50 protein-coding genes and 2 pseudogenes are annotated in these 54,721 nt (G+C 72.7%); 33 read left to right on the top strand and 19 right to left on the bottom strand.

Annotation, left to right across the window (positions count from 1 at the left end; translation table 11 throughout):
- Positions 1–93, bottom strand: a pseudogene (locus AB0C36_RS43260) (response regulator); the annotation flags it as partial.
- Complete coding sequence (locus AB0C36_RS20655; protein ID WP_435839083.1) at positions 94–696, bottom strand: amidohydrolase family protein; 603 nt, start codon at positions 694–696, stop codon at positions 94–96.
- Positions 697–801: 105 nt separating this feature from the next.
- On the opposite strand from AB0C36_RS20655, the gene AB0C36_RS20650 reads away from it, so the two are divergent.
- From AB0C36_RS20650 to AB0C36_RS20635, 4 genes are all read left to right on the top strand, one after another.
- Positions 802–1,425: a TetR/AcrR family transcriptional regulator gene (locus AB0C36_RS20650; protein ID WP_358356035.1), complete on the top strand. Its 624-nt coding sequence runs from the start codon at positions 802–804 to the stop codon at positions 1,423–1,425.
- 168 nt (positions 1,426–1,593) lie between these two features.
- Positions 1,594–2,193 carry a nitroreductase/quinone reductase family protein gene (locus AB0C36_RS20645; RefSeq protein WP_358356033.1) on the top strand — a complete coding sequence of 200 codons (600 nt, stop codon included), beginning with the start codon at positions 1,594–1,596 and terminating at the stop codon, positions 2,191–2,193.
- 190 nt (positions 2,194–2,383) lie between these two features.
- Complete coding sequence (locus tag AB0C36_RS20640) at positions 2,384–2,833, top strand: hypothetical protein (protein WP_358356031.1); 450 nt, start codon at positions 2,384–2,386, stop codon at positions 2,831–2,833.
- Positions 2,834–3,075: 242 nt separating this feature from the next.
- Complete coding sequence (locus AB0C36_RS20635; protein ID WP_358356030.1) at positions 3,076–3,930, top strand: alpha/beta hydrolase fold domain-containing protein; 855 nt, start codon at positions 3,076–3,078, stop codon at positions 3,928–3,930.
- Between the two features lie 84 nt (positions 3,931–4,014).
- On the opposite strand, the gene AB0C36_RS20630 is transcribed toward AB0C36_RS20635, so the two are convergent.
- The gene (locus AB0C36_RS20630) at positions 4,015–4,218 is read right to left on the bottom strand and encodes a cold-shock protein (RefSeq protein WP_358356028.1); all 204 of its coding nucleotides are present in this window, start codon (positions 4,216–4,218) and stop codon (positions 4,015–4,017) included.
- A 201-nt stretch (positions 4,219–4,419) separates the two neighbouring features.
- A complete protein-coding gene (locus AB0C36_RS20625; RefSeq protein WP_358356026.1) occupies positions 4,420–5,457 on the bottom strand; it encodes a hypothetical protein in 1,038 nt (345 codons plus the stop codon).
- Positions 5,458–5,849: 392 nt separating this feature from the next.
- Here AB0C36_RS20625 and AB0C36_RS20620 point away from each other — a divergent pair, with 392 nt between their 5' ends.
- The 5 genes from AB0C36_RS20620 (at position 5,850) to AB0C36_RS20600 (ending at position 10,273) form a co-directional block, all read left to right on the top strand.
- Positions 5,850–6,650, top strand: a complete 801-nt coding sequence (locus tag AB0C36_RS20620) for a TIGR03084 family metal-binding protein (protein WP_358356025.1) — start codon at positions 5,850–5,852, stop codon at positions 6,648–6,650.
- Positions 6,651–6,869: 219 nt separating this feature from the next.
- Entirely contained in the window at positions 6,870–7,679 is an 810-nt protein-coding gene (locus AB0C36_RS20615) for a maleylpyruvate isomerase family mycothiol-dependent enzyme (protein ID WP_358356023.1), read from the top strand.
- Between the two features lie 122 nt (positions 7,680–7,801).
- On the top strand, positions 7,802–8,488 hold the full coding sequence (locus AB0C36_RS20610) for an aminoacyl-tRNA hydrolase (RefSeq protein ID WP_358356021.1): 687 nt from the start codon (positions 7,802–7,804) through the stop codon (positions 8,486–8,488).
- Between the two features lie 334 nt (positions 8,489–8,822).
- The gene (locus AB0C36_RS20605) at positions 8,823–9,200 is read left to right on the top strand and encodes an STAS domain-containing protein (protein WP_358356019.1); all 378 of its coding nucleotides are present in this window, start codon (positions 8,823–8,825) and stop codon (positions 9,198–9,200) included.
- 158 nt (positions 9,201–9,358) lie between these two features.
- Complete coding sequence (locus AB0C36_RS20600) at positions 9,359–10,273, top strand: NAD-dependent epimerase/dehydratase family protein (RefSeq protein WP_358356017.1); 915 nt, start codon at positions 9,359–9,361, stop codon at positions 10,271–10,273.
- 48 nt (positions 10,274–10,321) lie between these two features.
- On the opposite strand, the gene AB0C36_RS20595 is transcribed toward AB0C36_RS20600, so the two are convergent.
- The gene (locus AB0C36_RS20595) at positions 10,322–11,521 is read right to left on the bottom strand and encodes a phytanoyl-CoA dioxygenase family protein (RefSeq protein ID WP_358356015.1); all 1,200 of its coding nucleotides are present in this window, start codon (positions 11,519–11,521) and stop codon (positions 10,322–10,324) included.
- Positions 11,522–11,952: 431 nt separating this feature from the next.
- Between AB0C36_RS20595 and AB0C36_RS20590 the strand changes: the two genes are divergently transcribed.
- Together AB0C36_RS20590 and AB0C36_RS20585 are read left to right on the top strand one after the other, a co-directional pair.
- Complete coding sequence (locus tag AB0C36_RS20590) at positions 11,953–13,359, top strand: peptidoglycan-binding protein (protein ID WP_358356013.1); 1,407 nt, start codon at positions 11,953–11,955, stop codon at positions 13,357–13,359.
- A gap of 210 nt (positions 13,360–13,569) precedes the next feature.
- Positions 13,570–15,075 (top strand): SPFH domain-containing protein, encoded by a 1,506-nt coding sequence (locus tag AB0C36_RS20585; protein ID WP_358356012.1) that lies wholly within the window; start codon positions 13,570–13,572, stop codon positions 15,073–15,075.
- A 138-nt stretch (positions 15,076–15,213) separates the two neighbouring features.
- On the opposite strand, the gene AB0C36_RS20580 is transcribed toward AB0C36_RS20585, so the two are convergent.
- A complete protein-coding gene (locus AB0C36_RS20580) occupies positions 15,214–16,182 on the bottom strand; it encodes a winged helix-turn-helix transcriptional regulator (protein WP_358356010.1) in 969 nt (322 codons plus the stop codon).
- 101 nt (positions 16,183–16,283) lie between these two features.
- Here AB0C36_RS20580 and AB0C36_RS20575 point away from each other — a divergent pair, with 101 nt between their 5' ends.
- The 8 genes from AB0C36_RS20575 to AB0C36_RS20540 all read left to right on the top strand — a co-directional run bounded on the left by AB0C36_RS20575 (position 16,284) and on the right by AB0C36_RS20540 (position 27,083).
- On the top strand, positions 16,284–17,765 hold the full coding sequence (locus tag AB0C36_RS20575; protein ID WP_358356008.1) for a carotenoid oxygenase family protein: 1,482 nt from the start codon (positions 16,284–16,286) through the stop codon (positions 17,763–17,765).
- Positions 17,762–19,609 carry a class I adenylate-forming enzyme family protein gene (locus AB0C36_RS20570; RefSeq protein WP_358356006.1) on the top strand — a complete coding sequence of 616 codons (1,848 nt, stop codon included), beginning with the start codon at positions 17,762–17,764 and terminating at the stop codon, positions 19,607–19,609. Before AB0C36_RS20575 ends, AB0C36_RS20570 begins: the two co-directional genes overlap by 4 nt.
- A complete protein-coding gene (locus tag AB0C36_RS20565) occupies positions 19,606–20,841 on the top strand; it encodes an acetyl-CoA acetyltransferase (protein ID WP_358356004.1) in 1,236 nt (411 codons plus the stop codon). Before AB0C36_RS20570 ends, AB0C36_RS20565 begins: the two co-directional genes overlap by 4 nt.
- Positions 20,838–22,058, top strand: a complete 1,221-nt coding sequence (locus AB0C36_RS20560; protein WP_358356002.1) for an acetyl-CoA C-acyltransferase — start codon at positions 20,838–20,840, stop codon at positions 22,056–22,058. The genes AB0C36_RS20565 and AB0C36_RS20560 overlap by 4 nt, the downstream gene beginning before the upstream one ends.
- Positions 22,055–23,011 carry an LLM class F420-dependent oxidoreductase gene (locus AB0C36_RS20555; RefSeq protein WP_358356000.1) on the top strand — a complete coding sequence of 319 codons (957 nt, stop codon included), beginning with the start codon at positions 22,055–22,057 and terminating at the stop codon, positions 23,009–23,011. The genes AB0C36_RS20560 and AB0C36_RS20555 overlap by 4 nt, the downstream gene beginning before the upstream one ends.
- Before the next feature lie 234 nt (positions 23,012–23,245).
- Positions 23,246–23,755, top strand: coding sequence for a SigE family RNA polymerase sigma factor (locus AB0C36_RS20550; RefSeq protein WP_358355998.1), 510 nt, complete (start codon positions 23,246–23,248; stop codon positions 23,753–23,755).
- On the top strand, positions 23,749–24,981 hold the full coding sequence (locus AB0C36_RS20545) for a hypothetical protein (RefSeq protein WP_358355997.1): 1,233 nt from the start codon (positions 23,749–23,751) through the stop codon (positions 24,979–24,981). Before AB0C36_RS20550 ends, AB0C36_RS20545 begins: the two co-directional genes overlap by 7 nt.
- 251 nt (positions 24,982–25,232) lie before the next feature.
- Entirely contained in the window at positions 25,233–27,083 is a 1,851-nt protein-coding gene (locus AB0C36_RS20540) for an arabinofuranosyltransferase AftB family protein (protein WP_358355995.1), read from the top strand.
- Positions 27,084–27,103: 20 nt separating this feature from the next.
- Here the strand turns inward: AB0C36_RS20540 and egtD are convergent, their stop codons facing one another.
- From egtD to AB0C36_RS20515, 5 genes are all read right to left on the bottom strand, one after another.
- Complete coding sequence (gene egtD / locus AB0C36_RS20535; protein ID WP_358356041.1) at positions 27,104–28,033, bottom strand: L-histidine N(alpha)-methyltransferase; 930 nt, start codon at positions 28,031–28,033, stop codon at positions 27,104–27,106.
- Positions 28,034–28,091: 58 nt separating this feature from the next.
- Positions 28,092–28,847, bottom strand: coding sequence for an ergothioneine biosynthesis protein EgtC (gene egtC, locus AB0C36_RS20530; RefSeq protein WP_358355993.1), 756 nt, complete (start codon positions 28,845–28,847; stop codon positions 28,092–28,094).
- Complete coding sequence (egtB, locus tag AB0C36_RS20525; protein ID WP_358355991.1) at positions 28,847–30,142, bottom strand: ergothioneine biosynthesis protein EgtB; 1,296 nt, start codon at positions 30,140–30,142, stop codon at positions 28,847–28,849. The genes egtC and egtB overlap by 1 nt, the downstream gene beginning before the upstream one ends.
- The gene (gene egtA, locus AB0C36_RS20520; RefSeq protein WP_358355989.1) at positions 30,123–31,559 is read right to left on the bottom strand and encodes an ergothioneine biosynthesis glutamate--cysteine ligase EgtA; all 1,437 of its coding nucleotides are present in this window, start codon (positions 31,557–31,559) and stop codon (positions 30,123–30,125) included. Before egtA ends, egtB begins: the two co-directional genes overlap by 20 nt.
- Positions 31,560–31,757: 198 nt before the next feature.
- Complete coding sequence (locus AB0C36_RS20515) at positions 31,758–32,330, bottom strand: hypothetical protein (protein ID WP_358355987.1); 573 nt, start codon at positions 32,328–32,330, stop codon at positions 31,758–31,760.
- Between the two features lie 100 nt (positions 32,331–32,430).
- Here AB0C36_RS20515 and AB0C36_RS20510 point away from each other — a divergent pair, with 100 nt between their 5' ends.
- Both AB0C36_RS20510 and AB0C36_RS20505 read left to right on the top strand, forming a co-directional pair.
- Positions 32,431–33,108, top strand: coding sequence for a response regulator transcription factor (locus AB0C36_RS20510; protein WP_358355985.1), 678 nt, complete (start codon positions 32,431–32,433; stop codon positions 33,106–33,108).
- Positions 33,105–34,475: a sensor histidine kinase gene (locus AB0C36_RS20505; protein WP_358355983.1), complete on the top strand. Its 1,371-nt coding sequence runs from the start codon at positions 33,105–33,107 to the stop codon at positions 34,473–34,475. Before AB0C36_RS20510 ends, AB0C36_RS20505 begins: the two co-directional genes overlap by 4 nt.
- 399 nt (positions 34,476–34,874) lie before the next feature.
- Here the strand turns inward: AB0C36_RS20505 and AB0C36_RS20500 are convergent, their stop codons facing one another.
- Positions 34,875–35,357, bottom strand: coding sequence for an OsmC family protein (locus AB0C36_RS20500; protein ID WP_358355981.1), 483 nt, complete (start codon positions 35,355–35,357; stop codon positions 34,875–34,877).
- A gap of 134 nt (positions 35,358–35,491) precedes the next feature.
- Between AB0C36_RS20500 and AB0C36_RS20495 the strand changes: the two genes are divergently transcribed.
- The 5 genes from AB0C36_RS20495 to AB0C36_RS20475 all read left to right on the top strand — a co-directional run bounded on the left by AB0C36_RS20495 (position 35,492) and on the right by AB0C36_RS20475 (position 40,810).
- Positions 35,492–36,241 (top strand): DUF6629 family protein, encoded by a 750-nt coding sequence (locus AB0C36_RS20495; RefSeq protein ID WP_358355979.1) that lies wholly within the window; start codon positions 35,492–35,494, stop codon positions 36,239–36,241.
- A 131-nt stretch (positions 36,242–36,372) separates the two neighbouring features.
- Entirely contained in the window at positions 36,373–37,167 is a 795-nt protein-coding gene (locus AB0C36_RS20490) for a metallophosphoesterase family protein (protein WP_358355977.1), read from the top strand.
- Entirely contained in the window at positions 37,164–39,707 is a 2,544-nt protein-coding gene (locus AB0C36_RS20485) for a DEAD/DEAH box helicase (RefSeq protein ID WP_435839084.1), read from the top strand. Before AB0C36_RS20490 ends, AB0C36_RS20485 begins: the two co-directional genes overlap by 4 nt.
- 222 nt (positions 39,708–39,929) lie before the next feature.
- Positions 39,930–40,172: a chaplin gene (locus tag AB0C36_RS20480; protein WP_358355974.1), complete on the top strand. Its 243-nt coding sequence runs from the start codon at positions 39,930–39,932 to the stop codon at positions 40,170–40,172.
- Between the two features lie 152 nt (positions 40,173–40,324).
- Positions 40,325–40,810, top strand: a complete 486-nt coding sequence (locus tag AB0C36_RS20475; protein ID WP_435839082.1) for a hypothetical protein — start codon at positions 40,325–40,327, stop codon at positions 40,808–40,810.
- Here AB0C36_RS20475 and AB0C36_RS20470 read toward each other — a convergent pair.
- Together AB0C36_RS20470 and AB0C36_RS20465 are read right to left on the bottom strand one after the other, a co-directional pair.
- Entirely contained in the window at positions 40,790–41,722 is a 933-nt protein-coding gene (locus AB0C36_RS20470) for a slipin family protein (RefSeq protein ID WP_358355973.1), read from the bottom strand. The two genes, AB0C36_RS20475 and AB0C36_RS20470, sit on opposite strands and share 21 nt — an antisense overlap.
- Positions 41,723–41,988: 266 nt before the next feature.
- On the bottom strand, positions 41,989–42,969 hold the full coding sequence (locus AB0C36_RS20465) for a terpene synthase family protein (protein ID WP_358355971.1): 981 nt from the start codon (positions 42,967–42,969) through the stop codon (positions 41,989–41,991).
- A gap of 436 nt (positions 42,970–43,405) precedes the next feature.
- Here AB0C36_RS20465 and AB0C36_RS20460 point away from each other — a divergent pair, with 436 nt between their 5' ends.
- The 4 genes from AB0C36_RS20460 (at position 43,406) to AB0C36_RS20445 (ending at position 48,272) form a co-directional block, all read left to right on the top strand.
- Positions 43,406–45,205, top strand: coding sequence for a GMC oxidoreductase (locus AB0C36_RS20460; protein WP_358355969.1), 1,800 nt, complete (start codon positions 43,406–43,408; stop codon positions 45,203–45,205).
- Between the two features lie 126 nt (positions 45,206–45,331).
- Positions 45,332–47,089, top strand: coding sequence for an apolipoprotein N-acyltransferase (gene lnt, locus AB0C36_RS20455; RefSeq protein ID WP_358355968.1), 1,758 nt, complete (start codon positions 45,332–45,334; stop codon positions 47,087–47,089).
- The gene (locus AB0C36_RS20450; protein WP_358356037.1) at positions 47,004–47,363 is read left to right on the top strand and encodes a Cys-every-fifth RiPP peptide CefA; all 360 of its coding nucleotides are present in this window, start codon (positions 47,004–47,006) and stop codon (positions 47,361–47,363) included. Before lnt ends, AB0C36_RS20450 begins: the two co-directional genes overlap by 86 nt.
- A 144-nt stretch (positions 47,364–47,507) precedes the next feature.
- On the top strand, positions 47,508–48,272 hold the full coding sequence (locus tag AB0C36_RS20445; protein WP_358355967.1) for a S1 family peptidase: 765 nt from the start codon (positions 47,508–47,510) through the stop codon (positions 48,270–48,272).
- 24 nt (positions 48,273–48,296) lie between these two features.
- Here AB0C36_RS20445 and AB0C36_RS20440 read toward each other — a convergent pair whose 3' ends face one another.
- The 4 genes from AB0C36_RS20440 to AB0C36_RS20425 all read right to left on the bottom strand — a co-directional run bounded on the left by AB0C36_RS20440 (position 48,297) and on the right by AB0C36_RS20425 (position 52,080).
- Positions 48,297–49,625 (bottom strand): RNA polymerase sigma factor, encoded by a 1,329-nt coding sequence (locus AB0C36_RS20440; RefSeq protein WP_358355965.1) that lies wholly within the window; start codon positions 49,623–49,625, stop codon positions 48,297–48,299.
- Entirely contained in the window at positions 49,622–49,957 is a 336-nt protein-coding gene (locus tag AB0C36_RS20435; protein ID WP_358355963.1) for a YciI family protein, read from the bottom strand. Before AB0C36_RS20435 ends, AB0C36_RS20440 begins: the two co-directional genes overlap by 4 nt.
- 63 nt (positions 49,958–50,020) lie before the next feature.
- Positions 50,021–50,647: a dihydrofolate reductase family protein gene (locus AB0C36_RS20430; protein ID WP_358355961.1), complete on the bottom strand. Its 627-nt coding sequence runs from the start codon at positions 50,645–50,647 to the stop codon at positions 50,021–50,023.
- Between the two features lie 101 nt (positions 50,648–50,748).
- Positions 50,749–52,080 (bottom strand): PP2C family protein-serine/threonine phosphatase, encoded by a 1,332-nt coding sequence (locus AB0C36_RS20425; protein ID WP_358355959.1) that lies wholly within the window; start codon positions 52,078–52,080, stop codon positions 50,749–50,751.
- Between the two features lie 287 nt (positions 52,081–52,367).
- Here AB0C36_RS20425 and AB0C36_RS20420 point away from each other — a divergent pair, with 287 nt between their 5' ends.
- Positions 52,368–52,718, top strand: coding sequence for a DoxX family protein (locus AB0C36_RS20420; protein WP_358355957.1), 351 nt, complete (start codon positions 52,368–52,370; stop codon positions 52,716–52,718).
- Positions 52,719–52,762: 44 nt separating this feature from the next.
- On the opposite strand, the gene AB0C36_RS20415 is transcribed toward AB0C36_RS20420, so the two are convergent.
- On the bottom strand, positions 52,763–53,407 hold the full coding sequence (locus tag AB0C36_RS20415) for a VOC family protein (protein WP_358355955.1): 645 nt from the start codon (positions 53,405–53,407) through the stop codon (positions 52,763–52,765).
- Between the two features lie 246 nt (positions 53,408–53,653).
- Here AB0C36_RS20415 and AB0C36_RS20410 point away from each other — a divergent pair, with 246 nt between their 5' ends.
- Positions 53,654–54,025: a DUF485 domain-containing protein gene (locus AB0C36_RS20410; RefSeq protein ID WP_358355953.1), complete on the top strand. Its 372-nt coding sequence runs from the start codon at positions 53,654–53,656 to the stop codon at positions 54,023–54,025.
- 73 nt (positions 54,026–54,098) lie between these two features.
- Positions 54,099–54,632, top strand: a pseudogene (locus tag AB0C36_RS20405) (solute symporter family protein); the annotation flags it as partial.
- Positions 54,633–54,721 lie beyond the last annotated feature (89 nt).

Here is a 54,721-nt window from a genome sequence, read left to right as displayed (position 1 = left end):
GGTGTGGTGCGGCCCGTGGTTGATGGCGGTCAGGAAGATGATCGGGATGTCCCGGGTCTTCTCGCGCCGCTTGATGTGCGCGGCTGTCTCGAATCAGTCGAAGACGTTCGTCGACATGCCGATGGCCCCGTGTGCGAGGGACTCGTCGAGGAGCGCGGCCATCTCGGCGATCTCCCCGGGCGTCGCGGCGCGCTCCCACGCGGCCTCGGCACCCATGACGGTCGTACGCAGGGTGAGGTGGCCCACGAAGCCGGCGACGTTGACGGTCGTCTTCTGGTCCTCGCACGCGCGGCGGTACTCCGGCCAGCGCTCCCAGGTCCACGGCACGTGGGTGGTGAAGGCGTCCAGCGGCAGGTCCTCGAGGAAGGTGAAGAGGTCGAGGACCGGGCCGCGCGCCTCCTTCTGGAGCGGGGCCACGGACATGCCGCAGTTGCCGAAGACGACGGTGGTCGTGCCGTACGCGGGCAGCGGGTCGAGGTCGGGGTTCCACCACATCGCGCCGTCGACGTGGGTGTGCGCCTCGATGAAGCCGGGGGAGACGTACGCCCCGGTCGCGTCGATCTCGCGCTCGCCGCGCGGCTCCAGGTCGGGGCCGACCTCGGCGATGACGCCGTCGGTGATGCGGACGTCGGCGCGGACGGCGGGTGCGCCCGTGCCGTCGACGACGGTTCCTCCACGTACCAGCAGATCGGCCACGGCCGTCTCCTTGCTGTCGGAAATGCTCAGGTAGTTATGATGCAGGTTGTAATTTAACTAGGTGAACTAGTCAAGGGAACCATCGCGCTGGAAGAATCCCGGACCGTGCCGACCCCCACCTCCGCAGCGCGCCGCCCGGTCGGCGGCCGCCCCCGCGACCCGCAGATCGACGCCGCGATCCTGACCGCCGTGCGCGAACTGCTGGCGGAGGAGGGGTATGGGCGGCTCAGCTTCGAGACCGTCGCGCGCCGCGCGGGAGTGACCCGGCCGACCATCTACCGGCGCTGGTCGTCCAAACCGCAGCTGGTGCACGAGGCGGTCTTCCCGGCGCGCAGCGACTCCGCCGTGCTGATCCCGGACACCGGGGACTTCGCGGCGGACGTGCGGCGGATGATCACGGACACGGTCGCGTCGTACGCCCGCCCGGAGGCCCGCGCCGCACTGCCCGGCCTGCTCACCGACCTCAGCCAGGACCCGAGGTTGCGCGCGGAGGTGATCGACGGGCTGGAGAACCGGGTGCGCGAGCAGTTCCGCGCGCTGGTGCGGGCGGCGTGCGAGCGGGGGGCGGTGCGTGCGGACGCCGACGCGGACGTCCTGTTCGACGCGGTCCTCGGTGCGGTCTTCACGCGTGCGGTGGCGCACTACGACATCGACATTCCGGCGGGCTTCGTGGACACCCTGACGGCGCTGGTGGTCGACGGCGTGGCAGCCCGCGCAGGCGACCGCTGACGCTGTCGGCCGAACGCCGAACGCCGAACGCCGGACGCCGAACGCCGGACGCCGAACGCCGGACGCCGGACGCCGGTCGGCCGAGGCTGCGGATACGGCCGCGGGGGCGGGCGCCGGGGGCTACTGTCCTGTCCGTAGCCGGAGCAGGCACGGCGTGAGGAGTGCGCGATGTCGTCCGAGAAGAAGCCGAAGTCCCCGCGCTTGCCGCCGCGTTGGTTCATCCGGACGGCGTGGTGCGTGCACCGCGGCCTGTACCGGGTCTTCCGCGGCCGCATCGGCTTGTGGCGACCGGACGACGAGGCCGACAAGTGGGGCACCCTGCGGCTGACCACCACCGGGCGGCGTACCGGACGGCAGCGCAGCGTCATCGTCGGGTACTTCGAGGACGGCCCGAACCTGGTCACCCTCGCCATGAACGGCTGGGGCGCGGCCGAGCCCGCCTGGTGGCTCAACCTGCTTGCGGATCCCGACGCGACCCTCGAACTCGTGGACGGGACGCGGCTCGTACGCGCCCGCGCAGCCACCGGCGACGAACGGGAACGGCTGTGGTCGCGCTGGCGTGAGGTCACCGAACACCTCGACACCTTCGCGGCGCGACGGCCTTCGGAGACCGCGGTGGTGGTTCTGGAGCCGCGTCCCGCCGACACTGCGGACGGCGGGTCCGGCGGCGGGTCAGAGGGCAGGCCCGAGGGCAGGTCAGAGGGCAGGTCCGAGGGCGGGCTCGACGGTGGGTCCGGCGGCGGTTCCGCCCCTGGCCCCGCCGCGTAGCCGGACTTCCGTCGTCGGCTGCGTCCTCCCTGGTCCGCGCATTGCGGCCACCCCGCCGGTCGTCAGGCCGTGTGCGTTTGCCGCCGCCGCGCGGGCATGGGCTGCGGGCGTGCGGGTAGCCGCGCAGCGTCCGAGAGAGCGTCGTACCCGTCGCCAGGAGCCGCGGGAACCGTCCGAGGGAGCGCTGCAGATGATCCGCCGCCGCCACGACCACGACGACGTGTCCGAGGAGAACGCCGGGCAAAACGCCGGGCAAAACGCCGGGCGCGACGCCGAAGGCACCCAGGATGCGGTGGTGTCGGACGGCTCCGACCTGCCTGCCGAGGCCCGCGCCGATGTGGCGGGCTCCGGGTACCCCGGATCGACCCCGGCGGAGAAGCAGGCGGCAGCCCGCGACGAACGCCGTCTCGCCACCGACGGATCCGCCGCGGTGGACCGGGCGGTCGGTCGGGGCGACACCGAGACGGCCGACGACTCGGGCCCTCGGGCGTCAGATGCCAGGGGCGCACGTTCGGGGGGCGATTCCGACAGCGCCGAAGCGGACGCCGCGGATATCACGGATACCGCGGATCTCGCGGACACCGAGACCCGGGAGTTGCTGACCGGCGAACCCCCGCCGAACCGTCGCAGTGCGCCCTGACGAATCGTCAGCACGGCGGCTGCGAGCCCCGGTCGGCCGGGCAGGGTATCTGCACCGACCCTGGCCACCGGCGCGTTGTCCACAGCTCGGCGACCACGACCCGGCTCTTCCACACGCTGGCCCCCGCCCCTCAAAACCTTGCGCCATCCGTGCCACGATGCGATGCAAGCCGGTGATCACGGGGTCACCGCAGGCACGGCAGGCCGCACGACGCGGGCTGCGGACGCAAGGGAGGCCGCCTCATGGGGCTCGACGCATGGAACCTGCCGGGGGAGCGCGAGGGACGGCCGGCACCCGACGACCTCGCCGAGCGCCGCAAGGCGATCTCCGCGATCCCGCAGCAGGTCGAGCCGGGCACCACGGTGTCCCAGGAGGTTTTCGGGGGCGTGCCCTCGCTCGTCGTCGCCGTGCCCGATCCGGTGCGCACCGTCTTCTACCTGCACGGCGGCGGATATCGGCTGGGCGAGGCGGCGGGGTGGACCGGCTTCGCGTCCCGGTTGGCCGCGGCCGCCGATGCGCGCATTGTGCTGGTCGACTACCGGCTCTCGCCGGAGGCGCCGTTCCCGGGAGCGCTGCGCGACGCCGCGTCCGCGTACGACGCCGTGCTTGCCGCGTTCGGCCCGGTCACCGTCGGCGGCGACTCGGCGGGGGGTGGCCTCGCGGCGGCCCTTGCCCTGGCGATCCGGGACGCCGGACGGCCGGCGCCGGTCGCGCTGATGCTGCTCTCCCCGTGGCTCGACCAGACCTTCGAGTCGGGAGCGTATGCGCGCAGTGGCGCGACGGACCAGCTCTTCGGCCTGGAGGCGGCTCGCACCGGTTCGGATCTCTACCTCCAGGGCCACGACCCGCGCGATCCCCTGGTGTCCCCGGTCCTGGCGGATCTCGCGGGCCTGCCTGCGACGCTGCTCTTCGCGGGCGGCTCGGAAGTGCTGCTGGACGACGCGACGCAGTTCGCCCAGCGGGCCGCCGCGGCCAGGGTCAGCGTCGAGGCCCACTTCGTCGCCGGCATGCAGCATGTGTGGCCCACGGTGTTCCCCGACCTGCCGGAGTCGATACGTGCGCTCGCCACGATGGCCCGCTTCCTGCGCGACAACTGAGCGGCCCACAAAGCCGGTTCAAGGCGGGTGCGGCCCCTGCGTGCTTCCCCACACGACAGGGACCGCCTCTCGCAAGCGGTGCCGCTACGCGGCGGTGACGTTCTCGGCCTGGGGCCCCTTGGCCCCCTGGGCGATGTCGAAGGAGACGCGCTGGTTCTCCTGGAGTTCGCGGTAGCCGGTGGCGTTGATCGCGGAGTAGTGCACGAACACGTCGGCTCCGCCGCCGTCCTGGCTGATGAAGCCGAAGCCCTTCTCCGCGTTGAACCACTTCACGGTGCCTGTCGCCATCGACCGGTCCCCTTCGATCACGTCTCGGGCACCTGCTTGGTGCCCGCCGGCCCTTCTGCGGCCCGGCGATCAAGGGCCTGCCCACTGCGCACGCCCCGCAATCACCCGAATGCGCGCGGGAGTACGGACCGAGCCGCCGGGACAGCGCCGTACGGCGTCGTGACGTCGCCATGAAAGCGTCACCGAGGCGTCACCCAGGCGTCACCGAGAGGGTGGGGCGATCTCGGCGAACCAGGCGCGGGCCTGGTCTTCGGGCAGCACGCCCTCCAGGGTCAGTTCGCCGGCGACGCGGGCGAAGAGGCGCCCGGCGTTCCACGCGTACCGTTCGCGCGGCGGGTCGAGCACCACGAGCCGTGTGCCGCCCACGAATTCGATGTCGTCGGGGCAGCCGTCGAGCAGCACCGCGGTGCCGTCGGCGTTCGTGAGTGCGAACTCGGCGTAGGCGGAGACGGTCGGGGGAGCGGTGCCGGGGCCGTACGGCCCGTTCCGTGCCAGGCTGACGGCTGCCGGGTCGGGAGCGGTGCCGGGCAGGTGGCCGCCGCCGACGAGGATGTCGGCGAGCAGCGTGGACAGTTGGCGGTTGCAGCCCAGCCCGCTCATCCGCATGCGGTACGCGCTGCCGGTCGGTCGGTGCAGCACGAGGATCGGTTCGTCGTCGACCATGCGGACGATGTGGCGCAGCGACACGAGCCCGCTGTGCCACACGAGGGCGACCCGCTCGGCCTCGGCCCGGAACTGCGCACGCGCGGTGAGTTCGTCGCGCACCGGGCGGTGCGAGAGCATCGCCACAGTGGCCAACTCCCACTGCTGGACCTGCCACCAGGCGATGAGGCTCAGCAGGACGTCCTCGCCCGCGTCGGCCCCGCCCACCCGATCGATGACCTCGGCCGGGATGTCGACGGACGCCGGAACGGGCAGCGCGCCACCGCCTGCCGCGGACCACGCCGCCGGGAAGTCGGCGGCCTTGCGCAGGTTGTCGCGTGCCCGGTCGAGGATGTCCGGCGCGCAGGCGGCGGGATCCGCACCGAGTTCCACGCAGGCCCCGATGATCACCGAGAGCAAGCCTTCGTGAACCATCGGCACGTACGGCAGGAATCCGGTCAGCCGCGGGACCGCCGCGGAGGCGTCGTCGCGGTCGGTGAGCGGCAGCGCGGTGAGAAGCGCGTTGACGGCGGCGGCGACCTTGGCGACGTCGGGCGGATTCAACGCTTCGTCGAGTTGGGCGACGGCCGATTTCATCGGGCGAGGCTCGAAATTCATCCGGGGACCGTACCGGTCACCGATGGCGATGCGAAATGCCTTGCAGGTCAGTGGGGTTGAAAGCGACCGCGGGGGGCGCAAGGGAACGGGGCGAACGCTTGTGGCGGAGGCATGGAACCCGCGCAGGATCGGGTCTGGCAGAGAGGCCGGGAGCGGCGGGACGCTACCGGCAGGAGCAGGAGCAGGAGCAGGAGCAGGAGCAGGAGCAGGAGCAGGAGCACGGGCAGAGACAGAGGCAGGGGCTGGACGCCGAGGCCCGGGCTCGGCGGTCGGGCCGAGGGGGCCGTCGGTGGGGCTGTCGGTCTGGGATGGGGTTGCGGCATGCTTGACTTTGTCAGGGAAGTGCACGTCCGGTCTGAGGAGGCACGCGCGTGGCATCCAGTGAAGGCACCGACGTATTCGAGGACTTGCGCACCGAAGGCAATGTGCTCTTCGCCCTGGTCGCGGATCTGGACGACGAGCAGTGGTCGTTGCCCACCTCCGCTCCGGGGTGGACGATCGCCGACCAGATCGGCCATCTGGCCTCGACCGACGAGATGGCGATCATGGCGGCACGTGACCCCGACGCCTTCCGGGCGGCGGTGCCGGCCGTGGTCGCGGCGCTGGCGACCGGGCTCGACGGCATGTCGGGTCGGCGCGACGAGGAGAAGGGCGCGGAACTGCTGGACCGCTGGCGCGCCGGTCGCGAGGGTGTGGTCGCGGCGCTCCAGGGCCATCCGCCGGGCACCCGGTTCCCGTGGTTCGGCCCGCCTATGAGCCCCGCGGGGATCGCGACCGGCCGTCTCATGGAGACCTGGGCGCACGGCGGCGACGTCGCGGACGCATTGGGCGTACGACGCGAACCGACGGCGCGCGTACGCCACATCGTGCGCCTTGGCGTCCACGCCCGTGACCACGCGTTCGCCACCCACGGACTCGCCGCCCCCGACGTGGAGTTCCGCGTCGAGTTGGTCGGCCCGGACGGCGGCAGGTGGGAGTTCGGGCCACCGGACGCACCGCAGAGGGTCACCGGGCCGGGCTACGACTTCGCCCTCCTCGCGACCCGCCGCGTACACCGGCAGGACACGGCACTGACGGCCGACGGGCCGGATGCCGACCGATGGCTCGACATCGCCCAGGCGTACGTGGGGGCGCCGGGGGAGGGGCGGGCACCGGGGTCGCGGCGTACCTGACCGCCTATGGAGCCTGGCGATGCGCCGCTCGCGGCCCTGATGCCCTGATGCCCTGATGCAGTGGCTGATGCGCTTGCCGAACCGAACCGAACCCGACCCGAACCGCACCGCACCGACCCGAACCGAGCCGCCGCTTCGACGCCGTGGCCGACATCGTCCCACCCGTCTTGTGGGCGTGGCGCCCGGCCGTACCCGCCGTCGCGTGGCACGCTGCCGTCCATGGACCTGGTGGCGCGGTTCCGGGGCGAAGTCGCCCTGTTCGAGGCGGCGGTACGGCAGGCGGCGGCCGAGCCGGAGGCACCGCCGGTGCCCTCCTGCCCGGGGTGGACGGTCTCCGATTTGGTCCTGCACCTGGGCGAGGTGCACCGCGTGGTGGAAGCGGTGCTACGCACCCGGCTGACCGACCCGCCGCAGGGCACCGATCCGGGTTTCGGGCTCCCGGCCGAGCGGCAGGGGTGGCCGGAACCCGGCGGCGGGCCGACGGCGGGGCCGGTCCCGGCCGCGCTGGTCGAGTGGTTCGCCGACGGCGCGCGGCTGTTGGGCGACAGGTTCGCGAAGACCGACCCGGCGACGCGGGTCTGGACATGGGCTCCCGAGCAGAGCGCGGGCTTCTGGCTGCGCATGCAGGCCATCGAGGCCGCCGTGCACCGCTGGGACGCCGAACTCTCGGTCGGTGAGCCGGGTCCGATGGACCGGTCGTTGGCATGCGACGCGGTGGCGCAGACCTTCGAGGTCATGGCCCCGGGGCGGCGCGAGAGGCTGCCCGCGTCGGAGGGGGCGGGCGAGACGTACCGCTTGGCCGCGACGGACGGTCCGGAGTCGTGGACGGTGCGGTTCTCGGGCGCGGATGTCGAGTACCCCGCCCGAGGAGGGAAGGCGGGCGAAGCGGCCGCGGCGGACGTGGAACTACGCGGCTCCGCCTCGGACTTGATGCTGTACCTGTGGGGCAGGGTGCCCCTGGACCGTCTGGCCGTCGCGGGTGACCGGAGTGTCGCCGAACGGTACTTCGTGCTCGTCCCTCCGGTGTGAGCAGACCGCGGTCGGGCCGGGACGGTCCCGGTGGCGGTCAGGCGGGACCGGTGGCGGCGCGCCCGCTCGCGACGCGGCCGGGCTTGCGCCCGTCGTAGTTCCCGGTGCGGCATGATCATGGGGTGAGTCCAGCCGTTGACAGGGACACCGTCCCGCAGTTCGTCCTCCCCCTCGTGGTGCGCATCGAGCGCGAGGCCCCGCCGACGCGTACCGCCGCCCTGGAGGCCGCCGCCCGCGGCGTGCTGGCCTTCCTCGCCGACGAGCGGTCCACCGAGGGGGAGTGGGCCGAGCGCGTCACGGCGTGGACCGACGGCCGCATCCGCAAGGTGGTACGTCGGGCGCGCGGAGCCGAATGGCGGCGCGCCTCCGCGCTGGACGGCATCACGCTGGAGCACGAAGGCGCCGAGGTACGCGTCTTCCCGCCCGTTCCGCTCGACGCGTGGCCCAAGGAACTCGCCCGGCTCCAGGTCTCCGGCACCGAACTCGACGACCCGGAGCCGCCGCTCGCCCCCGCCCGCGGGATCCCGGTGCTGTGGTTCAACCCGGGCCTCGAGATGAGCGCCGGAAAGGCGATGGCACAGGCCGGTCACGGTGCGCAGTTGGCCTGGATGCGACTGGACGCGGAGGCCCGCAAGCGCTGGGCGGCGGACGGCTTCCGCCTCGCGGTGCGTAGCGCTCCCGTCACGGCGTGGCCGGCGCTCACCGACTCCGGGCTGCCGCTGGTCCGCGACGCGGGGTTCACCGAGATCGCGCCGGGCTCCTGCACGGTGGTGGCCGATTTGCCGGAATTGCGGCTGCGGGGCGCCTGATTCGCCGTCGGCCGGCCGTGCGGCCGGGGCCGGTCGCGGTCATCCGGGACGCTCGGATCCGGGCCACGCGCGGCCACCCGACACGCCGGGCAGGGCAGGGCGCGACGTATCCTGACTCCACGTCACATTGCTTGGCGACACCCGCATTTGCATTGCCGCGGTGACAAACTCGGCCAACAAACGAGACCGTGGCGTGACCGTGCCGCCTACGCCACGTCATCCACTGAGGACTACGGTGGATCGCGGCCGGGTCTCCCGCCCGGCCCCGCGCCGCGCGGCCTTGGAAGCGGTCCGCACGGGCGGTGCCCGCCTGCCGACCAGGGAGCGCCCGCGAGTGAACCTTCAGGTGACCACCGAGGACCGCCAAGGCTGGACCGTGCTTTTCGTCGCCGGGGAGGTCGACTTCGCCGTCGTCCCGGAGCTGGGGGAACACGTGAGACGGGCGGTGGCCCAGGGGCGCCACCACCTGATCCTGGAACTCACCGAGGTCGTCTTCTGCGACTCGACCGGGATCGGCGCACTGGTGGGGGCCAGGCGGTTGCTGCGCTCGTGCTCGGGCCAGTTGCGGCTGGTGATGCCGGAGAGCGGCGAGCACCACGTGAACCGCGTGTTCACGGCGCTCGGCCTGCGGAGGCTGTTCGACGTGCACCCCGACCTCGACGAGGCGCTGGCCGCCGACGACCCGCGCGAGCGCGCCGCCGAAGCCGGCTGAAGTGAAGCGGCCTGAAGGGGCCGGAAGCGGGCTGTAGCGTACGGGAATCCGCGCGCGACGAGGGCGCATCCTACGCGTGTTCCTGATCATTGCCCCGGTCAAGTGTCTGCGCTACGTTGCGGCCCAATACCCGTAGTTGTTGCGCAGGAGGGCTTGGCATGGCACTCGAAGGCTCCAAGATCGTCGTCACCGGGGTCACCGGCCAGGTGGCCGAGCCGGTCGCCAAGCTCCTCGCACGCGACAACGAGGTGTACGGCGCGGCGCGCTTCAACGACGACGAGTCCCGCGCGCGCCTGGAGGCCGCCGGAGTCAACTGCGTCAAGATCGACCTGGCCGCCGGCGACGTCGCGGCCCTGCCCGCCGACGCCGACTACGTGGTCAACTTCGCGGTCGCGAAGAGCGGTGACTGGGGCGCCGACCTGGACGGCAACGCCGGCGGCGTGCTCTGGCTCATGGACCACCTGCGCGGTGCGCGCGCGTTCCTGCACTGCTCGTCGACGGCGGTCTACCAGCCCAACGGGCACCGCACGTTCAAGGAGTCGGACGCGCTGGGCGACAACCACCGCGTGTGGTCGTTCCTGGAGACGTACAGCATCTGCAAGATCGCCGCGGAAGGCGCGGCGCGCTGGGGGGCGGCCAAGTACCAGCTGCCGACGACCATCGCGCGCCTGAGCGTCCCGTACGGCGAGAACGGCGGCTGGCCGGCCATCCACCTCGAGATGATGATCGCCGGAGCGCCGGTCCAGGTGCACAGCGACACCCCGAGCGTGTACCACCCCATCCACGAAGAGGACATCGTCGCCTCGCTGCCCAAGCTGCTCGCCGCGGCGTCCACGCCCGCGACGGTGGTCAACTGGGGCGGCAGCGAGGCGGTCAGCATCGAGGAGTGGTGCACCTACCTCGGTGAACTGACCGGCCTTCAGCCGGAGTTCGAGGAGACTGACCAGACCATCAGCAGCGTCGCACTCGACGTCACCCGCATGCACGAGATCATCGGCACGACCGACGTGCACTGGAAGGACGGCATGCGCCGCATGGTCGAGAAGTTCCACCCGGAGCTGCTCAAGAACTGACCGCGGCTCGCGAACCGACCGCGGCCGCGGTGCTCGCGGCCGCGGTGCTCAGCGGCCGAGGCCCGCGTCCAGTTGGTCCGCGCTGCGGCTGCGGATCAGGTCGTTGACCGCGAGCCCGGGACCGACGTTCTCGAAGAGGGACGGCGGGTGGTACGTCACGTACATCGTGCGCCGCCCGCCGACCCCGGTCGGGGCCGGCGACGCGTGCAGGACGTCGGCGATGTGCACGGTGACGTCGCCCGGATCCGTCGGGATCAGCATGTACGGCAGGTCCGCCAGGTCCCCCTGGTCCGGCGGCGGGCAGGTCTTCCCGTGTGTGCCCGCGACCGCCTCCAGGCACCCGGTCTCCGGCGACGACCCGGTCAGCTGCACGCCGATCGCCACCGACGGGCACATGATGTGGTGGCCGCCGAGCCCGCAGTCGGTGTGCCACGGGATGTTCGCCAGCCCCTTGAGCCGCCCCGGCGGCTTGAGCAGCACGCCCACGCCCTCCATGCGGTCGGTGGACGCCGCGAGGTCGTCGTGCAGCAGCGACGACAGGCGCAGCATGCGCGGATCCCGCGCGAGTTCCGCGATCAGCGGCGAGCGCTCGCTCGCGTAGACCAGGCGGCACAGGACGTCCTCGCCGTCCTCGGTGGCGGCCCACCACGACCGGTCGTCGCCGACGCGGGCGTCCGCCGCGAGCCGGTCGACCTCGGCGTTGAAGGCGGCGACCTCGTCGGCGGTGAAGACTCCGCGTACCCGCATCACACCGGTCGCGTCGAAGAACGCGGCCAGGTCGGCGTCCGAGTCGGCGAGCGTCCAGGCGCGTTCCAGGTCGACCGATCGCCCGGCGGCGTCGGTGGGCGGGGCGCCGGTGGGCTGGTAGATCGGGACGCCCATGTAGAGCGCGCGCAGCGCGGGCTCCCAGGCGAACAGGTCGAGGACGGTTCCGTCCCGGACCGCGACCTCGCCCGCGATGGCCAGCGCCGCTCCGGTGCGCATCTGGGTGACGAAGTCGGTCCACGCGCCGGGTGACATCAGGCAGGTGCAGGTGCAGGCGTCGGCGGCGCCGGCCTCCGCCGCGGGATCGACCCGCAGGCGTCCGTCCACCGCACGGTACGTCCACGCCGCCTCGCCGACCACCAGCGTCAGCGGGCGCAGCCCCGCGAGGCCGGTCGCGGCGAGCAGTCCCCGCTCGCCGGCGAGCAGCCCGGGCACGATGTCGCGGTGGTACGTCTCCGCGTCGATCCAGTCGCGCGTGTGCATTCTGTGCCCCTCCCCGCAGGTGACATCGGGCGCAGTATGCCGTGCCTGACGAACTGTCACCAGCCCCTCAGGCACGGGCCTGCGCGTGCTTTGACGGCGCTTTGCGGACCGCGTTGCCAGGCTCTCGTCCACCGGAGCTTCTTTCGGTGGCGAGCGACGGCCGAGCCGGGCGGGCGTACGAGTGGATACCTCGTCGGCACGGCGCCACGCCCGTCACCCGTACCGCGGTGACTCGTTCCCCGTGTGTGCCGATTGAGCCCCTTCGCTGCCCCTCCACCCGTGGTACGTAGGGCTGTTCGGGTGATTCGAGGTTTACCGGGCCCGGGTCAATTGATGTCCGAATTGGTACGAATGGGCGTGACTTGTGTGATTAATGGTGTTCAATCGTGTTGATCATCCAAGTCACTGGTACAACGGCGAGGCAGGTGCGCATGGAAGCCCCCGTATTCGACGATATCGCCGACCCGTCCTGCACGTGCCTTGCGTGTGTCGCGACGCGTCGGCAGGAGGCCATGGCCCTGCGCTCCGGCGGCAGTCCGGCGCGTCGCGCGCGTCGCACCGCCGCGACCGTCGTCACCGCCGGCTTCGTCGCGGCAGGCGTCGCACCCGCCGCCGCTCGCGCCCTCGACCCGGACAAGAGCCTCGACGACCAGGGACCCCGCCAGCCCCTCGCCGACACGCTCGTCGACCAGGAGCAACTCCCCCCGCACGCACCCGACCCGGCCGTCTGGGAGGGCACCTACGACTCACCGCAGGGCGAGCCCGGCCCACTGCGCCTCGGCTCCTCGGGCGGCAAGAGCGTCGCCCCCGTCCTCGCCACGCCCGCCCGCACCGGCCTCGCGACCGTGACGCGCGAGCAGATAATCGAGCGGGCCCAATCGTGGACCGACGTGGCCGTGCCGTACAGCCAGTCCGCCTACCGCGGGGGCTACCGCACCGACTGCTCCGGATTTGTCTCGATGGCCTGGGGGCTCGCCGAGAACGCGTGGACCGGCAACCTCGCCGACTACGCCGCGCCCATCGCCAAGGGCGACCTCAAGCCGGGCGACATCCTGCTCTTCCACAACGCGGCCAACCCGGTGCGCGGTTCGCACGTCGTCATCTTCGAGCGGTGGACCGATGCGTCGCGCGGCAGCTATGTCGGCTACGAGCAGACGCAGCCGGGCACCAAGCACCGCACCATCCCGTACGCGTACTTCAACTACTCGTCGAGCTACAAGGCGTACCGCTACAAGAACGTGGTCGAAGGGGACGCCGGGACCGGCAGCGGGGGCGGTACGACCACCCCCGCCACGACCCCGTTCCCGGGTGCGCAGTACTTCGGGCCTGGGAAGTCCAACGCGTACATCACCCAACTCGGCAAGGCCCTCGTCGCGAAGGGGTTCGGCAGTTACTACCGCGAGGGGCCCGGCCCGTCGTGGGGTACGGCCGACCAGCGGGCGACGTCCGCGTTCCAGCGTGCGCAGGGCTGGACCGGCGCCGACGCCGACGGAATACCCGGACGTGAGACGTGGGCGCGCCTCATGGCCGGACTCGGCGGCGGAACGGGAGGTGGAGCCGGCGGCGGCAACCCCGCTCCGCCGCCCACGACTCCCGGCGCGACCGCGTTCCCGGGCGCGCAGTACTTCGGGCCCGGGAAGTCCAACGCGTACATCACGCAGCTCGGCCAGGCACTGGTCCGCAAGGGGTACGGCAGTTACTACCGCGAGGGGCCCGGCCCGTCGTGGGGTACGGCCGACCAGCAGGCCACGGCCGCGTTCCAGCGCGCGCAGGGCTGGACCGGCGCCGACGCCGACGGAATACCGGGCAAGGACACCTGGGCCCTGCTCATGCGGTGACGTCACAACACCGGTGTCGCGGCACCGAAGTCGCGGCACCGAAGTCGTGGCACCGAAGTCGTGCGGCAAAGTCCCGGCACCGAAGTTCCGGCACTGGCGTCCCGGCATCGGCACCCCACTGCTGACGCACCATCACCAGAACCACTAGGCGGCGGCCCGAGGCTCCGCCGCCACCGGACCGGCGTCGACGGCGACGCGTGAGGAGCACAGGTGACACGCGAAGACTCGACAGGGGAATGGACGGGGCCAGGAGGCCGCCGCAGGCTCGGCACAGGCGTCGGCAGCGTCACGGGCACGGGGTTCGCAACCGGCGCCGGTACGAGCGCCGGAACCGGAACCAGCACCGGAACCGGTACCGAATACACCACCGAGGCCGGTTCCGGAACGGGCCCGAGCCGCGGCGCCGCGCCGGTGATCGTGACCGTCCTGGACCGCGCCGGCAGCTCCGGCGGAACGCCGTTGGACGGCCGCGTCCTGGACACCGCCGAGATCCGTGCGCTGTCCGCCGCCGGCTTGGGCTCGGCGACGGCGAGCCCCGTGGGCACCGCAGCCGACGCCGCGATGCCGTACGCGCCGCAACGTGACCCGCTCGACCCGCTGGAACGGGGCAAGGACATGGCCACCAAGAGCACCCGCACGCAGACCGACGCGGCCGTCGCCCCGGTCCCGGCCGGCAAGTCCGCGGCACCGGCCACACCGGCGACCACGACCACGGCGACCGCGACCTTCGGTGACGCGCACTTCGTCGCCGCCCCCGAGGGCCCGTCCCCCTCCCTCACCCGCGTACGATTCCCCCGCGCCGACCAGGAGCTCCGCGAACGCCCGGCGTTCGTCCTGCCCGGCTGGCTCGCAGGCACGGCCCTGCTCGCATCCGTGTGCGGCGTCGTGTGGGCGGTCGCGGCGTCCGGCCACATCGACTCGCGGCTGCCCGACCAACTCCGCGGCAGCGCACTCCTGGACGTCTCGGAACCGGTCGCCGTCGCCGCGGGCGCCTGCGCGGCGGTCCTCGGCCTGGTGCTCCTGCTCGGCATGTTCGTCGTGCCGGCCGGTTCCGTACGCGTCATGAGCCGGTTCGGCCGCTACAAGGGCACGGTCCGGCGCACCGGCCTCGTGTGGGCGGTGCCCCTCCGGCGGCGCCGCAAGGTCGACGCCCGCCTGCGCCACTGGCGCAGCCGCCCCATGGACCTGACCGACCGTCAGGGCACCCCGCTCCAGGTCATGGTCCTGGTGGTGTGGCAGGTCCGGGACACCGCGCGCGCCAAGTTCGCGGTACGCGACCACGAGCAGTACCTCCGGCAGCAGATCGAGGCGGCGGTGAGCGCGGTCACCGCGAGCCTGCCGTGCGACAGCTTCACCCGCGGCGCCGCGTCCCTGCGCGACACCGAGCACGTCAACGACGAGATGACCCGGCGCCTGTCCGGTGCGATGACCGCGGCCGGCGTCCAGGTCTTCTCCGCCCAGGCGCTGCACATCGACTACGCGCCGCAGGTCGCCGAGTCGATGCTGCGCCGCCGCATCGCCGCCCTCGACGCCTCGACCCGCACCGCCGTACTGGACGACGTCGTCGACACCGTCTCCCAGGCCGTCGACCAGTTCACCCGCCGCGCGCTCGTACGCCTCGACGAGGACGGCCGCACCGACTTCATCCGCGACCTCACCGTCGCCATGTACACCGCCCGCGGCAACACCGGCCCCGCCCCCTCCGCCCGCGACTGACCCCCGCACACTCGCCCCGCCCGACGGCTTCACGAGCCTCGCGGCTTGACGTCATCACGGCTTCCACCCTCAGATCCTCACGCCCACAGGTCCTCGCGGCTGAATGGGTCGAGGCCCGTCCGCCGGCCCTGCTCACGGTCAGGTGGGTTCTGGGGGCGGGGTGAGGGTGAGGGTGGTCAGTTCGCCGTTGCAGGCGTTGCAGGTCCAGCGGGGGAGGAGGTCGGCGCCGCAGGCGCGGTGGGTGATGTGTACGCCGGGGCGGCCGTCCTGGTGGAACCAGCGGGCGGCCCAGGCGATGAGGAAGGCGAAGGTCGGGAAGAAGTCGTGGCCCTTGGGGGTGAGTCGGTAGCCGTGTCGCCGACCGCCGTCGCGTAGGGGTGTCCGGTCCAGGATGCCCTGGTCGGTGAGCAGGGTCAGGCGCGTGGTCACGGTGTGCGGCGCGGTGTCGTGCAGCAGCGCCTGGAAGTCGCCGAAGCGGCGGTGGCCGAGGAGCGCGGCGGCGAGCAGCGATGTGGAGGTGCGGTCGGCGAGCACCGCCGCCCCCGCCACGGGCGCGTCCGGGGCGGGGGCGGAGCCGTTGTGCGGCGCGGTGCCGTCGCGTCCGCCGACCGAGGCCGAACGGTGGTAGCGGCGGCGCGGGTTGGTCGAGGCGAAGGGCACCGATCTGTCGACGGAGGCGGTTGTGTCCCGCGCGCTGAGGCCGATCGCGCCGCACGCGCCGCAGCCGAACACCGGGTCCGTACGGTTGCCGCACGCCGCGTGGGTCAGCGCGCCGCGCAGCCGGAGGGCCGAGCCGGGCGCCCAGCGCCGGTCCCACGCGTGCAGTGCCGCCAGCGCGGGCCACAGTTCCTCGCCCGACGGCGTCAGGCGGTACTCGTGGCGCGGGGGCGAGGCGTGGTACTCGTGCGCCTCGAGGAGCCCGTCCGCCGCCAGGTCGCGCAGCCGCCGGGTCAGCACCGGGTCCGAGATGCCCAGGCGCGTCCGCAGGTCGCCGAAGCGCGCGGGGCCCTCGGTGAGCAGCGTGCGGACGATGAGCAGGTTCCACAGGTCGCCCATCACGAGCAGCCCGTGCCCGAGCGAGGTGGGAGCCGGAGCAGTCACTTTCACTCTGGAAGTATCCCGATTGACGAAGTACCGTCGCAAGCGCACGTCGCACGCCGCACCACCCGGATGTCCCGATCAGGTTCATGTGCTCGGCGGAGGCGGAAATGACGAAAGTCCCACAGATCAACCGGATCCAGCGCGATCACTCCGCGGAGCGCGCCGTGCCGGAGGGCGAGGAGAACCCGTACCTGCTGGGCGTGTACGCCCCGGTCGGGACCGAGATCGATGCAGACGATCTGGAAGTAATCGGTGAGATCCCGAGGGATCTCAACGGCGTCTACCTGCGCAACGGCCCCAATCGGCGCTTCGCCGCGCCCGGCCGCTACCACTGGTTCGACGGCGACGGCATGATCCACGGCCTGCACTTCGAGAACGGCCGCGCCAGGTACATGAACCGGTGGGTGCGTACGGCCGCCTTCGACGCCGAGACCGCGGCCGGACACGCGTTGTGGTCCGGCGTCATGGAGGACCCCAAGGGCAACCCGTTCGGGAACGGCCACGGCCTCGGCATCAAGGACTCCGCCAACACCGACGTGGTCTTCTTCAACGGCCGCGTCCTGCCCACGTGGTACCTGTGCGGGACCCCGATGAGCCTCGACCCGCTGTCGCTGCGGACGATCGGCGCCGAGACCTTCCTCGGCACCCTGGCCGGCGACTTCATGGCCCACCCCAAGGTGGACGAGGCGACCGGCGAGCTGTTCTGGTTCGACTACGGACCCGAGCCGCCGTACCTCAGGTACGGCATCGTCGGTCCGGCCGGAGTCGTCGAGCACGTCGCCGAGATCGACCTGCCCGCTCCCCGGCTGCCGCACGACATGGCGATCACCGAGAACCACGCGATCCTCATGGACCTGCCGCTCGTCCAGGACCAGGAGGCGCGCCGCCAGGGCCGCTACCGCATCCACTTCGACCGCGAACTCCCGTCCCGGTTCGCGGTGTTGCCGAGGCGCGGCGACAACTCGTCGGTGCGGTGGTTCGAGGCGCGGCCCGGCTACATCTACCACGTCGTCAACGCGTGGGAGGAGGGCCACGAGATCGTCATGGACGTCTGCCGGGTGAAAGACCCGCAGCACCAGCCGCGCATCAGCCACCCGCTCGCCCGCATGCTGGCGTACCTGCGCCTCGACGCGCAGTTGTGGCGCTACCGGTTCGACCTGCGCACCGGCACCACCACCGAGGGCCCGCGCGACGACGACAACACCGAGTTCCCGATGATCGACTCGCGCGTCACCGGCCGCCGCAACCGCTTCGGGTACGCCGTGCACATCGCCCGCGAGGACACCCTGCTGTTCGACGGCCTCGTACGCTACGACCTGCACACCGGCGAACGCCAGGACCACCGCTTCGGACCGGGCAGGTGGGGCTCCGAGGCCCCCTTCGCGCCACGCGACGGCGGCACGGCGGAAGACGACGGCTACCTCGTGTCGTTCGTGCACGACGAGCGCGAGGACCGCTCCGAGGTCGTCGTGCTCGACGCCGCCGACCTGGGCGCGGGCCCGGTGTGCCGCATCCTGCTGCCGCAGCGCGTGCCCACCGGCTTCCACTCGTGCTGGATCCGCGCCGAGCAGCTGGAGCAGGCGCGGTGAGACTGCATCCCTCCGAGCGGGAGGCCGCGTACACCGAGGCCGGCTGGTGGGGAGTGCCCACCTGGGACGAGTTGTTCCGGGCCCGCGTCGCGGAACGCCCCGACGCCACCGCCGTCGTCGACCCCGCGAACCGCGCGACGCACCTCGACGGCCCGGCCCGGCGCCTGACCTGGGCCGAACTGGACGCATTCGTCGACCGGTTGGCCGCCATGCTGCTGGACCACGGAGTGGGCCGCGAATCCGTGGTCGGCGTGCAGCTGCCCAACTGCGTCGAACTCGCCGCCGTCTACCTCGCCGTCGCCAGGCTGGGCGGCATCGTCACGCCGTTCCCGGTCCAGCACCGCGAGCACGAAGTCGGGACGCTCGGCGAACTCGCCGGTGTCACCGCCTTCGTGACCGCGACGCGCATCGGCACCCGCGCATCCGCCCGCGCCGCCCGGGAGGTCTACCCGGACACCGTCCGCGTGCTCGCGTTCGGCGACGCGACCGGTGCCGCGGACGGCGTCGAAGGCATCGTCGGCCTGGACGCGACCCTCGCCGCGCCCGGGGACGCGGCCGCCCGGGACGCGGCCGCCCGGGACGCCGACTCCCGCGCAACCGACGCCAGGGCGTCCGACTCGCTGGCCGCACACCTCAAGTCGTTCACGGCACACCCGGGCGACTGCGTCACCATCTGCTGGACCTCCGGCACCGAGGCCGTGCCCAAGGGCGTGCCCCGGTGCCCGGACGACTGGACGCCGATGGCGCTCGGCAGCGTGGACGCCGCCGAACTGACCGCCGACGACGTGCTCCTCAACCCGTTCCCGATGGTCAACATGGCCGGCATCGGCGGCATGTTCGTGCCGTGGCTGATGACGGGCGCCGTGCTGGTGCAGCACCAGCCGTTCGACCCGCAGACGTTCTTCGGCCAGATCGCCCGCGAGCGCGTCACGTACACCGTCGTCCCGCCCGCGCTGCTCACCATGGTGCTCGCCCAGGACGCACAGAACGCCCTCCCGCCCGGTGCGCTCGCGAGCCTGCGCGTCGTCGGCTCCGGCTCCGCGCCGCTGACCGAGGCGATGACCGTCGGATGGCACGAGCGCTTCGGCATCGAGGTGCTCAACTTCTTCGGCTCGAACGAGGGGGCGAGCCTCGTCTCCGGCCCCGCAACCGTCCCCGACCACCGCGAACGCGCCAACTACTTCCCGCGTTTCGGCTCACCCGACCACACCTGGGACAACCGTGCCGCGCACGGGATGCGCACGCGCCTGGTCGACCTCGCCACCGCCGCGGAGATCCACGAGGCGGACGTGCCGGGGGAGTTGCGGCTGCAAGGGCCGAACGTCTTCGCCGGGTACCTGGGCCGCGACCGCGCCGACGCGTTCGACGAGGACGGCTGGTTCCGCACCGGCGACGTGTTCGCGTACGCCCATGACGCCGACGGGGACCCCCGCTACCTGCGCTACGTCGACCGCGCCAAGGACATCGTGGTACGCGGCGGCATGAACATCTCTGCAGCCGAACTCGAAGGCCACATCCTCGCCCACGCCTCCGTCGCCGATGCCGCGGTGGTCGCGGTGGCCGACCCCGTGCTCGGCGAGCGCGCCTGCGCCGTCGTGGTGGCGAAGCCTGGTGCGGCGCTCACGCTCGACGAACTGGTGGGCTTCCTGAAGGACCGCCGGATCGCCACGTACAAGCTGCCCGAGCGTCTCGAACTCGTCGAGGCGCTGCCGCGCAACCCGGTGGGCAAGGTGCTCAAAGCCGAACTCCGCGCCCGCTATGCCGGTACGCCGGACCCCACGGACCCCACGGACCCCACGGACCCCACGGACCCCACGGACCCCACGGACCAGGAGGCGACATGACCGCGTACATCCTGGGCGGCGCCCAGACGGACTTCGCCCGCAACTGGGCCAAGGAAGGGCTCGGCCTCGTCGACCTCCTCCGCGAGGCCGTCGAGGGCGCGCTCGCCGACGCGTCCGTCGACGCCGCCGACGTCGAGGTGCTGCACGTCGGCAACCACGCGGGCGAACTGTTCGCCGGACAATCCCAGTTGGGCGGCCTCACGGTCAGCGCGGTACCCGCCTTCACCGGCCTCCCCAGCACGCGCCACGAAGCGGCGTGCGCTTCCGGCGGCACCGCGCTGCTGGCCGCTGACGCCGACCTCGGCGCGGGCCGGTACGACCTCGCGCTCGTCGTGGGCGTCGAACTCATGCGCAACGTCTCGGCGGACGACGCCGCCGCCAACCTCGGCAGCGCCGCGTGGGCCGGGCGGGAAGCGGTCGGCGCGACGTTCCCGTGGCCCGCACTGTTCGCCGAGGTCGCCGACGCGTACGACGAACGCTGGGGCCTGGACCCGGCCCACCTCGGGGCCATCGCCCGCGGCGCGTTCGCGAACGCGCGCCGCAACCCATACGCCCAGGCCCGCGACTGGAACTTCGAGCCCGCCGCCTTCACCCCCGACGACACCGCGAACCCGCTGGTCGAAGGGCGCCTGCGGCGTACCGACTGCGGACGCATCACCGACGGCGCGGCCGCGCTCTTGCTCGCGTCCCCGCGCTACGCCGCCGCCTGGGCGCGCGCCCGAGGCCGCGAACCAAGCGGCGTACCCTGCCTGCGCGGCTTCGGCCACCGCACCGACAGCCTGCTGCTCGCCGACAAGCTCGCCCGACGCGACCCCGGCGGCCCGCTGTTCCCGCACCTCGCGGGCGCGGTCTCGGACGCGTACCGCAGGGCCGGCATCGGCGGCGTCGCGGACCTCGACGTCGCCGAACTGCACGACTGCTTCACCATCAGCTCGCTGGTCGCCTTCGAGCACATCGGACTTGCGGCGCCGGGCGAGGGCGGCCGCGTCGTCGAGGAGGGGGTCACCGACCCGGGCGGCTCGCTGCCCGTCAATCCCGGCGGCGGCCTGCTGGCCCTCGGCCACCCGGTCGGCGCGACCGGCGTGCGCATGGCGGTCGACGCGGCCCGCCAGGTCGCCGGTACCGCGGGGCCGATCCAGGTCGAAGGCGCCCGTACCGCGCTCACCGTCAACATCGGCGGCTCCTTCACGACGGCCGTCGCCACCGTCATCTCCCGGGGAGGGGCCGCGTGACGGCAGCACTCGACGAGGCCTACCTGCTCGCGTACGTGCGGACCCCGCGCGGCAAGTCCACGCAGCGTGGGGGACTGGCCTCGGTGACACCCCTCGACCTCGTCCGGCAGCTCCTCGACGCCCTGGTCGACCGCACCGGCCTGGTGCCCGACCGGGTGGACGACGTGGTCCTCGGCTGCGCGGGCCAGGTCGGCGAGCAGGGCGCCAACCTCGCCCGCACCGCCCTGCTCACCGCGGGCTGGCCCGAGACGGTTCCCGGGCAGACGGTCAACCGGTTCTGCGCCTCGGGCATCGACGCCGTGGCGACCGCGGCGGCGCTCGTACGCTCCGGGCAGGCGGGCCTGATGGTCGCGGGCGGGGTCGAATCCAGCTCGCGCGTACCCATGTTCGCCGACCAGGGCCCTCTGTGGACGGACGCCGCTGTGGTGGAGTCGGTCGGCAGCGTGCACATGGGGATCGCCGCCGACGTGGTGGCCACCGAAGAGGGCTGCGAGCGCGGCGAACTCGACGAGTACGGCCTGCGCACCCAGCAGCGCGCGGCCAGGGCGTGGGCCGAAGGCCGCTTCGCCGCCGCGGTCGTCCCGGTGACCGCACCGGACGGGACCGTGCTGCTGGCCCACGACGAGCATGTGCGCCCCGACGTCACCCTCGACCAACTCGCGGCACTCGGACCGGCCTTCGCCGACCTTGGCGACTCCGGACAGGACGCGCTCGCGCTGCGCCACCTCCCGCACCTCAAGGAGATCCGGCACCTGCACACCCGCGGCACCTCGCCGTCGCTCGCCGACGGCGCCTGCGTCGCCCTCATCGGCACGGCCCGGGAGGCCGAGCGCCTCGGTATCACCCCGATGGCCCGGATCGCCTCGTCCGCCACCGCGGGGGCCGACCCGGTGCGCATGCTCCTCGCCGGACAGACCGCGGTCGGCTGCGCCATCGAGCGGGCGGGCCTGCGCTCGGGCGACGTCGACGTCGTGGAGTACGCCGAGGCCTTCGCCGCGCTGTGCGTCAAGATCCAGCGCGACCTGGGGTTCGGCGCCGACCGCTTCAACGTCAACGGCGGCACGATCGCCATGGGCCACGCGTTCGGCGCGACCGGCGCGATCCTGATCGGCGCCTGCGCCGACGAACTCGCCCGCTCGCACGCCCGCTACGGCGTCGCCGCGGTGAGCGGCGCGGCCGGCCTGGGCAGCGCCGTGGTGCTGGAGGCGGTCGCGTGAAGCTCTCGGTCTCCCTCGGACTCTGGCAGGACCGGCCGCCGCAGGAGGCGCTGCGCACCGCGGAGGCGGCCGACCGGCTGGGCTACGAGGAGCTGTGGATCGGCGAGATGGCGACGTACGACGCCTTCGTCCTCGCGGTGGCGGTCGCCGCGCGCACCACCCGCATCCCGCTGGTCCTCGGCCCGCTCGCGGTCACCGTGCGCGACCCCGCGATGATCGCGGCGGGCGCCGCTTCCGTCGCCGATCTGACGGGCCGCCAGGTCGCCGTCGCGCTCGGCACGTCGTCGACCGTGGTGGTCGAGGACTGGCACGGCCGCTCCCGCGCCCGCGCGGCCCGCGCCCTCGAGGACTCGGCGCGCACGGTGCGCACCCTGCTCGCGGGCGGCCGCTCCGACGGCGTCGGGGAAGTGGTGCGCAGCAGCGGCTATCGCCTGCGCCTGCCGGCCGTGTCCGGGCCGCTGACCGTCGCGGCGTTCGGGCCGGCGGCGCTGCGTACCGCGGCCCGGCACGCCGACCGGCTGGTGCTCAACCTCGTCTCGCCGGAGACCGCAGCGGACCTGGTCGCGGACCTGGAGAAGGCGGCCCGCGCGGCGGGCCGTCCGCGGCCGACGGTGGCGTTGTGGGCGTGCGCGGCGCTCGGCGGCGGGACCGGTCAGGGTGTGGAGCAGTTGCGCCGCGGACTGGTCTCGTACCTGGCGGCTCCGGGGTACGGCGACATGTTCGCGCGGGCCGGTTTCGGCGACGTGGTCGCGTACGCCCGCACCCGGCCCCACCCCCGGGATCTGCTGGCCGCGATCCCGCCGGAGATCGTCGACGTCGTGGCCGTCACCGGCGAACCGGCCGCCCGAATGGCCGCCTACGCGGCGGCGGGTGTCGACGAGCTAGTCCTCGTACCCGCGGCGACCGACGCCGACCCCGGTGGTGCCGCGACCCTCGCCGCGGCCCGCCCCTGACCGCCGCCGCGCACCGGCTGCGGTGCGCGGCGGCTCCCGTCATCTCGCCGTCGCCCGTACCGCGCGGCCGTCTCCCCCTGACCACGGCCGAGTCCGGCCGAACCCCACCGTCGCGCCCCGGTCCGCGCGCCGCGCCGGAAACGATTCGGCGGCCAAATCGCGCGCGGGGGTAACGCAACCGATGGTTTGAAGCGTTACTCGCATGAATTCGGGACGTCGACGGGCGGAGGTTTCATGACGGGGGGCGGGGTGGGCGACTTCGAGGACTTCGCGCATGCGCGAAGCGGCCAGTTGCTGCGTACCGCGTGCCTTCTCACCGGTGACTGGCACCTGGCCGAAGACTTGGTACAGGACACACTCGGCAAGCTCTTCCGCAAGTGGCGCCGGGTGAGCGCGATGGAGTCGCCGGTCGCCTACGCGCACACGACTCTCGTCCGGACGTTCGTCTCCGCGCAGCGGCTCAGGCGTTCCTCGGAGCGGCCGGACGACTCGCTCCCGGACACGGCGGCGGGCGCGTCCGACGACATAGATCTGCGCGTCACGCTGATGGCGGGGTTGTCCCGGCTGTCGCCGCAGGACCGCGCGGTCCTCGTGCTGCGCTACTGGGAGGACCGCTCCGTCGAGGTGACCGCGGAGATCCTGCGGGTCAGCCCGGGGGCCGTCCGCACCCGGTCGAAGCGCGCGCTCGACCGGCTGCGGGTGGTGCTCGGCGCCGACATCACGCTGCTGGCGGCGTCGTGCTGACCGGTCCCGGGACACCGCCGCCGCGCAGGGGCGGTGCGGCAGCCGAGTGGCGGGGCACCGAGGACCCGACCGCCGCCGACCGCTTCGAGCGCGAGTTGCCCGAGGTCATGCGCGCGGCGGTGGACGAGTTCCGCGGTCCCAGCCCGGACCTCGTGCGCCGGGTGATCGAACGCGGGCGCCGGCAGCGGCGCGTGAACGCGATGCGCTGGACCGGCGCGCTGGTCGTGATGCTCTGCGTGGGGAGCGTGCTGGTGGGCACGAGGTCCGGTGGCCTCGGGTTGTTCGGCGGCGACGATGCTCCCGAGCCGGCCGCGATGCGGTCCGTCGACCTGCGGCAGGACTGGACCGGGAACCTCCTGGACAACCTCGCCGCGGCCCTGCCGCGCGACGGCATGCTGTCGAACGGTGAGACGTCGTTCGCCGCGTCCGGCCCTCTGGTGCTGCGGGGCGAAGCGCATGTCACGGCGGACTTCCTCAAGGCGTTCGGCCTGACCCGTGTCGAGGTCTCGATCGACCGACCCCAAGGCGGCTCCGACCTGGCCAGGGATGTCTTCTGCCCGGACTTCGGCTGCGAGGTCAGCTACGGCGAGGACGGCAGCTCCGTGACCACGTATGTCCCGGCACCGCCGATGACGACCTGGTCGGCGATGCACCTGGGGCCCGACAACACCCGCACCGTGGTCCGGGCGACGAACCTGGCGCCGTCCGACCCGGCCGCCGCTCCGGTCCTGAGCAAGGCGGAGATCGTGGCTGTGGCCGCCAGTCCTGCCTGGGACGATATCCGCGCCGCACTCACGCCCCACGCCGCGCTGATGCCGGGAATCCTGCCCGGGATCATCCAGACCGGCATCCCCGGCGCGTACATGTCATGGCTGGCGGCCGGACCGACCACCGTGGACGGGCTCGTGCACTCGGGCAAGAGCATCACGAGAGTCCGGATCCACCTGAGGGCGGTGGCCGAGAACACGCCGCTGGTCTGTGAGCGGGGCGGGTGCGAAGTCGGCCGCACCGAGGGCGGCCTGCCGGTGAAGGCCGAGACGTACGTCGTCGAGGACGGGGTCTCCATCCAGCAGGTCCTGACCGTGCGCCACCCGGGCGGCCTGGAGATCCGCCTCGACTCGGGGGTGGTGGACCCGAAGGACGAGAAACCCGTGCACACGCAGGGCGGCGGCCTGACGCGCGAGCAGATGGAGGCGATCGCGGTCTCACCCGCCTGGGACGCCTGACCTTCTTCGCGGCACCCCACGGCACCCAGGGCACCCACGGCACCCCAGGGCACTCGGCCGCACCCACGGCACTCCACCGCACCTAGCGGCACATAGCCGCACGATGCCGCACCCGGCAGCCCCCACTCGGCCCAAGCGGCGCATCACGTACACCCCCACAGGGCACGGTCCGGCAGTTGCCGGTCAGGCGGTGTCCCGGCACGGCCCGACGCACTTCCGGGCTGCCCGAAATACCCAGAAGGATATGATTCGTGACTGTCAGCTCCAGCCCGGCCGCCCGCCCCGAGGAAGCCGTCGACGCGCTTGCGAACGCCGACGCGGAGGTCTCGCACAAGGCGACGGAGGCGCCGCCCGACGCGCCGCGCGAAGCCCCGTCCAGCGCGGCGCCGGACCCCGGTGACCGGGTCACGAGAATCTGGAACGCCGCGGCGGTGGCCCTGCCCACGCTGGCCGTCGCGGCGCTCGGCTGGCGGGACCGGGCGCTGACCGACGACGGCACGATCTTCCTGCGCACCGTCCGGCAGATCCTCGCGGGCAACGGCCCCGTGGTGAACACCGGCGAACGCGTGGAGGCCAACACCAGCACGCTGTGGCAGTGGCTCCTGGTGCTGATCGGCGCCGTCACCCCCGGCGACATCGGATTCGCCGCCGTCGTGACCGGGCTGCTGCTGACCACCGCCGGGGTGGCCCTCGGCCTGGACGCCACCCGCAGGCTGCTCCTGCACGGCCGCGCACGCCGGGTCGTTCCCGCCGGCGTGCTCGTCCTCGTCGGGCTGCCCGTGTACTGGGAGTTCGCCACCGCGGGGCTGGACACCGGCTTGGGAACCTGCTGGCTGGGCGGCAGTTGGTGGCTGCTCGTGCGCTCCTACCTGCGCCCCGGTGCCCGGGGGCAGGCGTGGCACGCGGTCTGGTTCGGACTCGGATTCCTGGTCCGGCCCGACTTCGCGGTGATCGGCGCGGTCTTCCTCGTCGGACTGTGGCTGCTGCTGAGGCCGTCGCCGCGGCGCACGGCCGGTTACGCCGCCGCCGCGGCCGCGCTGCCGCTCGCGTACGAGATCTTCCGGGCGGGCTACTACGGCCTGTTGGTGCCCCTGCCCGCGCTGACCAAGGAGGCGGGGGAGGACAACACCGACCGCGGACAGCGCTACGTGTGGGACCTCGTCGACCCGGTGGCACTGTACGTCCCGGCCGCCCTGTTCGCCGTCCAGCTCGTGGCGTGGGCGGTGCCGCGGGTGCGCGGTGACCGCCGCCGTCTCGCCGTCGTCGTCACTCCGGTCGCCGCGGCCCTTGTCTCCGCGGCCTACGTGATCCGCGTCGGCGGCGACTACATGCAGGGCCGCATGCTGCTGCCCGCGCTGTTCCTCGTACTGCTCCCGGGCTTCCTCCTGCCCGCGACCCCGCGCCTGGGCGCCGTGGCCGCCGCCACCGCCGTGTGGGCAGTGGCCGTCGCCGGGCCGTGGAACGACGGCGCGCACCAGGTGGCCAACCCCGATCTGACGGCCCGCGTGCGGATCAGCGACATCGAAATCACCGGTTCCCGGAACGCGGACCGGACGAGCCGGTGGACGATCGCCTTCCCGGGCCTCAAGGCCGCGGTGGACGCCGGACTGGCCGCGGATCGCCCGGTGCTCGTCCGCCTCGACCCCGCCGGCGGGCCGCCTCTGCTGCTACCGCTCGCGCCGGTGCACGGCAGCAGCCGGATCTCGTTCCCGGGCGGATACCTCGGTGTCTCGGGCGCGTTGGTGCCGCTCGACGACTACATCATCGAGTTCTGGGGGCTCGCCAACACCGTCGGCGCGCACATGGAGCCCGCGCCCGGCAACCTGTGGCCCGGCCACCGGAAACCGCTGGACGAAGTGTGGCTCCTCGCCCTGGAGCTCGACCCGTCGGTCACCTACGTGCCCGAGATGCCGGGCGTGACCGCGGAGGCGCTGGCCGCCGCGCGCCGCGCGCTGGCGTGCGGCGACCTGAAGGAGCTCCTGGAGTCGGTGCGCGAGCCCATGAGCCTGTCGCGTTTCGTGGGCAACCTCACCGGGGCGTACGACCGCACGAAGTTCCGCATCCCGCGCGATCCCTTCGCCGCGGAACGGAAGTTCTGCTGACGCACGCCGACGGGGGCGGACTACACGGGGATCGCGAGGGCCAGTCCGAACCGGTTTTCCGCGTCCGTCCACCAGCGCGCCACCGAGAAGCCCGCGCGCTCCAGTTCCATCGCCAGCCCCGACGCCCGGAACTTCGCGGAGATCTCGGTGCGCATCTCCTCCCCGTCCGCGAACTCCACCACCAGGTCGAGGTCGCGCACCTTCACGGTCTGCGCGCCGCGCGAGCGCAGCCGCATCTCGATCCACTCGTCCGCGTCGTTCCACACCGCGACGTGCTCGAAGCGTTCGACGTCGAAGTCCGCGTCGAGTTCGCGGTTGACGACACGCAGCACGTTGCGGTTGAACTCCGCTGTTACACCCTGCGCGTCGTCGTACGCCCGGACCAGCACGCCGGTGTCCTTCACCAGGTCGGCGCCCAGCAGCAGGCCGTCGCCGGGCCGCAGTTGGGCGCGTACGTCCGCGAGGAAGGTCGCCCGCTCGTCCGGGGTGAGGTTGCCGAGCGTGCCGCCGAGGAACGCCACCAGCCGGGGCCCGGGCTCCTCCGGGATGCCCAGGTGCGCGTCGAAGTCGGACACCACCGCGTCCACCGCCAGGTCGGGGTAGTCGGCGAGCAGCGCCTCGCCGGCCGCGCGCAGCGCCGGCTCGCTGACGTCGACCGGCACGTACCGCTCCAACGTGCCCAGGTCGCGCAGCGCGTCGAGCAGCAGGCGGGTCTTCTCCGAGGAACCGGAGCCGAGTTCGACGAGGGTGTGCGCGGGCAGCGTGGCCGCGACGTCGACCGCGTGGCGCCGCAGGATCTCGCGCTCGGCGCGCGTCGGGTAGTACTCGTCGAGGCGGGTGATCTCCTCGAACAGCTCGCTGCCGCGCCCGTCGTAGAACCACTTGGGGGGCAGCCACTTCGGCTCCGCGGTCAGGCCGAGGGAGACGTCGCGCCGCAGGGCGTCGGTCATATAGCCCTCGGGCAGGTGTCCGCGCACGCTGAACCTGGTCGTTCCGGTCACGGGTCAGTCAGCTCCTGTCCGCCATCGCGTGGGGTATCGGGTGCAGGTGCACGGCTTCCCGAGTGGCCGTCACGAGCGTGCGGTCGGGGACTTCGGTCCAGGCGCCGTCCGCGTCGGGCTCGGAGGCGATGACGACGCCGCCGGGCAGTTTTCCGTAAAAGAGGGTGTCGCCGTAGGCGGTGGCCGTGATGGTGCGGCCGTCCGTCACGAGGATGTTGTAGCGGCCCTGGCTGTGTGCGGCGGCCTGCGCCACCACTGCCGCGGCGGCCCGGTCGGCGGTCTCGCCGTCCGCGAGCCGCCGGCGCAGCAGGGCCCACAACACCGCCGAGTCGCAGCGCGCTTCGAGTGCGAGCAGGTCCGCGGGCGGCAGGGTGGCGGCCAGTGCGCCGAGCCCCTCGGGCCACGCGTCGAGCCGTCCGTTGTGGCTGAACAGGTGGATGCCGTCCGTATAGGGGGCCGCCGCGTCCTCGCCCTGGCCGGTGCCGGGGGTGGCGGAACGAACGGCCGCCAGCAGCGCGGTCGTACGGGTCACCCGGGCGACGTCGGCGAACGACGGGTCGGCCCAGATCGGGACGGCGCGGCGGTAGCGGGCGGGCACCGGGTCGCCTTCCGCGTACCAGCCCACGCCGAACCCGTCGGCGTTGACGGTGCCGTGCTGCTGGCGGCGCGGCGCCCACGACTGCTCGTACAGGCCGTGCCGCGGTGCGACGACGAGCCGGTGGATGCTCGTCTCCGCGCCGAGGTACGCCAGGTGACGGCACATCAGTGGGGCTCCGCGTCGCGGGCGGTGCGGAAGCCGGCGAAGATCTGGCGGCGCTGCGGGTAGTCCCAGTTCCGGAAGGTGCCCCGGCAGGCGACCGCGTCGGTGCCGAACGAACCGCCGCGCAGCACCTTGTAGTCGGGGCCGAAGAACACCTCGGAGTACTCGCGGTACGGCCACGCCCGGAAGCCGGGGTAGCCGCCGAAGTCCGACGAGGTCCACTCCCACACGTCGCCGACCATCTGCCGCACGCCGTACGCCGAGGCGCCCGCGGCGTAGGCCCCCGCGGCGGCCGGACGCAGGTGCCGCTGCCCGAGGTTGGCGTGCGCCGCGGTCGGCTCGTCGTCGCCCCACGGGTAGGTGCGGGAGAGCCCGGTGGCCGGGTCGTGGCGCGCGGCCTTCTCCCACTCGGCCTCGGTGGGCAGGCGCCGCCCGGCCCAGCGCGCGTACGCGTCGGCCTCGAACCACGAGACGTGCACCACCGGTTCGCCCGGCGGCACCGGTTCGAGGACGCCGAAGCGCCGCCGCAGCCAGCCGTCGCCGTCGCGGACCCAGAAGGCGGGTGCCACGAGTTCGTCGCGCATCCGGTGCTCCCAGCCCTCCGGGGACCACAGGCGCGGGTCGTCGTAGCCGCCGTCGGCCATGAACCGCAGGTAGTCCCCGCAGGTCACCGGGGTCGTGTCGAGGGCGAACGCGCCGACGTGCACGGTGTGTGCGGGGCGCTCGTTGTCCAGCGCCCACGGGTGGGTGGCGGTGCCCATCGTGAACGGGCCCGCGGGGACCACGACTTCGTCGGGCGGCAGGTCGGTCGCGCCCGGCGGGTCCGGGGCGTCGATGACGGGGGCGCCGGCGCGCAGCTGGTGGGTCGCCAGCATCGTCTCGTCGTGCTGCTGCTCGTGCTGGGCGATCATGCCGAACGCGAAGGCGTCGCGCGTGAGCGGGTCGTCGGCGGGCGCCCGGTCGAGCAGGTCGAGTACGCGTCCTCGCACGTCGTGGGCGAACGCGCGGGCCTCGGCCGGCCCCAGCAGCGGGAGTTGCGGGCGGGTCGACCGCGGGTGCCGGAAGGCGTCGTACAGGTCGTCGATCTCCGGGCGCATGGGTTCCTGCCCGCCGACCGCGCGCAGCAGCCAGATCTCCTCCTGGCTCGCGATGTGCGCGAGGTCCCAGACGAGCGGGGACATCAGGGGCGAGTGCTGGCGCACCAGGTCGGCGTCGTCGACGGCGTCGGTCAGCGCGGTCGTGCGCGTCCTGGCGCGGTCCAGGGCCCGCCAGGCGGCCTCAGCGGACGGTTGCGGCATCGCGGGCCCCTTCGTGCGCGGCAGCCGGTATCAGGTCGTCGCCCGGCGCCCGCCCCCGGTCGGTGTAGCGGTATGCGAACTCCACGGCATCCGTGAACACCTGCGGCGAAACCCCCATTCCCGGCAGCGCGTCCAGGGCCGCGGCCATCAGCGAACGGGCCGTGGTGCGCAGCAGCGGCTCGGCGAGTCCGAACCGGGCCGCGCGCAGCCACCACGCGTAGGGCGGTGCGGAGGCGGCCGAGGCGGCGAGCTGCTCGGTGTGCTCCCAGGCGCGCGCCGACGCCACCGGGTCGTCGAGGAGGGCGGTGGTGACCGCGAGGGCGACGGTCCAGCCGTCGTCCGGCTGCGCGTCGATCATGCGCAGCTCCAGATGTGTGCCGTGCGCCCGGATGGGCGGGAACAGCGTGGAGATGTGCAGTTCGAGGTCGGCGGCGGTGGGTGCGGGGTCGAGCGCGCCGCGCGTCCAGTCGCGGAAGGTCATACCCTCCGGCACGGCCCAGTCGGCCGGTTCGTCGCGGCGTACGCACATCACCGGCGCGTCCATGACGTAGCGCGACCACGCCTCGCGCGGATCGGTGTCCGGGCCGTGCTCCGGCGGGCGGGTGCGCCACGCGTCCAGACGCGACCACGCCAACTGCCGGGTGGACGCCCAGCCGGTGGACCGGCCGCCGTGGTGCGGCGAGTTGGCGAACATCGCGAGCAGTACGGGGCCGATGCGGTGGGCCAGCGCCCAGCGGTGCCGGATGCCGGTCGGGCCGCCGGTCTCGTCGCCCGAGTCCAGGCACACCTGCACCGACGCGGTGCTGCACATCATGACGCGGCCCCAGTGCCCGGACCGGTCGAAATAGCGCTCCATGGCGACGTAGCGCGGGTGCTGGAGGGCGCGGTGCGGGGCCCGGTAGGCGTCGACGCCGGCGCCGGCCAGGACGAGGCCCGCCTCGGCGGCCGTGTCGCGCAGCAGCGCGACGTCCATGCGGGCGGCCTCGATACAGCGGTCGAGGGAGGGCTGGGCGGAGGAGCTGAGCTCGATCTGTCCGCCGGGTTCGAGGCTGATGCGCCCGCCGCCGGGCATCGGCCCGGGTTCGAGGGCGGTGCTGATGCGTTCGCCGGTGACCGGCCAGGCGGGGTCCGACTCGTCGCGGACCAGCCACTCGATCTCGACGCCCACGTGGGTGGGCGGGCCGGTTCGGAAGGACGACTCGGCGGCATGGCTCTCCGCCTCGTACTCGGTGAGCGGCCGGTCGTCGGCCGGCGAGGTGTCCGGGGTGTCCGGGGCGGGGGCGTCCGGCGTGTTCGGGGCGTCCGGGGTGCCCGGATTCCGCGGGGTCGTCGCGGGGCCGGTGCCGGGCGGGGCCCCGCGGGATATGCGTGACGGCAGGTCGGGTCCGCCGCGTGCGTGTACGTGGGCCTGGGACATCTGCCGCCTCCTGGGAGGAATGAGCCGATCGGAACACGATCCAGGAGCCGCCTACCCGTTGCCCGGAGTCGGCATGCTTACCAGATTCGGACATATGTCCGAACGGCAGGTGAGTCGGCGGTGTCGACACGGCGGGGCATACCTATGACCGGACCGAGGCGGTATCGCCCGAATGGCCCTGTTTTGCAGGGATCGGCCTCAGGCCTCGTACGTCTCCGCGATCGGCGGGTGGTCGTTCCACGTCACGAACACCGACGACGTGCGGCCGCCGCGCGTGAAGTCGACGCGCAGCCAGCGGTCGCCCGGCCACACCTTGACCGCCCACCCCGAGTCCGGGGTGGCGGCGATGAGCGACGCCGAGTCGGCGTGGAAGGTGAACGACGCCCGGCCGCCCCTGACCTCGAAGCTGCGGGTCTGGCCGGGACCGCCGCCGGTGTCCCGGTCCGGCGACGGCCGGGACGGCGCGGCGGCGCTGGTCGCGGGCGGTGGCCCGGACGGTGGCCCGGACGTCGGTCGCGCGCTGCTCGGCGCCGGAGGCCGGGTGGTCGGCGGCGGTGCCGGCAGCGAGGTCGCGGAGATCGTGGCGTCGTCGGCGACGACGGTGGCCGGGTCGGGCGCGGGACCGCGCACGGCGTCGGCGGCGAGCGCCGGGGCGCGCGGCGGTTCGAAGACGGTGTCACGCAGGACCGTGCGCACGGCGTACCAGGACAGCGCCACGGCGGCGGCCGTCACCGCCAGCCACGCCGCCACCCGGGTCGTCGTTCGTCGCACGGGCACATCCTGCCGTGCCGATACGCACGAGTAGGGGCGGGTTCCGGAATTCGGACGTACCGGCCCGCGCCCGCAGGGCCTGACGATACGGTTTCGGCTCATGGCACAGGTGCTCGTGGTCGAGGACGACCAGTTCGTACGCTCGGCGCTGATCCGCTACCTCTCCCAGGAGGCGCACGGCGTCCGGAGCGTCGGCACCGCGCTCGAGGCCCTGCGCGAGGTCGCCCAGCACCCCTTCGACGTGGTCATCCTCGACCTCGGGCTGCCCGACCTCGACGGCAGCGAGGCCCTCAAGATGCTCCGCGGCATATCCGACGTCCCGGTCATCATCGCCACGGCCCGCGACGACGAGGCCGAGATCGTCCGGCTGCTCAACGCGGGCGCCGACGACTACGTCACCAAGCCGTTCTCCGGCGAACATCTGGGGGCGCGCATGTCGGCCGTGCTCCGGCGCGCACGCGGGCGGACCGGGGGCGACGCACTCCAGACCGGCGGCCTGCACATCGACGTCGGCCGCCGCGAGGCGGATCTCGACGGCACCCCGCTCAACCTCACCCGCCGCGAGTTCGACCTGCTCGCCTTCCTCGCGTCGCGCGCGGGGACCGTCGTGCCGCGCCGGGAGATCCTGGCCGAGGTCTGGGGCCAGGCCTACGGCGACGACCAGACCATCGACGTGCACCTGTCCTGGCTGCGCCGCAAACTCGGCGAGACCGCCCGGCAGCCCCGCTACCTGCACACCGTGCGCGGCGTGGGGGTCAAGCTGGAGGCGCCGGCGTGAGAGGCACCCTGGTCCGCGTCGCCCTCGCGGTGACGACCATGGTCGCGCTCGCCTTCCTGATACCCCTCGGCCTGGTCGTCCGCGAGATCGCCCGCGACCGGGCGTTCTCCGACGCCGAACGGCAGGCCGCAGCCCTCCAGCCGGCCCTGGTGATCACCACCGACCGGTCCGCCCTGGAACGCGCGCTGGCGAGCGTCCCGGCCGGCGCCGACGGGCGAATGGCGGTCCACCTGCCCGACGGCGGCGTGCTCGGCGCCCCGCACGCCGCCCCGGCGACGCTGCAGAAGGCGCGCGACCGGGCGCAGGCCTTCCGGGTGCGCACCAAGGGCGGCTGGTCGCTGCTCCAGCCCGTCGCGCTGGAGCACGGCCCGGTGACGGTGATCGAGGTCTACGTGCCCGAGGGCGACACGTCGCGCGGCGTCGGCACCGCATGGCTGGTGCTCACCGGCGTCGCGGTCCTGCTGGTGGGCGGATCGCTGGTGGTCGCCGACCGGCTCGGCGCGCGCGTCGTACGCTCCGCCAAGAGCCTCGCGGGCGCCGCCGGAACCCTCGGCGGCGGCGACCTCACCGTGCGCATCACCCCCGAGGGCCCCACCGAACTGCGGGACGCGGCAGCAGCCTTCAACAGCATGGCGGACCACGTCGAGAAGCTGATGGCCGCGGAGCGCGAACTCGCCGCCGACCTGTCCCATCGGCTGCGCACGCCGCTCACTGCGCTGCGCCTGAACGCGGCGTCGCTGGGCGACAGTTCGGTGGCCGACCAGACGCGCGACGCGGTCGCGCAACTGGAACGCGAGGTCGACCGCATCATCCTGACCGCGCGGCGGCAGACCTCCGTCGTCGAACCGGTCGGCAGCGACATCGCCGAAGTGGTGCGCGACCGCATCGCGTTCTGGTCCGCGCTGGCCGAGGACGAGGACCGCGACTGGCGGTTGGACGGCGCCGAGGAGGCCGCGGGCCCGGTACGCGTACCCGTGCCGCGCGCCGAACTGGCCGCCGCCGTCGACGCGATGCTCGGCAACGTCTTCCGGCACACCGCAGAGGGCACGCCGTTCGCCGTCACCCTGCACGTGGGCGGACCGGCCGCCGGGGACACCGTGATCCTGCTGGTCGCCGACGGCGGTTCCGGCATCGCCGACCCGGAGACCGCGCTGCGCCGCGGGCACGGCGACGGCGGCGCCGGCTCCACCGGTCTGGGCCTGGACATCGTGCGCAGGGTGGCCGAGTCGACCGGCGGGGAAGTGCGCCTGGAGCGCTCGGTGCTGGGCGGCGCGCAGGTCTCGGTGCGGTTCGGTGCCGGAAATGTCGCGGTATCCCGGCGCGGCCGCCGGGCCCGCAAGGGCCGCCGAACAGCCGATGTGCGCTGAACAGCGCCGCAATTGGGACTGACGATCCGTCACAGGAAGGGCATAGTGCGCCCATTCGTCACCGCATCCGGCTTAAGCCTTCCTTAAATCGGCCGGATCAGGTGTTCAACGGCCCCGGATCTCGTTAACGTTGCTCCGCAGGCCGACCGGAAGACATGGGGCTCCCCCCCTCCGGCGGCCCAGGCTCGACCCAACCCCCCAGGGTCTGTGCCATCAAGGGGACTTGCTCCCCTTGGCGCGGGCGTACCCACCCCCACCCGGTGCGCCCGCGCCCCTTATTCCCGGACTTTTCCCGGATCTTCCTTGGATCTTCCCCGGCCTCGCCGGACCCTTGCGGCCCTCGCCGACCCTCCCGTACGCCTTCCGGATCCTCACCCGGACCGCCGCACCGCCCCTGGCTCAGACCGCCGCGTGCGTGGTCGGCGCGTTGCGCACCGGGAAGTTCACCGACCGCGCGATGAAGCACTTGGCGTGCGCGGTCTCGTGCAGCGCCTCCGCCTTCGCGGCCATCGACGCGTCCGCGACGGTGACGGTCGGCCGCAGCACGACCTCGGTGAACTGCCCGGCGCCGTCGGCCTCGGTGGCCATCACGCCCTCGGCGCGGTCGCGGTACTCCGTCACCACCACCCCCGCCTGGGCCGCGAGCGCCAGGTACCACAGCATGTGGCACTCGCTGAGCGACGCGACGAGCAGGTCCTCGGGATTCCACCGCGCGGCGTCGCCGCGGAACCCGGGGTCCGCCGAGCCGAGCAGTGTGGGCTTGCCGGGAATGCGCACGTCATGGTCGCGGCTGTAGCCCCGGTAGGTGGCGGTTCCGTCGCCGGTGTTGCCGGTCCACTCGACCTCGACGCTGTAGCGGTGTTCGCGGGAGTGCGGTGCCATCGGTGGCCTCCTGGTCGATGCGTTCGTCCTACGGCGGTGGTAACAACAGACCGACAGGTCTACGCCATTCCGCCCGAGCGCGGTCCGGCGGGGCGTGCCACGCTGGAACGAACGGAACAGGAGCGACAGGTCGTATGTGTTGGAGCGCCACTGCCGACGCCATAGGCGGCACCGCCATCAGCGCGGTCGGGATAGCAACGCTCGTCTCGGTACGCCGTCCCCGTGACGTCGTGCTCGCGTCCGTACCGCTGATCCTGGGCTTCCACCAGCTCGTGGAAGCGGTCGTGTGGCGCGGCGAAGAGGGCAAGGCAACCGAGCAGGCCGCGGAACTCGCCCGCGGCATCTGGGCCTTCATAGCCTTCCCGCTCCTGCCCTTCCTGGTGCCGCTCGGCGTGCTGCTGGCCGTCTGGCCGGCGGCCGGCCGCAACCGCCGCGTGGTGCTGGGCTCGCTGTTCGGCATCGGCGTCCTGGTCGCCGCCTATCTCGGCGAAGCGCTCGCGACCGGTCCGGTGAACGCCACCGTGCGCGGCCACACCGTCCAGTACGCGATAGGCATCGACCACCCCCAGATCGTCATCGCCGGCTACCTGGTGGCCACGCTCGGTTCGCTGCTGGCGTCCGGCGAGCGCGTCCTCGTGTGGTTCGGCGCCGTCGGGGCGGTGGGCGCCGCGATCTGCGCGTGGATCTGGACGCGCGAGTTCGCCTCGACCTGGTGCGCGCTCGCCGCCGTGACTTCCGTGATGCTGCTGGCCTGGGTACGCGGCCACGGCCGCGGCGACGACCCGGGCCACCCCGCCGGCCGCACCGAGGAGGCCGAACGGGACGGCAGCGGCCACGAGAGCCGGGTCCGGCACTTCGCGCACCGGATGCATCGCTCTGCGTGAGCGACCCGCGGGCGGACGGCACCTGACCGGCACCTGACCGGCATCCCGACGGGTCGGGCCGGCCCGCGTACCGGCGTTTTGGCAAGATCCACTCGGGCGCCCGCGGGAGGCTACGCCGTACCTTTGGAGACATGCGCGTTCTCAATGGGAAAGTGGAGCCGGTCACCCAGGTCAGATACCGGCGGGCCCGCCGCGGCGGCGGAACCGAGACCGCGCTGCTCGCCGTCGAGGCATTGCGCGTCGACTCCCTGCCCGAGGGCGTCGACGCGGTCGTGCTGACCGGAGACCTCCAGGGGATCGCGCCGTCGCCGTACGGCGGCGAGGACGTCCTGCTCGGCATCGCGCTCGCCGACCACATGGCCGTGTGGGCCGCCGCGGGCCTGCTGCCCGCCGCGGACCGCGTCGGCGTCGTCCTCGCGGGCGACCTCTACTCCGCGCCGCGCGCCAACCGGCGCGGCGCGTCCGGCGAAGTCGCCGATGTCTGGCTGGCCTTCGCCGCCGCCGGCTGCGCGTGGATCGTCGGCGTCGCGGGCAACCACGACCTCGTCACCGCCGAGGAGGTCGCCGGGCTCGGCGGCGTCGCGGCGCTGCTCGACGGCGACGTGGTGGAGTACGGCGGTGTGCGCTTCGGCGGGGTCAGCGGCGTGATCGGCGACCCCCGCCGCACCGACCGCCGCGCCGAGGAGGAGTTTCTGGCCGCGCTCGACAAGGTCGCCCGGGCCGCGCCGGACGTCCTGGTGCTGCACGAGGGGCCGCCCGGCGCGCGCCGCGAGCAGCACGGCAACCCCGTCATCGGCGAGCGGCTCCTCGACGCGGGCACGACCCTGACGGTGTGCGGCCACCTGCACTGGGACCGCCCGCTCGCCCGGCTCGGCGCCGGGCACGTGGTCAACGTCGACGACCGGGTGGTTGTTCTGACCCGCTGACCCACGCCGGGCCCGCGAGCAGGCAGGATGGTGGGGTGAACCTCATCGACCGGCTCCCCTCCGACACAGACCCCGACAGCCTCTTCGAGGCCTTCTCCGCCTGGACGGAGGAGCGCGGGATCAGCCTGTACCCGGCGCAGGAGGAAGCCCTCATCGAGGTCGTCTCCGGTGCGAACGTCATCCTGAGCACCCCCACCGGGTCCGGCAAGTCGATGGTCGCGCTCGGCGCGCACTACTACGCCCTCGCGCGCGGCAGGCGCACCTTCTACACCGCGCCCATCAAGGCCCTGGTGTCGGAGAAGTTCTTCGACCTGGTCAAGGCGTTCGGCACCTCCAACGTCGGCATGATGACCGGCGACGCCAGCGTCAACGCCACCGCGCCGATCATCTGCTGCACCGCCGAGGTGCTGGCCCAGATCGCGCTGCGCGACGGCGAGGACGCCGACGTCGGCCAGGTCGTCATGGACGAGTTCCACTTCTACGCCGAGCCCGACCGGGGCTGGGCCTGGCAGATCCCCATCATCGAGCTGCCGCACGCGCAGTTCGTACTGATGTCGGCGACCCTCGGCGACGTCGCGCGCTTCGAGGAGGACCTGACGCGCCGCACCGGCCGCCCGACCGCGGTGGTGCGGTCCGCGGTGCGCCCGGTGCCGCTCACGTATCAGTACGTCACCACGCCCATCCACGAGACCCTCGAAGAGCTGATGCGGGTCGGCCAGGCCCCTGTGTACGTCGTGCACTTCACGCAGGCCGCCGCCGTCGAGCGCGCCGCCTCGCTCATGAGCATCAATCTGGCCACCAAGGAGGAGAAGAAGCAGATCGCCGACCTGATCGGCCACTTCCGCTTCACCACCAAGTTCGGCCGCAACCTGGAGCGCTGGGTCAAGCACGGCATCGGCGTGCACCACGCCGGCATGCTGCCCAAGTACCGGCGCCTCGTGGAACGGCTGGCACAGGCCGGGCTGCTGAAGGTCATCTGCGGCACCGACACGCTCGGCGTCGGCGTGAACGTCCCGATCCGCACGGTGCTGTTCACCGCGCTGTCCAAGTACGACGGCGTGCGCGTGCGCCGCCTGCGGGCCCGGGAGTTCCACCAGATCGCCGGCCGGGCCGGGCGCGCCGGGTTCGACACCGTCGGGCACGTCGTCGTCCAGGCGCCCGAGCACGAGATCGAGAACCTGCGCGCGCTCGCCAAGGCCGGGGACGACCCGAAGAAGCGCCGCAAGGTCGTGCGCAAGAAGGCCCCCGAGGGCTTCGTGTCGTGGAGCGGCGATACGTTCGACCGCCTGCAGACCGCCGAGCCCGAGCCGCTCACCTCGCGGTTCAAGGTCAGCCACGCCATGCTCCTGTCGGTCATCGGGCGCCCGGGCGACGCGTTCCGCGCGATGCGCCGGCTGCTCACCGACAACCACGAGGACAAGTCCGCGCAGCGGCGGCACATCCGCGACGCGATCGCGATCTACCGGTCGCTGCTGGACGGCGGGATCGTCGAGCGGATGGAGGCCCCGGACGCCGAGGGCCGCGTCGTGCGCCTCACCGTCGACCTCCAGGACAACTTCGCGCTCAACCAGCCGCTGTCCACGTTCGCGCTGGCGGCCTTCGAGCTGCTGGACCGCGAGTCGCCCTCGTACGCGCTCGACCTCGTCTCGGTCGTCGAGGCCACCCTCGACGACCCGCGCCAGATCCTCGCCGCCCAGCAGAACAAGGCGCGCGGCGAGGCGGTCGCGCAGATGAAGGCGGACGGCATCGAGTACGAGGAGCGCATGGAGCTGATCCAGGACATCACGTACGACCGGCCGCTGGAGGACCTCCTCGACCACGCCTACGAGGTCTACCGCACCGGCCACCCCTGGGTCGGCGACCACGAGCTGAGCCCGAAGTCGATCGTCCGCACGATGTACGAACAGGCCATGACGTTCGTGGAGTTCACGAACTTCTACGAGCTGGCCCGGGCCGAGGGCATCGTGCTGCGCTACCTCGCGAGCGCGTACAAGGCCCTGCAGCAGACCGTTCCCGACGACCTGAAGACCGACGACCTGCTCGACCTGATCGAGTGGCTGGGCGAGATCGTGCGGCAGGTGGACTCCAGCCTGCTCGACGAGTGGGAGCAACTGGCCAACCCGGACGCGGTGGCACAGGGTCCGGACGTCCTGGACGAGAAGACCCGTCCGGTCACCTCCAACGCCCGCGCGTTCCGCGTGCTGGTCCGCAACGCGCTGTTCCGCCGGGTGGAACTGGCCGCGCTGCGCAAGTACTTCGACCTCGGCGAGCTGGACGCGGAGTCCGGCTGGAACGCCGACCGCTGGGCCGAGGCCATGGGCGGCTACTACGCCGAGCACGACGAGCTGGGCACCGGCCCGGACGCGCGCGGGCCCAAGATGCTGCTGGTCGAGGAGGAGGAGTGGAGCTGGCGCGTGCGCCAGATCTTCGACGACCCCGAGCGGGACCACGACTGGGGCATCAGCGCGGAGGTCGACCTCGCCGCGTCCGACGCCGAGGGCCGCGCGGTCGTCCGGGTGACCGGCGTCGACCGCTTCTGAGCCGCGCGGGCGGCTTTCCCCGGCGCACGCGCTGGGCCACATGGCCGCGCCCCCGGGTCCCCCGGGGGTGTTGGGCCGTTCGGGGGAAAGATGCCCGAAATAGCCCATATTTTCATCACTCTCCGTGAATCACCCGTATGCGGGTTGCCACCGCCGGGGCGGCGGCCCGACCGTGGTTCTGGACCGCCGTACGGCGGTCTTCGACTGTCATAGGGAGATCATGTGACCAGCTGGATCAAGAAGACGGCCGTGACCATCGCCGCGGCCGGTGCGGTTCTGGCGCTGGGTGCGGGCGGCGCGCAGGCGGACTCGTGGGCGAACGGTGTCGCCGTGGGCTCGCCGGGCGTGCTGTCCGGCAACGTGATCCAGGTGCCGATCCACGTCCCGATCAACGTGTGCGGCAACAGCGTCAACGTCATCGGCGCGCTGAACCCGGCCTTCGGGAACTTCTGCTACAACGGCTGACACCTCGGGTCGCCATGACCCGAAACCCGACGGCCCCCGCGTGATTCTTCCGTGGACGCGGGGGCCGTCGCACGTCCCGAACACCCGTGGCCGCGCCCGGATGTGCGCCGCGGGCTCCGACGCTCGCCGCCCGCGTGCGGCACGATGGCCCCATGGAAGACGCCATGACCGCCTCCGCCCCGTACTCCCGGCACCGCGCGCACGGCGCCTCGAACCGCTGCTGCGCGGGCTCCGGCCGTGCGGACTGCCGCTCCACCTCGAAGTGGTCCGTCGGGTCGGACCGTTCGGTGCTCTCCCTGTGGTCGCGCGGCTCGGTGCTGTCGATCGCCTCGGAGGGATCGGTGCTGTCCATCGGCTCGATCGGCTCGGCCGGTTCGGTGGCCTCCGTCGGTTCCGCACTGTCCGCGCTGTCGATCGGCTCGTGGCTCAGCGTCGGCTCGGCCCTGTCGGCGCAGTCGCGCTGGTCGATCATGTCGTGGCGCTCCTCGGGCGGCCGGATGGACACGAACGCCTCGGGGCCGCGCTGCCACCCGGCGCGGACCGCGGCCACCGCGCTGCTGGTGGCGGGAGCGATCGCGGGCGCGCTGGCGACGGTACGCCCGGGCCGGCGCGCGGGCTCAGGCCGGTCCGTCGGCTGACGTACCGCCGGTGCCGGTGCCGGTCCCGCTGGCGGTGCCCGGTTCCGTGCCTCCGGCGGACGTACCGCCGGACCCGGCGCCGTCGAGAGGCCGTTTGTCCGCCGCGGCCTCCATCGCGTCGGCGATCCGCGACGCCACCCCGCGCCGGGACGCCAGGTCGTCGGCCGCGTTGTCGAGGTACCTCAGCAGTTCGACCGGGAACGGCAGGATCAGCGTCGAGTTCTTCTCCGCCGACACCTCCACCATCGTCTGCAGCAGCCGCAGTTGCAGCGCGCTCGGCGACTTCGACATCGCGTCGGCCGCGAGCGCCAGCTTCTCGGACGCCTGGAGCTCGCCGTCCGCGGTGATGATGCGCGACCGCCGCTCGCGCTCGGCCTCGGCCTGCCGCGACATCGACCGCTTCATCGACTCGGGCAGCGCCACGTCCTTCAGCTCGACCCGGTCGATCTCGATGCCCCACCCGACGGCGGGGGAGTCGAGCATCAGCGCCAGGCCCTGGTTGAGCGGCTCGCGGTTGGTCAGCAGGTCGTCCAGGTCGCTCTTGCCGATGATGGAGCGCAGCGAGGTCTGCGCGACCTGCGACATCGCGTACGTGTAGTCCTGCACCTCGACGATCGCGCGCACCGGGTCGCGGACCTTGAAGTAGACGACCGCGTCGACCCGGACCGTGACGTTGTCGCGCGTGATGCCCTCCTGGGCGGGGACCGGCATCGTCACGATCTGCACGTTGACCTTGTGCACCCGGTCGAAGACCGGAACGACCATGGTGAAGCCCGGCGGTCGCGTCTCCGGCTGCACCCGGCCGAGCCGGAAGACCACGCCACGCTCGTACTGCTGGATGACCCTCGCGCCGCGCGCGGCCGTGAACAGCGCGACGAGGCCCACGATGAGGACGACGAGCAGGACGGCCATGGCAGGCTCCGATGCTCCGCGGCGATATCCCGATGCGGCTGTACGCCACTCCCAGGGTAGGACCGCGTTTCCCGGACATCCACGGTCACCGCCCCGGGAGATGCGCCCGATCGGTGGCGCCGACCCGCCGGTGGCACCGACCCGTTCGCAGGCCCTGACCCGGACGGCGACACCGACCCGCCGGCGGCGCCTGCGAACGCCGCCGGAGCGGGCCCTCGACCGGCTGTACGAGGACCTGCTCCGGCACGGGGTGGCCAACGTTCCGGTCAGCCGGCCTGAGGCAGCGCCTCAAAATTCTCCAAGTAGGGGGCAGGGCCGGTCATCTGAGTCGTGTCGGCGACCGTGTACCTGCCGCTGTCGAGGCCCCACTCGTAGTTGCCCCGGATCCAGTCGCCGGTGCCCACGACGCTGAGTTCAACGGATTTCCTCTCCTCGTCGGTGAGTTGCAGTTCGTCGCACATGTCCGGGATCCGTGCGTGCAGTTCGACGACCTCGTCGAGCAGCCCGTACGTCATCCGGATCGCCTCGTCGAGCGCCGCCGACCGCGAGCAGCCCAGGTGCCGCTTCAGCACGGTGACCAGGTTGTGCCGGTCGCCGCGGGACTCCTCGCGGTCGAGCGAGTGCACGTCGTTCATGTATGCGATGCAGTCCGTGGTCGCGTGCCGCAGCCGGCGCATGACCGGGTGGGCCTGCGCCTGCGGCGGTACCTCGAACCCGCCTATCCGCTCGACCGCGTCCAGCGAGTGCTGGAGCCCCACGGTGTGCTGGCGCAGCGCCGTGTAGCCCGCCAGGTCCATGACCTCGCCGTGCGCCGCCAAGTGGATCTCGCACACGGCGGCGGCCATGAACCGGGCCCAGTTGCTCGCGAACCGGTTCTGCCAGGTCTCCGACATCCCGGCGCACATCTGCGGCCAGATCTCGACCCACGCCAGGGTCACCGGGCAGACGATGTCCGGCGCCGTCCCGACCGGCCGGAACGGGATCGCGATCATCTCGCGCGCGACCGCCGACACCTGCGACGGGCGGTCGCCCGAGGCGTCGAACTGGTCGTCGAAGAGGAAGGCGAAGCCGAACCAGTTGATCAGCATCTCGAGGTCGTCGCCGACCGCGTTCGGATACGTCCGGGCAGCCGCCTGGGCGAGGTCCCAGGACGCGTACTCGCGCAGGCCCGCCTCGCCCCGCACGAGCCCGTGCTCCCACGTCCAGTCGAGGTTGCGCAGCCGGGCCCGGTCAAGATCCGGGCTCACCCGCGAGGCGAAAGGGATCGTAAAGTGAACAGATTGCGGCATTTATTTTCTCCGTCCCGACTCAGCCGGTGACACGTTGCCCCGGCTCCCACCCGAGCCGCCGAACCATGGATTCCACGGCCCGCATCACCATCTACCCCTGGCCGAAAGCCACCCGCAAGGTTCTTATGCCGGTGAATTACCGAGGGTGTCCCCACTGTGACCTGATCGGCAATTCGGCGGCAAATATGGGCAGTTGCGACCCGCAAGTTGGACGCATTTGGATCGCATGACCCGGATTCAGCCGTGGCAGGCCCGCACCGGGCACCGCGGGCCAGGTCCCCGGACACCTCCACGGACGCGCGCCGCATCGGGTTCAGACGGCCCCCGGGAGCATCCGCCGGCCGGGTTCGGGCGGGGTCTTCCCCCGCGGGTTACCGGAAAGTAATGTGCCGCCATGACGAGCGAGCAGTGCACCGTTCCGGACAGTTCGCGAGCCTCGGCGGCCAAATCAGCGGGCGCTTCGGCCGGGCGGCACCGACCGCGCCACCACTACGACGTCCTCGTGATCGGGTCCGGCTTCGGCGGGTCGGTGACCGCGCTGCGCCTCACCGAGAAGGGCTACCGCGTCGGCGTCATGGAGGCCGGCCGCCGGTTCACCGACGCCGAGCTGCCCAGGACCTCGTGGCAGCTGCGCGACTACCTGTGGGCGCCCCGGCTGGGCCTGTACGGCATCCAGCGCGTCCACGTGCTCAAGGACGTCGTCGTCCTGGCCGGCGCCGGCGTCGGCGGCGGTTCGCTCAACTACGCCAACACGCTGTACCAGCCGCCCGCCCCGTTCTTCGCGGACCCGCAGTGGGGCCACATCACCGACTGGCAGGCCGAGCTGGAGCCGTTCTACCGGCAGGCGCGCAGAATGCTGGGCGTCGTGGTCAACCCGTACACCACGCCCGCCGACGAGCACATGAAGGCGGTCGCGGAGGAGATGGGCGTGGGCGACAGCTTCCACCTCGCCCCGGTCGGCGTGCTGTTCCCGCGCGACGGCGAGCGGCCCGGGCAGCGGGTCGCCGACCCGTACTTCGGCGGCGCGGGACCGGAGCGCACCACCTGCACCCAGTGCGGCTCGTGCATGACCGGCTGCCGGGTCGGCGCCAAGAACTCGCTGCTGAAGAACTACCTGTACCTCGCCGAGCAGGCCGGCGCCGAGGTACACGCCGAGCGCACGGTGCGCCGCGTACGGCCGCTCGCGGGCGGCGGCTACGCCGTCGAGACCGTGCCGACCCGCGCCGCCACCCCGCGCGAGGCCCGCCGCGAAATGCGCACCTGGACCGCCGAGCACGTCGTCTTCGCGGCCGGCACGCTCGGCACCCAGCGCCTGCTGCACCGCATGGTCGCCGAGGGCACGCTGCCCCGGCTGTCGCGGCGCCTCGGCGAGCTGACCCGCACGAACTCCGAGGCCCTGCTCGGCGCGGCAGCTTTCGAGACCGGCGTCGTGGACGCGTCGGTCGGCGTGGCCATCACCTCGTCGTGGCACCCGGACGCGAACACCCACATCGAACCCGTGCGCTACGGCAAGGGCTCCAACGCGATGGGCCTGATGCAGACCCTGCTCACCGACGGCGACCGGCCGCGCCTGCGCCAGCTGTTCGGGCAACTCGCCCGGAACCCGGGCAAGATCCGCATGCTGAGCGTGCGCAACTGGTCGGAGCGCACGATCATCGCGCTGGTCATGCAGTCTCTCGACAACTCCTTGACGGTCTACCGCAAGCGCGGGCTGTTCGGCCGCACCCGCATCACCACCCGGCAGGGACACGGCGACCCCAACCCCACCTGGATCCCGGCGGGCCACCGGGCCGTGGAGATCCTCGCCGAACGCCTGGGCGGTCAGGCGGGCGGCACGGTCGGCGACCTGTTCAACGTGCCCATGACCGCGCACATGCTCGGCGGCTGCGTGATCGGCGACTCCCCGCAGACCGGTGTGGTCGACCCGTACCACCGGCTGTACGGCCACCCCGGCCTCCACGTCGTCGACGGCGCCGCGGTGTCCGCGAACCTCGGCGTGAATCCGTCGCTGACCATCACCGCCCAGGCCGAGCGCGCGATGGCCCTGTGGCCCAACAAGGGGGATGCGGACGGCCGCCCGCCCCTGGGCCGGGGATATCGCCGCATTCCGTACGTCGCCCCGCGCACCCCGGCTGTCCCGTCCGAAGCCCCGGCCGCACTGCGCCTGCCGGTGGTCAAGGCCGACCACCGGTAGCGCCCGACCTGCCCGCCCGCCCGGCGTCGGATGTCGCCACCTGCGGAAAATCCCGGGAGCGCGGCCCGCGCCGCGCGGTCGCGGGGACACTGGAGGGGTCGTACGACGGTGTGGTGAGATACCCGGATGAGGAGCAAGGGAGTCAGCGCGGGCGGTGCCGTCGGCGCGGCCGCGGATGACGCGGCGGGCGAGCCGGCGGCCGAGCCGGTGAGCGGCGCGCCCGAGGCTTCCGTACCGCCGGCGCCCGAAGGCGTCGCGGCGCCGCCCTTCGTCCCCGGCCGCTGGGGGGCCGTGCTCGCGGTGCTCGGCGGCGTGCTGCTGTTCGCCGGGTTCGAGCCCGTCGACTTCTGGCCCCTCGCGTTCGTCGGTCCAGCGCTGCTGATCGTGGCCCTCAAGGGCCGCCGCCCCCGGACCGCGTTCTGGTACGGCTTCATCTTCGCCGTCGCCCTCTTCGCACCCCTCGTGCTGTGGCTGAGCAACCTCGGCTGGCTGCCCTGGGCCGCCCTCACGCTGGCCGAGTCGGCGCTGTTCGGCCTGCTCGCCATGCCCGTGCCCGCATTGCTGCGGCGGCGCGCCTGGCCGGTGTGGATCGCCGCGTGGTGGATCGCCGTCGAGGCGATCCGCGGCCGCGAACCCCTCGGCGGATTCCCCTGGGGGCGCCTCGCCTTCAGCCAGGCCGACTCGCCGGCCCTCGGCTGGGTGACCGTGGCCGGCGCGCCCGGCCTCAGCCTCGTCGTGGTGCTGGTGCCGGTCGCCCTCGCGTGGCTGGTGCTCGCCGGCCCGGGCCGCCGCCGCCCGGCCGTCGCCGGCCTCGTCGGATCGCTCGCCCTGGTCGGCATGGGACCGCTGCTGCTGCCGGAGCCGACCGGCGGCGGCCAGACCGTCACGGTGGCCGCCGTGCAGGGCAACGTGCCGCGCGCCCGCAATCTCGAAGAGCAGACGCGCGTCCGCAACGTCACCGAGAACCACGTCAAGGCCACCCACCAACTCGCCGAGGACATCCGCGCGGGCCGGGTGCCGAAGCCGGACCTGGTCATGTGGCCCGAGAACGCGACCGACGACGACCCGCGCGTCGACCCGTACCTCGGGGCGCTCGTCGACGAGGCGGTCAACGACGTGGGCGTGCCGGTGCTGGTCGGCGCGATCCTGGACGGCGGGCCGGAGGGACGGCCGTACAACGCCGGCCTGATGTGGCGGCCGCGCACCGACCCGCAGCCCGGGCCCGGCGAGTGGTACGCCAAGCGCCACCTCGTGCCCTTCGGCGAGTACATCCCCATGCGCGACGTGCTGGGCGGCCTCGGCGACCTCCAGCTGATCCCGCGCGACTTCGAACCGGGCCAGGACAAGCCGGTGCTGTTCCGCACCGGGCCGATCGTGCTCGCGGACACCATCTGCTACGAGGTCGGCTACGACGGCAACGTGCGCAGCACGGTGACGCCCGGCGCGAACCTGATGGTCGTGCAGACCAACAACGCGACGTACGAGCGCGGCATCAGCTTCGGGCAGAGCGAGCAGCAGCTCGACATGGCCCGCATCCGCGCGGTCGAGCACGACCGCGCCACCGTCGTCGTCTCGACGGTCGGCATCAGCGCGGTCGTCGCACCGGACGGATCGGTCCTGTCGCGGACCGACCTGTGGGAACCGGGCGTGCTGGTCGAGACCGTCCCGCTGCGGGACGGTACGACCCTGGCCGACCGCGTCGGCTACTGGCCTGAACTGGCGATCTGCCTGCTCGCCGCGTTCGGAGTGCTGAGCGGCGTCGACTGGCCGCGCGCCGCGTCCCGCCTCCGCCGCCGGGCTGGCGGGACCGAGGAGCGGACGCCCTCGGCGCCGGACCCGTCGCCCGCGCAGCGCCCGCCGGGCACGTCGGGCACCACGGCCTGAGCACGGGCACGGGACCGTCGCCCGCCCTGCGCGCCGCGGCATCGCTCGGCTGTGGAGTCTCGCGTCTGGGTCTCGCGCTTGTGGGTCTCGTGCCTGTGGGTCTCGTGCCTGTGGGTCTCGTGCCTGTGGGTCTCATGCCTGTGGGTCTCATGCCTGTAGGTCTCATGCCTGTCGGTCTCGTGTCCGCAGGTCTCGTGTTCCTGTCCCGAACCCTCGTGACCCCCGACCTCCCTCCCCGGAACCTCCCATCCCCCCTTGCCCGTTGGATGGGTAGGGGGCCTGCGATCACCGTTTTTCCCGACTCGTGTTCACCCCACCGGTGAATTTCTGCGAACCCGCGCCTGATTCGCGCGTCCGAGCGGCCCGCCTCACGCGTAGCACGGGTATCGGCACACCACCCGTACGCAGAGGAGCCTCCATGCCCCGTACCCGCCGCACGCCGTTCGCGCTCGCGTTCGGCCTCGCGCTCGCCCTGGTCGGAGCCCTTGCTCCGACCGCGAGCGCCGTCCGCAACGGCACCGACACCCCGGTCGGCCGTACCCCCTACGTCGTCGCGCTGGTCACCGCCGACGGGGAACTCCTCTGCGGCGGAACCCTCGTGGCCCCGAACAAGGTCCTCACCGCGGCGCACTGCGTCACCGCGGTCGACGACCCGACGGCCATCCGCGTGGTGGCGGGCCGCACCGACTACACCGGCACCGGCGGGCAGGAGCGGCGCGTGACACGGGCGCGTGTGCACCCGCAGTTCGAGCAGGGCACCCTCACGTACGACGCCGCCGTCCTGGTCCTCAACCGCCCGCTCCCGTACGCCACCGCGCCCATCGCCGGCGCCCGCGACAACGCGCTCTACAAGACGGGCAACAAGGCCACCGCGTACGGCTGGGGCCAACGCGACGGCGGCGAGCCCACCACACGTCTCCAGCGCACCACGCTCGTCCTCGGCAAGATCGCCGCCTGCGAGCCCTACACGTTCCCCGGGGACACCGCCGCGACCAAGGTGTGCGGCCTCCCGCCCGCGAACAACCCAGGCACGAGCATCTGCCGCGGCGACTCCGGCGGCCCGCTGATCGAGAAGGGCAAGCTCGTGGGCATCGTGTCGTCCGGCAACAAGTACTGCGGCGCCGAACAGCCCCTCTCGGTGTTCACGCGCGCGAGTGCGGTGCGCAAGGGTCTGGGACTGTAAGGCCCCTCTCGTGAATCCCCGGCGTCATCCGGCGGCCGGGTCGCGGAGTTCCGCCAAGCGTGCGCGGAGCAACGCGCGTTCGGCGTCGTTGCCGGAAAGGGCGATCGCCGATTCGAGGGCCTCCGCGGCGGCTCTGAGGTCGCCGGACCGGCGCAGCAGCTCGGCCTTGACGGCGGGCAGGTAGTGGTACGCGGCGAGACGGCCGTCCTGTTCGAGCCGTGCGATCTCCTCGAGTGCGGGTGCGTGGCCGTCGACTTCGGCGACGGCCACCGCCCGGTTGAGTGCGACCACCGGCGACGGCCAGATGGCGAGCAGCGCGTCGTAGACGGCGAGGATCTGCGGCCAATCGGTCTCGTCGTACGTCGGTGCCGCGGCGTGGAGCGTCGCGATGGCCGCCTGCAGGGTGAAGCGATCGGCCGGACCGGCGCGCAGGGCGGCGTCGACCAGGCGCTCGGCGTCTGCGATGGCCGTGCGGTCCCAGAGCGAGCGGTCCTGCTCGGCAAGGGTCGACGGGCGTCCGTCCGGTGCCGTGCGCGTTGCGCGTCGCGCATGGTTGGCGAGGACGAGCGCCAGCAGGCCGGACGCCTCGGGCTCGTGCGGCAGGGACGCGTGCAGCATCCGGGCGAGATCGAGGGCGCGCTGCGCCGGTTCGTCGGCGAGCAGTTCGGGCCCGCTGGGCGCGGCATGGCCTGCCGTGGAGAGCAGATGTACGACGGTCAGCACGACGTCCAGCCGTTCCGGCAGTTCACCGGGGCTCGGCAGGCGGAAGGCCACGCGCTCGGCCCGGAGCTTCTTCTTCGCGCGGGTGATCCGCGCCGCCAGCGTGGGTTCGGGCACGAGCAGCATTCGGGCGATGTCCCCGGTGGGCACTCCGCACACGAGCCGCAGCGTGAGCGCGACCTGCCCCTCACGGGGGAGCACCGGGTGGCAGCACAGGAAGATCAGCCGCAGTCGGTCGTCCAAGAGTGCCCGGGCACCGGGCAGCGCACCGGAGTTCACCGCACCGAGCTTCCCCGCGTCGAAGTCCAAGACGTCGGAGTCCAAGGCGTCGGAACTCAAGGCCTCCGGGTCCGGCGCATCGGTCTCACCTTCGACCAGGAGGGGGAGCTTGGCCTCGAGGGCCCTGGCGCGGCGCAGGGCGTCGATGGCGTTGTGCCGGGCCGCGACGGTCAGCCACGCCCCCGGCCGGTCCGGTACGCCGTCGCGTGCCCACGATTCGAGCGCGGCGGCGTACGCGTCCTGCACGCATTCCTCGGCCAGGTCGAGGTCGCGGGTGACGCGCACCGTCGCGGCGAGCAGGATGGCCCACTCGCGACGGTGTGCGTCGGCGATCGCCTCGCGTACCGGGGTCATGGCCCCATGAGCGGCCACACCTCGACGGCGCCGTCCATGATGGGGAGCAGCTTGGCGACGGCCAGGGCCTGGTCGAGGTCGGCGGCGTCGACGACGAAGAACCCGGCGATGACCTCTTTGCTCTCGAGGAACGGGCCGTCGGTGACCATCCCGCCCTTGTGGACGGTGCGCGCGGTCCGGCTCGGCTGCATGCCGTGCTCGTGCACGACCCGCACGCCCATGGCGGCGATCTTCTCGCCCGCCGCGAGGTTGGCCTCCATGACCTCGGGAGGGATGTCGGCGACGCCTCCGGGCGTCTCCTTCTCATAGATGAGCACTGCGAAGTTCGGCATGGGCTGATCCGTTTCTGCACATCGCGCCCGCGGGGTGCGCGGCCGCTGCCGTCGAGGCGCCGGTCACCAGTTCCCGGTCTCGGGTCCCAGGAGGCCGTGGGTGAGCGCACCGTCGCGAACGTAGGAGCTGATGACGACACCGGTCTCCGACACCGTCGAGCCGGTGATCTTGAAGGCGCCGGGTGTCGTCCCGGTGCCGAACAGACGCTTGCCCGATCCGACCAGCACGGGAAACGTCAGCAGGTGGAACTCGTCCACGAGGTCCTGGGCAAGCAGGGTCTGGACCAGGTCGCCGCTGCCGTGCACCTGGATCTCGCCGCCCTCCTCCTGCCTCAGTTTCCGCACCGCGTCCGCGACGTCGCCGTCCAGGAGCGTGGAATTGCGCCAGGACAACTCGGGCGACGTCCGCGACGCGACGTACTTGGGCACCGCGTTCAGCCGCGCACCGATCGGGTCGTCCGCGGTGGTCAACGGCCACGCGGCGGCGAACATGTCGTACGTCTTCCGGCCCAGGAGCAGCGCGCCCATGCGGGCGGCTCCCTCGGCCATCAGGCCCATCATCGCCGCGTCGAAGAACGGCACGGCCCAGCCTCCCTGGGTGAAACCGCCCTCCCGGTCCTCGTCGGGGCCGCCGGGGCCCTGCACGACGCCGTCCAGCGACACGAACGCCATCACCATGAGCTTGCGCATGGCCGTACCTCCACGGGTGTTGTCCTGGGCTCCGGTCGGCGCCCTCGTCCAGGACGGCGAACGGGATCGCCGAAATCGACAACCGCGGCGGAAAAATCCGATCACAGTCCCAACACGACGAGGGCGATGTCGTCGGTGGCGCTGTCGGACGGGACGAGGTCGGCGAGGACGGCATCGGCCAACTGCTCGGGGGCCAGGTCGCGATGGAGGGTGAGGGCGTCCGCCAGTCGGGTCAGACCGACGTCGATGTCTTCCCCGCGTCGCTCGACGAGGCCGTCCGTGTACAACGTCAGAATCGAGCCCTCGCGGTACGGGTGCTTCGCCTGCGGAGACCTCCCGTGCTCGGCCCGGACGCCGAGCGGCGGGTCCGTGGCCCGGTCCAGGTACGCCACCGTGCCGTCCGGGCCGACCAGTACGGGCGGAAGGTGCCCCGCACTGCTGTAGTCGAGAACGCGTCGGACGGGGTCGATGAGCACCACCGCGGCGGTCGCGGACTCGGCGCCCGGTACGGAGGCGGCGTGCAGCCCGAGTGCCGTCAGCGCGTGCGCGGGCCCCCGGGCGATGCGCACCGCGGCCGTGAGCGCGCTGCGCAGCTGGCCCATGACGGCGGCCGCGCGCAGCCCGTGCCCCACCACGTCGCCGACCGCGACGGCGGTACGGCCGTCGGGCAGGTCGACCAGGTCGTACCAGTCGCCGCAGACGTTGAGCGCACCCAGCGCGGGCCTGTACCGCACGGCGGCGGCGTGCCGTCCGGCGCGATGCACCGGCGTGGGCAGCATGGCGTCCTGCAGGACGAGCGCCACCTCGCGCTCGCGCGCGTGCGCCTTGCGCAGGCGATTGTTGACCTCTTGCAGTTCCCGGGCCCGCGTGTAGACCTCGGCCTGCAGGAACCGGGCTTGGTCGTCGCCGCTCCCGGCCTGGGCGCGCAGGAGCTCGGTCACTTCCTCGACACGGTGCAGCACCCAGCGCAGCCGGCCGTCGGAGTCGAAGACCGGGGTGTTCAGGATGCTCCAGTACCGCTCGTCCCACGTACCGGGTCGGCTCGGCCGCTGGGTGTCGTAACGCTGCACGGCCATGGCGTCGCGCTGTGCGGTGGTCGCCACCCGGCGCAGCGACGCCTTCAGGTTGCGGGTGCCGGTGGCCGTCTGGTCGTTCGGGTTGTCGGGGAACACATCGAAGATGTAGCGGCCCAGCAACTGATCGCGGCTGCGTTGCGCGAGACGCAGATAGGCGGGGTTGGCCTCGATGTACACCAGATCGGGGGTGAGGAGCGCCACCCCGGCGGGCAGTGCCTCGAAGACGGCCTCGAAGTCCACGAGGGAACGCGGCGCCTGCGCCTCCGCGCGGGCCGGATCGCGGGCGGTCGTGCCCGTGGTGCTGTCAGGGGTGCTGTCCGCGGGCCTGTCAGACGGACGGTGCACTGGTGCGCTCATGCCCCACCACCTGTAGGTGAAGCCCCCGAGCCGGTGTCTTGGTCCCTACCGTACGCGCGCCCCCTCGCGGCCGGCACGGATCGAAGCGGATCCGGCCGACGGCGGTGCCGGTACCGGCGCCCGTTCCTGCGCCTGCTCCCGCTTCTGCACCCGCTGCTGCTTCCGCACCTGCCCCCACTCCCGCGTCGGGTCACCCCGCCCCGACCCTGGCGTCCCCCGCATCGGAGCGGCAAAGTGGATATGGCCCGCTAAAACCATGCGAGTCCCCACCTCGTGGGAGGCGCGTCGTGTTCGTGGCCACCGTCATCGTTTCGTGTGTGCTCGCCGCCGTGGTCGCGCTCTCGGCGGGATTCAAACTCACCCACAACCAGGAGATCGTGCAGCAGTACGCCCGGCTCGGCGTCCCCGAGGACCGGCTCGACCAGCTCGCGGTCCTGCTCCTCGCGGGCGCGGGCGGGCTGCTCGTGGGCCTTGCCTGGTGGCCGATGGGGGCCGCGGCGGCCGCGGGCCTGGCGGTCTACTTCCTCGGCGCCGTCGCGGTGCACGTACGGGCGGGCGTACTGCGGACCATCGGCACGCCGCTCCTCGTCGAGGCACTTGCGGTCGCGGCCCTCGTCCTGCGGCTCGGCACGCGCTGAGGCGTGCCGAACCCAGTCGATCGACACAGGCTCGCCGCAGGTGGTCAGTCGATCCGGACCGTGCCGTCGTCCGTCTCGAAGTACACCGCGGTGAGGCCCGCGTCGTCGTCCTCGCCGGGCGGGCTCCAGTCGACGTCCACGTCGTCGAGCGGGTGGTTCTCCGGTTCGCCGAGCCAGCCGGAGACCGTCGACGGGGTGCCGGCGATCGCCAGCCTGCGGATGCGTACTGCCGTGCGCACGTCGGCGGACGGGTGCTGCGCCATGTCGAGCCACTGGATGATGTACGGCAGCTGCGGGTCGTCCATCAGATCCAGGACGCCGATCTGACGCCACTTCAGGTCGTACCGGTCCGGGCGCACCCGGTGCCCGTCCACAGCCGGGCGCCCGAGGCGCTCCTCGACCGGCGCGATGTCGTCGACGCGCGCGACCCAGCCGAGCCAGCCGCCGCCCAGCTCCGCGCGGCGCTTGACCGCGCGGCCGAAGGGCGCCGCGTCGGTCGCGGGGTGGTCGAGCGTCGTGACCACCTCCATGTACATGCCGCCCGCCAGGGGCAGGACGAAGTTGCGTGTTCCGAAACGCGGATGCACGCCGCCGTCCTGGAACGGCGCGCCGAGCATCGAGCCGAGCCGCCCGACGGTCGAGACGAACTCGCCGGGGGAGACGGCGTAGGAGACGTGGTCGAGTCGCATGCCGCGGCTCCTTCCCTGGTCGGAGAGGGCCAACCGTCCGGCCGGGCGGTTCCCACGAAGGGGTGACGCGCCGGAACGTCAGCCGTACGGCGGCTTCCGAAGGGCCCGGGTGCCGCCGTTCAATGCGTGTTTATCGCCGCCCGCAGTCGTTGGGCTGTCTGGCTGAGCACAGCCGCATTCCTCCGTTTGTCTCCGGGAGTACCCCTTCATGATGACCCCTGCCCGCACGTCTTCGGCGGGGTGCCGATGACGCCCCCGACCACGACTGCCGGGACCACCGCCGGCCCGGCTCCCGGCGCCGCGCCGACGGAGAGCACGCTGCACGACGACCCCCGGTTCCGCGAACTCAAGCGGCGGTTCCGCCGGTTCGCGTTCCCGGTCACCACGGTCTTCCTCGGCTGGTACCTGCTGTACGTGCTGCTGTGCGCGTACGCCCGCGACTTCATGGCGCACAAGATCTCCGGCAACATCAACGTCGCCCTCGTGTTCGGACTCGGCCAGTTCGCCGCGACGTTCCTGACCGCCTGGATCTACTCCCGGTACGCGGACCGCCGCCTCGACCCGCTGTCCGCCGAACTGCGCGCAACCGCGGCCGAGCGTGCCGGGGTGGCGGCATGAGCGAGCGGAGCGAGCGAGTCAATAAGGGGATGCGTTTCGCGAATGCGGCCGCCGAGCGCAGCGAGGTGGCGGCATGAGTGATCACAAGACGCTGACGGTCGCGCTGTTCACCGTCTTCATCGTCGCGACACTCGCCATCACCGTCGTCGCCGGCCGCCGCACCCGCAGCGCGGCCGACTTCTACGCGGGCGGCCGGTCATTCTCCCCGCTCCAGAACGGCGTCGCGATCGGCGGGGACTACATGTCCGCCGCGTCGTTCCTCGGCATCGCGGGCATCCTCGCGCTGTCCGGCTACGACGGATTCCTCTACTCCATCGGCTTCCTGGTGGCGTGGATCGTCGCGCTGCTCCTGGTCGCCGAACCGCTGCGCAACAGCGGGCGGTTCACCATGGCCGACGCCATCTCGGAGCGCCTCCGCTCGCCGCAGGTCCGGGTCGCGGCGGGGATCTCCACCATCGTGGTGTCGATCTTCTACCTGCTCGCCCAGATGGTCGGGGCGGCGTCGGTGATCTCGCTGCTGCTGGGGGTGTCCTCGGACGCCTCGCGGATCTGGACGATCGTCGCGGTGGGCGCGCTGATGATCTTCTACGTCACGGTGGGCGGCATGACGCCGGACTTCTGCAGGTAGCGGGCGTTGAGCGCGACACCGCTGACCGCGGCCGGCATGACCAGCTTCACGAACGACCCGGCGAGCTG

Origin of the sequence: Streptodolium elevatio (assembly GCF_040649515.1) — a bacterium.
GTDB lineage: Bacteria > Actinomycetota > Actinomycetes > Streptomycetales > Streptomycetaceae > Yinghuangia > Yinghuangia elevatio.
The sequence above is the reverse complement of the archived record's forward strand: the minus strand, read 5'-3'. Positions and strand labels throughout refer to the sequence as shown.

What these genes read in the sequence shown, in the direction of transcription:
- AB0C36_RS20645 (WP_358356033.1), top strand. Translation starts at nt 1,594, where the DNA reads ATGTCGTCCGAGAAGAAGCCGAAGTCCCCGCGCTTGCCGCCGCGTTGG.
- AB0C36_RS20640 (WP_358356031.1), top strand. Translation starts at nt 2,384, where the DNA reads ATGATCCGCCGCCGCCACGACCACGACGACGTGTCCGAGGAGAACGCC.
- AB0C36_RS20635 (WP_358356030.1), top strand. Translation starts at nt 3,076, where the DNA reads ATGGGGCTCGACGCATGGAACCTGCCGGGGGAGCGCGAGGGACGGCCG.
- AB0C36_RS20630 (WP_358356028.1), bottom strand. Translation starts at nt 4,218, where the DNA reads ATGGCGACAGGCACCGTGAAGTGGTTCAACGCGGAGAAGGGCTTCGGC.
- AB0C36_RS20625 (WP_358356026.1), bottom strand. Translation starts at nt 5,457, where the DNA reads ATGAAATCGGCCGTCGCCCAACTCGACGAAGCGTTGAATCCGCCCGAC.
- AB0C36_RS20615 (WP_358356023.1), top strand. Translation starts at nt 6,870, where the DNA reads ATGGACCTGGTGGCGCGGTTCCGGGGCGAAGTCGCCCTGTTCGAGGCG.
- AB0C36_RS20600 (WP_358356017.1), top strand. Translation starts at nt 9,359, where the DNA reads ATGGCACTCGAAGGCTCCAAGATCGTCGTCACCGGGGTCACCGGCCAG.
- AB0C36_RS20595 (WP_358356015.1), bottom strand. Translation starts at nt 11,521, where the DNA reads ATGCACACGCGCGACTGGATCGACGCGGAGACGTACCACCGCGACATC.
- AB0C36_RS20590 (WP_358356013.1), top strand. Translation starts at nt 11,953, where the DNA reads ATGGAAGCCCCCGTATTCGACGATATCGCCGACCCGTCCTGCACGTGC.
- AB0C36_RS20575 (WP_358356008.1), top strand. Translation starts at nt 16,284, where the DNA reads ATGACGAAAGTCCCACAGATCAACCGGATCCAGCGCGATCACTCCGCG.
- AB0C36_RS20565 (WP_358356004.1), top strand. Translation starts at nt 19,606, where the DNA reads ATGACCGCGTACATCCTGGGCGGCGCCCAGACGGACTTCGCCCGCAAC.
- AB0C36_RS20550 (WP_358355998.1), top strand. Translation starts at nt 23,246, where the DNA reads ATGACGGGGGGCGGGGTGGGCGACTTCGAGGACTTCGCGCATGCGCGA.
- egtD (WP_358356041.1), bottom strand. Translation starts at nt 28,033, where the DNA reads ATGACCGACGCCCTGCGGCGCGACGTCTCCCTCGGCCTGACCGCGGAG.
- egtC (WP_358355993.1), bottom strand. Translation starts at nt 28,847, where the DNA reads ATGTGCCGTCACCTGGCGTACCTCGGCGCGGAGACGAGCATCCACCGG.
- egtB (WP_358355991.1), bottom strand. Translation starts at nt 30,142, where the DNA reads ATGCCGCAACCGTCCGCTGAGGCCGCCTGGCGGGCCCTGGACCGCGCC.
- egtA (WP_358355989.1), bottom strand. Translation starts at nt 31,559, where the DNA reads ATGTCCCAGGCCCACGTACACGCACGCGGCGGACCCGACCTGCCGTCA.
- AB0C36_RS20510 (WP_358355985.1), top strand. Translation starts at nt 32,431, where the DNA reads ATGGCACAGGTGCTCGTGGTCGAGGACGACCAGTTCGTACGCTCGGCG.
- AB0C36_RS20500 (WP_358355981.1), bottom strand. Translation starts at nt 35,357, where the DNA reads ATGGCACCGCACTCCCGCGAACACCGCTACAGCGTCGAGGTCGAGTGG.
- AB0C36_RS20495 (WP_358355979.1), top strand. Translation starts at nt 35,492, where the DNA reads ATGTGTTGGAGCGCCACTGCCGACGCCATAGGCGGCACCGCCATCAGC.
- AB0C36_RS20490 (WP_358355977.1), top strand. Translation starts at nt 36,373, where the DNA reads ATGCGCGTTCTCAATGGGAAAGTGGAGCCGGTCACCCAGGTCAGATAC.
- AB0C36_RS20475 (WP_435839082.1), top strand. Translation starts at nt 40,325, where the DNA reads ATGGAAGACGCCATGACCGCCTCCGCCCCGTACTCCCGGCACCGCGCG.
- AB0C36_RS20470 (WP_358355973.1), bottom strand. Translation starts at nt 41,722, where the DNA reads ATGGCCGTCCTGCTCGTCGTCCTCATCGTGGGCCTCGTCGCGCTGTTC.
- AB0C36_RS20460 (WP_358355969.1), top strand. Translation starts at nt 43,406, where the DNA reads ATGACGAGCGAGCAGTGCACCGTTCCGGACAGTTCGCGAGCCTCGGCG.
- lnt (WP_358355968.1), top strand. Translation starts at nt 45,332, where the DNA reads ATGAGGAGCAAGGGAGTCAGCGCGGGCGGTGCCGTCGGCGCGGCCGCG.
- AB0C36_RS20445 (WP_358355967.1), top strand. Translation starts at nt 47,508, where the DNA reads ATGCCCCGTACCCGCCGCACGCCGTTCGCGCTCGCGTTCGGCCTCGCG.
- AB0C36_RS20440 (WP_358355965.1), bottom strand. Translation starts at nt 49,625, where the DNA reads ATGACCCCGGTACGCGAGGCGATCGCCGACGCACACCGTCGCGAGTGG.
- AB0C36_RS20435 (WP_358355963.1), bottom strand. Translation starts at nt 49,957, where the DNA reads ATGCCGAACTTCGCAGTGCTCATCTATGAGAAGGAGACGCCCGGAGGC.
- AB0C36_RS20430 (WP_358355961.1), bottom strand. Translation starts at nt 50,647, where the DNA reads ATGCGCAAGCTCATGGTGATGGCGTTCGTGTCGCTGGACGGCGTCGTG.
- AB0C36_RS20425 (WP_358355959.1), bottom strand. Translation starts at nt 52,080, where the DNA reads ATGAGCGCACCAGTGCACCGTCCGTCTGACAGGCCCGCGGACAGCACC.
- AB0C36_RS20415 (WP_358355955.1), bottom strand. Translation starts at nt 53,407, where the DNA reads ATGCGACTCGACCACGTCTCCTACGCCGTCTCCCCCGGCGAGTTCGTC.
- AB0C36_RS20410 (WP_358355953.1), top strand. Translation starts at nt 53,654, where the DNA reads ATGACGCCCCCGACCACGACTGCCGGGACCACCGCCGGCCCGGCTCCC.